51 protein-coding genes (1 of these 51 cut by a window edge) are annotated in these 57,671 nt (G+C 33.0%); 14 read left to right on the top strand and 37 right to left on the bottom strand.

Translation table 11 applies throughout. The features are described 5' to 3' along the window. The first annotated feature begins 281 nt into the window (after positions 1 to 281). Entirely contained in the window at positions 282 to 587 is a 306-nt protein-coding gene (locus tag WN975_RS25630; protein WP_337968940.1) for a hypothetical protein, read from the top strand. A gap of 45 nt (positions 588 to 632) precedes the next feature. Further along, positions 633 to 1,073 carry a hypothetical protein gene (locus WN975_RS25635; protein ID WP_337968941.1) on the top strand — a complete coding sequence of 147 codons (441 nt, stop codon included), beginning with the start codon at positions 633 to 635 and terminating at the stop codon, positions 1,071 to 1,073. Between the two features lie 22 nt (positions 1,074 to 1,095). Here the strand turns inward: WN975_RS25635 and WN975_RS25640 are convergent, their stop codons facing one another. After that, complete coding sequence (locus WN975_RS25640; protein WP_337968942.1) at positions 1,096 to 1,674, bottom strand: hypothetical protein; 579 nt, start codon at positions 1,672 to 1,674, stop codon at positions 1,096 to 1,098. Between the two features lie 475 nt (positions 1,675 to 2,149). Between WN975_RS25640 and WN975_RS25645 the strand changes: the two genes are divergently transcribed. After that, complete coding sequence (locus tag WN975_RS25645) at positions 2,150 to 5,056, top strand: FAD-linked oxidase C-terminal domain-containing protein (RefSeq protein WP_337969020.1); 2,907 nt, start codon at positions 2,150 to 2,152, stop codon at positions 5,054 to 5,056. 462 nt (positions 5,057 to 5,518) lie between these two features. Continuing rightward, positions 5,519 to 7,447 (top strand): amino acid permease, encoded by a 1,929-nt coding sequence (locus WN975_RS25650; RefSeq protein WP_337968943.1) that lies wholly within the window; start codon positions 5,519 to 5,521, stop codon positions 7,445 to 7,447. Between the two features lie 419 nt (positions 7,448 to 7,866). On the opposite strand, the gene WN975_RS25655 is transcribed toward WN975_RS25650, so the two are convergent. Then, positions 7,867 to 11,790 carry a starch-binding protein gene (locus tag WN975_RS25655; protein WP_337968944.1) on the bottom strand — a complete coding sequence of 1,308 codons (3,924 nt, stop codon included), beginning with the start codon at positions 11,788 to 11,790 and terminating at the stop codon, positions 7,867 to 7,869. 693 nt (positions 11,791 to 12,483) lie between these two features. After that, positions 12,484 to 13,686 (bottom strand): aminotransferase class I/II-fold pyridoxal phosphate-dependent enzyme, encoded by a 1,203-nt coding sequence (locus tag WN975_RS25660; RefSeq protein ID WP_337968945.1) that lies wholly within the window; start codon positions 13,684 to 13,686, stop codon positions 12,484 to 12,486. 467 nt (positions 13,687 to 14,153) lie between these two features. Here WN975_RS25660 and WN975_RS25665 point away from each other — a divergent pair, with 467 nt between their 5' ends. From WN975_RS25665 to lpdA, 3 genes are all read left to right on the top strand, one after another. Next, entirely contained in the window at positions 14,154 to 14,609 is a 456-nt protein-coding gene (locus tag WN975_RS25665; protein ID WP_099711220.1) for an Lrp/AsnC family transcriptional regulator, read from the top strand. Between the two features lie 274 nt (positions 14,610 to 14,883). Continuing rightward, a complete protein-coding gene (locus tag WN975_RS25670; RefSeq protein WP_337968946.1) occupies positions 14,884 to 15,255 on the top strand; it encodes a hypothetical protein in 372 nt (123 codons plus the stop codon). A gap of 261 nt (positions 15,256 to 15,516) precedes the next feature. Next, complete coding sequence (gene lpdA / locus WN975_RS25675) at positions 15,517 to 16,920, top strand: dihydrolipoyl dehydrogenase (protein WP_072964517.1); 1,404 nt, start codon at positions 15,517 to 15,519, stop codon at positions 16,918 to 16,920. Between the two features lie 56 nt (positions 16,921 to 16,976). On the opposite strand, the gene WN975_RS25680 is transcribed toward lpdA, so the two are convergent. Continuing rightward, positions 16,977 to 17,630 carry a hypothetical protein gene (locus tag WN975_RS25680; protein ID WP_337968947.1) on the bottom strand — a complete coding sequence of 218 codons (654 nt, stop codon included), beginning with the start codon at positions 17,628 to 17,630 and terminating at the stop codon, positions 16,977 to 16,979. A 165-nt stretch (positions 17,631 to 17,795) separates the two neighbouring features. Here WN975_RS25680 and WN975_RS25685 point away from each other — a divergent pair, with 165 nt between their 5' ends. Further along, positions 17,796 to 18,338 (top strand): lipocalin family protein, encoded by a 543-nt coding sequence (locus tag WN975_RS25685; protein ID WP_337968948.1) that lies wholly within the window; start codon positions 17,796 to 17,798, stop codon positions 18,336 to 18,338. 58 nt (positions 18,339 to 18,396) lie between these two features. Here the strand turns inward: WN975_RS25685 and WN975_RS25690 are convergent, their stop codons facing one another. After that, a complete protein-coding gene (locus WN975_RS25690; protein ID WP_337968949.1) occupies positions 18,397 to 18,771 on the bottom strand; it encodes a DoxX family membrane protein in 375 nt (124 codons plus the stop codon). A gap of 320 nt (positions 18,772 to 19,091) precedes the next feature. Here WN975_RS25690 and WN975_RS25695 point away from each other — a divergent pair, with 320 nt between their 5' ends. The 3 genes from WN975_RS25695 to WN975_RS25705 all read left to right on the top strand — a co-directional run bounded on the left by WN975_RS25695 (position 19,092) and on the right by WN975_RS25705 (position 24,076). Next, positions 19,092 to 20,378: an anthranilate synthase component I family protein gene (locus WN975_RS25695; RefSeq protein ID WP_337968950.1), complete on the top strand. Its 1,287-nt coding sequence runs from the start codon at positions 19,092 to 19,094 to the stop codon at positions 20,376 to 20,378. Positions 20,379 to 20,666: 288 nt separating this feature from the next. Further along, positions 20,667 to 21,980 (top strand): tRNA lysidine(34) synthetase TilS, encoded by a 1,314-nt coding sequence (tilS, locus tag WN975_RS25700; RefSeq protein WP_337968951.1) that lies wholly within the window; start codon positions 20,667 to 20,669, stop codon positions 21,978 to 21,980. After that, positions 21,977 to 24,076 carry a cytochrome c biogenesis protein CcdA gene (locus WN975_RS25705; RefSeq protein WP_337968952.1) on the top strand — a complete coding sequence of 700 codons (2,100 nt, stop codon included), beginning with the start codon at positions 21,977 to 21,979 and terminating at the stop codon, positions 24,074 to 24,076. Before tilS ends, WN975_RS25705 begins: the two co-directional genes overlap by 4 nt. Positions 24,077 to 24,510: 434 nt before the next feature. On the opposite strand, the gene WN975_RS25710 is transcribed toward WN975_RS25705, so the two are convergent. The 3 genes from WN975_RS25710 to WN975_RS25720 all read right to left on the bottom strand — a co-directional run bounded on the left by WN975_RS25710 (position 24,511) and on the right by WN975_RS25720 (position 30,505). After that, entirely contained in the window at positions 24,511 to 25,827 is a 1,317-nt protein-coding gene (locus tag WN975_RS25710; protein ID WP_337968953.1) for an ammonium transporter, read from the bottom strand. Positions 25,828 to 26,165: 338 nt separating this feature from the next. After that, on the bottom strand, positions 26,166 to 27,473 hold the full coding sequence (locus WN975_RS25715) for an amidohydrolase family protein (protein ID WP_337968954.1): 1,308 nt from the start codon (positions 27,471 to 27,473) through the stop codon (positions 26,166 to 26,168). 41 nt (positions 27,474 to 27,514) lie between these two features. Beyond that, complete coding sequence (locus WN975_RS25720) at positions 27,515 to 30,505, bottom strand: amidohydrolase family protein (protein WP_337968955.1); 2,991 nt, start codon at positions 30,503 to 30,505, stop codon at positions 27,515 to 27,517. Between the two features lie 331 nt (positions 30,506 to 30,836). Here WN975_RS25720 and WN975_RS25725 point away from each other — a divergent pair, with 331 nt between their 5' ends. Further along, positions 30,837 to 31,811, top strand: a complete 975-nt coding sequence (locus WN975_RS25725; protein ID WP_337968956.1) for a Gfo/Idh/MocA family oxidoreductase — start codon at positions 30,837 to 30,839, stop codon at positions 31,809 to 31,811. 164 nt (positions 31,812 to 31,975) lie between these two features. Next, complete coding sequence (locus WN975_RS25730) at positions 31,976 to 32,275, top strand: hypothetical protein (protein ID WP_337968957.1); 300 nt, start codon at positions 31,976 to 31,978, stop codon at positions 32,273 to 32,275. Positions 32,276 to 32,449: 174 nt separating this feature from the next. On the opposite strand, the gene WN975_RS25735 is transcribed toward WN975_RS25730, so the two are convergent. After that, on the bottom strand, positions 32,450 to 33,685 hold the full coding sequence (locus WN975_RS25735; RefSeq protein ID WP_337968958.1) for an ankyrin repeat domain-containing protein: 1,236 nt from the start codon (positions 33,683 to 33,685) through the stop codon (positions 32,450 to 32,452). 205 nt (positions 33,686 to 33,890) lie between these two features. Here WN975_RS25735 and WN975_RS25740 point away from each other — a divergent pair, with 205 nt between their 5' ends. Further along, entirely contained in the window at positions 33,891 to 35,426 is a 1,536-nt protein-coding gene (locus WN975_RS25740; protein WP_337968959.1) for a YifB family Mg chelatase-like AAA ATPase, read from the top strand. A 261-nt stretch (positions 35,427 to 35,687) separates the two neighbouring features. Here WN975_RS25740 and WN975_RS25745 read toward each other — a convergent pair whose 3' ends face one another. From WN975_RS25745 to WN975_RS25880, 28 genes are all read right to left on the bottom strand, one after another. After that, positions 35,688 to 36,056 (bottom strand): nuclear transport factor 2 family protein, encoded by a 369-nt coding sequence (locus tag WN975_RS25745; protein WP_337968960.1) that lies wholly within the window; start codon positions 36,054 to 36,056, stop codon positions 35,688 to 35,690. 23 nt (positions 36,057 to 36,079) lie between these two features. Further along, positions 36,080 to 36,766 carry a GNAT family N-acetyltransferase gene (locus WN975_RS25750; RefSeq protein ID WP_337968961.1) on the bottom strand — a complete coding sequence of 229 codons (687 nt, stop codon included), beginning with the start codon at positions 36,764 to 36,766 and terminating at the stop codon, positions 36,080 to 36,082. A 36-nt stretch (positions 36,767 to 36,802) separates the two neighbouring features. Beyond that, the gene (locus WN975_RS25755) at positions 36,803 to 37,669 is read right to left on the bottom strand and encodes an alpha/beta hydrolase-fold protein (protein WP_337968962.1); all 867 of its coding nucleotides are present in this window, start codon (positions 37,667 to 37,669) and stop codon (positions 36,803 to 36,805) included. A 163-nt stretch (positions 37,670 to 37,832) separates the two neighbouring features. Further along, positions 37,833 to 38,336: an SRPBCC domain-containing protein gene (locus tag WN975_RS25760; RefSeq protein WP_337968963.1), complete on the bottom strand. Its 504-nt coding sequence runs from the start codon at positions 38,334 to 38,336 to the stop codon at positions 37,833 to 37,835. After that, positions 38,326 to 38,652 (bottom strand): metalloregulator ArsR/SmtB family transcription factor, encoded by a 327-nt coding sequence (locus WN975_RS25765; RefSeq protein WP_099711240.1) that lies wholly within the window; start codon positions 38,650 to 38,652, stop codon positions 38,326 to 38,328. Before WN975_RS25765 ends, WN975_RS25760 begins: the two co-directional genes overlap by 11 nt. Before the next feature lie 232 nt (positions 38,653 to 38,884). Continuing rightward, positions 38,885 to 39,352, bottom strand: a complete 468-nt coding sequence (locus tag WN975_RS25770) for a DUF1572 domain-containing protein (RefSeq protein ID WP_337968964.1) — start codon at positions 39,350 to 39,352, stop codon at positions 38,885 to 38,887. Positions 39,353 to 39,523: 171 nt separating this feature from the next. Beyond that, the gene (locus WN975_RS25775) at positions 39,524 to 40,081 is read right to left on the bottom strand and encodes a hypothetical protein (protein ID WP_337968965.1); all 558 of its coding nucleotides are present in this window, start codon (positions 40,079 to 40,081) and stop codon (positions 39,524 to 39,526) included. 42 nt (positions 40,082 to 40,123) lie between these two features. Next, the gene (locus WN975_RS25780; protein WP_337968966.1) at positions 40,124 to 41,311 is read right to left on the bottom strand and encodes a hypothetical protein; all 1,188 of its coding nucleotides are present in this window, start codon (positions 41,309 to 41,311) and stop codon (positions 40,124 to 40,126) included. 146 nt (positions 41,312 to 41,457) lie between these two features. Beyond that, the gene (locus WN975_RS25785; protein WP_337968967.1) at positions 41,458 to 41,853 is read right to left on the bottom strand and encodes a VOC family protein; all 396 of its coding nucleotides are present in this window, start codon (positions 41,851 to 41,853) and stop codon (positions 41,458 to 41,460) included. Positions 41,854 to 41,925: 72 nt separating this feature from the next. After that, positions 41,926 to 42,828 carry a PhzF family isomerase gene (locus WN975_RS25790; RefSeq protein ID WP_337968968.1) on the bottom strand — a complete coding sequence of 301 codons (903 nt, stop codon included), beginning with the start codon at positions 42,826 to 42,828 and terminating at the stop codon, positions 41,926 to 41,928. A gap of 4 nt (positions 42,829 to 42,832) precedes the next feature. After that, the gene (locus WN975_RS25795; RefSeq protein ID WP_337968969.1) at positions 42,833 to 43,135 is read right to left on the bottom strand and encodes a hypothetical protein; all 303 of its coding nucleotides are present in this window, start codon (positions 43,133 to 43,135) and stop codon (positions 42,833 to 42,835) included. A gap of 166 nt (positions 43,136 to 43,301) precedes the next feature. Continuing rightward, positions 43,302 to 44,231, bottom strand: coding sequence for a hypothetical protein (locus tag WN975_RS25800; RefSeq protein WP_337968970.1), 930 nt, complete (start codon positions 44,229 to 44,231; stop codon positions 43,302 to 43,304). Further along, a complete protein-coding gene (locus WN975_RS25805) occupies positions 44,228 to 44,587 on the bottom strand; it encodes a hypothetical protein (protein ID WP_337968971.1) in 360 nt (119 codons plus the stop codon). Before WN975_RS25805 ends, WN975_RS25800 begins: the two co-directional genes overlap by 4 nt. A gap of 117 nt (positions 44,588 to 44,704) precedes the next feature. Beyond that, on the bottom strand, positions 44,705 to 45,178 hold the full coding sequence (locus WN975_RS25810) for a DinB family protein (RefSeq protein WP_337968972.1): 474 nt from the start codon (positions 45,176 to 45,178) through the stop codon (positions 44,705 to 44,707). 16 nt (positions 45,179 to 45,194) lie between these two features. Beyond that, positions 45,195 to 45,650, bottom strand: a complete 456-nt coding sequence (locus WN975_RS25815) for a hypothetical protein (protein WP_337964625.1) — start codon at positions 45,648 to 45,650, stop codon at positions 45,195 to 45,197. Between the two features lie 165 nt (positions 45,651 to 45,815). After that, entirely contained in the window at positions 45,816 to 46,763 is a 948-nt protein-coding gene (locus WN975_RS25820; RefSeq protein WP_337964626.1) for a tetratricopeptide repeat protein, read from the bottom strand. A 44-nt stretch (positions 46,764 to 46,807) separates the two neighbouring features. Next, positions 46,808 to 47,269 carry a hypothetical protein gene (locus WN975_RS25825; RefSeq protein WP_337964627.1) on the bottom strand — a complete coding sequence of 154 codons (462 nt, stop codon included), beginning with the start codon at positions 47,267 to 47,269 and terminating at the stop codon, positions 46,808 to 46,810. Between the two features lie 119 nt (positions 47,270 to 47,388). Further along, positions 47,389 to 47,853 (bottom strand): hypothetical protein, encoded by a 465-nt coding sequence (locus WN975_RS25830; protein ID WP_337964628.1) that lies wholly within the window; start codon positions 47,851 to 47,853, stop codon positions 47,389 to 47,391. 523 nt (positions 47,854 to 48,376) lie between these two features. Beyond that, positions 48,377 to 49,093, bottom strand: coding sequence for a hypothetical protein (locus WN975_RS25835; protein ID WP_337964629.1), 717 nt, complete (start codon positions 49,091 to 49,093; stop codon positions 48,377 to 48,379). A gap of 220 nt (positions 49,094 to 49,313) precedes the next feature. Further along, positions 49,314 to 49,802: a hypothetical protein gene (locus tag WN975_RS25840; RefSeq protein WP_337964630.1), complete on the bottom strand. Its 489-nt coding sequence runs from the start codon at positions 49,800 to 49,802 to the stop codon at positions 49,314 to 49,316. Positions 49,803 to 49,926: 124 nt separating this feature from the next. Further along, the gene (locus WN975_RS25845) at positions 49,927 to 50,349 is read right to left on the bottom strand and encodes a cytochrome c (protein ID WP_337964631.1); all 423 of its coding nucleotides are present in this window, start codon (positions 50,347 to 50,349) and stop codon (positions 49,927 to 49,929) included. 121 nt (positions 50,350 to 50,470) lie between these two features. Next, a complete protein-coding gene (locus WN975_RS25850; protein ID WP_337964632.1) occupies positions 50,471 to 51,262 on the bottom strand; it encodes a hypothetical protein in 792 nt (263 codons plus the stop codon). 70 nt (positions 51,263 to 51,332) lie between these two features. Then, positions 51,333 to 51,725: a helix-turn-helix transcriptional regulator gene (locus WN975_RS25855; protein WP_337964633.1), complete on the bottom strand. Its 393-nt coding sequence runs from the start codon at positions 51,723 to 51,725 to the stop codon at positions 51,333 to 51,335. A 76-nt stretch (positions 51,726 to 51,801) separates the two neighbouring features. Further along, positions 51,802 to 52,926, bottom strand: coding sequence for a T9SS type A sorting domain-containing protein (locus WN975_RS25860; protein ID WP_337964634.1), 1,125 nt, complete (start codon positions 52,924 to 52,926; stop codon positions 51,802 to 51,804). A 340-nt stretch (positions 52,927 to 53,266) separates the two neighbouring features. After that, positions 53,267 to 54,034: a hypothetical protein gene (locus WN975_RS25865; protein WP_337964635.1), complete on the bottom strand. Its 768-nt coding sequence runs from the start codon at positions 54,032 to 54,034 to the stop codon at positions 53,267 to 53,269. A 4-nt stretch (positions 54,035 to 54,038) separates the two neighbouring features. Further along, positions 54,039 to 54,551: an alpha-ketoglutarate-dependent dioxygenase AlkB gene (locus tag WN975_RS25870; protein WP_337964636.1), complete on the bottom strand. Its 513-nt coding sequence runs from the start codon at positions 54,549 to 54,551 to the stop codon at positions 54,039 to 54,041. Between the two features lie 336 nt (positions 54,552 to 54,887). Further along, on the bottom strand, positions 54,888 to 56,111 hold the full coding sequence (lysA, locus tag WN975_RS25875; RefSeq protein ID WP_099711266.1) for a diaminopimelate decarboxylase: 1,224 nt from the start codon (positions 56,109 to 56,111) through the stop codon (positions 54,888 to 54,890). Positions 56,112 to 56,599: 488 nt separating this feature from the next. Beyond that, positions 56,600 to 57,671, bottom strand: partial view of a glutamate synthase subunit beta gene (locus WN975_RS25880; RefSeq protein WP_337964637.1) — the 3' portion only. The gene runs 383 nt beyond the window's last position; only the last 1,072 of its 1,455 coding nucleotides appear in the window; the start codon falls outside the window, past its right edge — the gene reads right to left on this strand; the stop codon is at positions 56,600 to 56,602.

The following is a 57,671-nucleotide window of genomic DNA, read 5'->3' on the forward strand; positions in this document are numbered from 1 at the left end:
TGTCCTACACTTACAGAAGTGTTACGGTTGTTTCCAATACCGCCACCATACCACATGGGCAAAAGTTTTTTAGATGTCATGATTCTGTAAATTAGGAACGGCAAATATAGCAAAAGCCTGAGTAATCAATAGGAGTTTTTCCGCTAATTAAAAAAGTAATTATTTTAAAATAGAAAAGACAGTTTACAAGGCGTAAAAAGAAGTTTTGAATTAATTCCAAGCATTATAAAAAATAGGTTATATTCGAATTGTAGATAATATTTGTAACAATTAAATAAAACATGAAAAGCACATTCGGATATTTATTCCATTTTTTATATTGGGTTTGGTTTATATATTTTCTTTTTTACACCATTCAGGAAATTATGACATTGAAACAAGTTGTGGTTGGTGAAGGTTCTCTTTTTATGCTTATTTCTACTTTTGGTTTATTTTTCGTGGGACTTTTTCTGTATTTATTTACCATTACTTTTGAGATTCCAAGTGTTGTCAATAAAAAATTAAGATCTTATTCTCTAGTTTTCTGTATGGTTTTAATTGCGTTGTTTCTTTTTGCCTTTAAAGGGAATAGTTCTTTACGTTTATAATATTAAGTTTGGATAAATAATTCAATTAGGAATTTGTAATAAATTATGATCGAAAAAATTTTAAGTGACTATATCAGTTTTATAAGAAGTTTTGAAACTTTACTTAAAAAGAAATATAATAGCGATAAAAATCCATGTTCGTTTTCACATACCTTTTTCGAAAGAAAAGGAATTATTGAAGAAATTGATTATTGGTTTCACGGAACCGGATGTACGGCTGAAAAAGACGGTATTATTTATGCTTATGATATTTCTATTTTTGAAGGAAATCAAATTGAGTTTTCGCAATGGAAATTGACAGAGTTTATTAGAACACATCCGGAATATCAAAAATTAAATTATAGTCCTGATTATATCGAATATGAATTATATCAATTGATAAATAAAGGAATATTGGGTTGGCTAATTATTGAGGGAATAGAAGGAACTCCTTTTGGATGTGTTTTTATGAGTTACAGAGTTCTACAGGAACCGCCTTTTTTATGAATTAATTTCATTCTCTAAATTATCAATATATTTCTATTCCTATTTTAAATCCGGCGCTTTCAATATTGTTATAGTCATTTTTTCGATTATCCTGCTTGATAAAAGTTTTATATAAGTTCTGGTGAGAATAACACAATTCAAAATCTCCAAGTATTTTTTTTGCAATCACAAATCGATAGCCGACACCTATTCGTAATAAAACACCAAATTTTTCTACTTGTCCCAAATGTCCACCCAAATCAAGAGAGGTTAACAAGCTTTCTTTTGTGTCATTCAAAACCCATTTAATTCCGCCAGTAATTGGAATATAATCAATTTTTGGCTGGTTGATGGATTCATAACCACTGCTTGCTGTAAAAGCAAAATACTTAGAGACGTAATAGTTTAAGTGTACACTTGTACCTAATATTTTGGACTTTGTACTAGTCTCAGATATTTCATCATGTTCTGATGGTATTCTGAAATCATAAGGAAATAGTATTAATACTGATGCTTCAACGCTAAATCCTTTCTTTTTAAATTCTTTGTCCTGACAATAAGCAATTATCGGAATTAAGAATATAATACTAAAATACCATTTTAAACCCATACCATTTTTCATGTTTGCTTTATTAATCTTGATTGTAATATCTTTTTAGATAAATAAAAATCTTACAATACGAATATATAGACTTTAGTTTAATTAAATAAAATTCTTACAATATTTAACTTTTGAAAATGAGTTTTATAATTGAAAAAATATCTTATTATGAAAACTAAAAGCCCCTAGCCCTGATGGGAGGGAAAATCCTTTTGTGGCGGGGTTCGCCACAAAAGATTGGAAGGACAGCAGGAAATAGCTCCAGATAAAAATTCTGATAAAAACTAATTCCATTCTGGTTGTTGATTAATGTACGAGTTTAAGTTTCATAAGCCTTCGACTACGCTCAGGATGACACTTGGGGTAAATTCCAATAGAAAAAAATCCAAATTTCAATTCAGGAAAACACGATCAAAAAAAAAACTTAGAACCTTAGCGTCTCAGTACCTTAGAACCTTAAAAATTACCTATTTTTGTGAAATCATATTCAGCAAAAATGTCAATAGTTAAAGAGTTAGAACAATTATCAGAATCCTTAGAAGGAACACTTTTATACGACGATCTTCATAAAACGCTTTATTCGACCGATGCTTCGGTGTATCGAATCAGACCAAAAGCGGTTGCCGTGCCTAAAACGATAGAAGATATTAGTAAACTAATCAAGTTTGCGGGGAAACATCACATTTCGATTACGCCAAGAACTGCCGGAACTTCGCTGGCGGGACAAACGGTTGGTGACGGAATTGTTGTTGATGTTTCGAAGAATTTTACCAAGATTCTGAATTTTGATCCGATAAAAAAAACGGTTACGGTTCAGCCTGGTGTTATTCGTGACGAACTAAATTTATTTCTGAAACCTCACGGTGTATTTTTTGGTCCGAATACTTCGACTTCAAATCGTTGTATGATTGGCGGAATGGTGGGGAATAATTCTTCGGGAACAACTTCGATTAGATATGGCGTAACGCGCGATAAAATTGTCGAAATCAAAGGAATTTTAAGCGATGGTTCTGAAGTGGTTTTTAAAGAACTGACTTCGGCTGAATTTATCGAGAAAACCAAAGGTGATTCTTTAGAAAATAAAATATATAAAAGCCTTTACGATGAACTTTCGGTAAAAGCGACACAAGACGAAATTATAAAGGAGTTTCCGAAACCTGAAATTCACAGAAGAAATACAGGTTATGCGGTTGATATTCTATTAAAATCGGATTTGTTTGGCGGAACGGAACCAACAATTAATGTTGGGAAATTGCTTTGCGGAAGTGAAGGAACGTTGGCTTTTACTTATGAAATAACTTTGAAAGTTGATGATTTGCCGCCTGCGAATAATATTATGGTTGTGGCGCATTATCACAGTATTCAGGAATCGCTGGAATCTGTTGTAGTAGCAATGAAACATCATTTGTATACAGCAGAAATGATCGACGATACGATTTTGGATTGTACTAAAACGAATCGGGAACAATCTAAAAACAGATTCTTTTTGGTTGGTGAACCCAAAGCGATTATGATGTTTGAAGTCGCTTCACACGATGCCGAAGATGCCGAAAATCAGGCGAATGCTTTAATGGCGGATTTAGAGAAAAATAATTTTGGTTATGCACTTGTAAAAATTTACGGTGCTGATATTGAAAAGGTAAACGAACTTAGAAAAGCCGGACTTGGACTTCTGGGAAGTATTGTTGGAGATAATAAAGCAGCCGATTCTATTGAAGATACAGCGGTTGAGTTGAGAGATTTGCCTGCTTATATTGAAGAATTTTCGGCAATGATGTTGCGTCACGGACAGGAAGCAATTTATTATGCGCATGCTGGTGCGGGAGAACTGCATTTGCGTCCGGTTTTGAATTTGAAGAAAACATCTGACTTAAAATTATTCAGAACTATTGCGACCGATGTTGCAATTTTGGTGAAAAAATACAGAGGTTCATTAAGTGGTGAACACGGCGACGGAATTGTGCGCGGAGAGTTTATTCCGTTTATGATTGGCGAAACGAATTATGAATTGCTGAAAAGAATCAAATTGGCGTTCGATCCGAATTCGGTTTTGAATATCGGGAAGATTGTAAACGCTTTGAAAATGGACGAAAATCATCGTGTAGTTTCGGGCAGAGTTGAACCGGATATTAAGACGTTTCAGGATTTCTCAGACAGTTTAGGAATTTTGCGTGCTGCCGAAAAATGCAACGGATCGGGAGATTGTAGAAAATTGCCATCGGCAGGAGGAGCAATGTGTCCGAGTTATCGTGCGACCAAAAATGAAAAAGAAACGACGCGTGCGAGAGCGAATGCGTTACGTGAATACTTGACGTATTCTGAGAAAGAAAACAAATTTGATCAGAAAGAATTATACGAAGTTTTTGAGTTGTGTGTAAGCTGTAAAGCCTGCGCAAGCGAATGTCCGAGTAATGTAGACGTTGCAACTTTAAAAGCAGAATTTTTATATCAATACCAAAAAGCAAACGGATTTTCGACCCGAAATAAGATTTTTGCGCACAATGCAAAATTGAATAAAATGGGAAGTTTGTTTCCGTCGATTACGAATTTTATTTCGAATCAATCTCTCGTTAAAAAAAGTATGGGAATTGCGCCTGAAAGACAAGTTCCGCTTTTAGCGAAAAAGACTTTCAAGAAATGGTACGAAAATCATAAACCGCAAAGTAATAATTTCCCGAACGGACAAGTGTATTTGTTTAATGACGAATTCACGAATTATTATGATGTGAATATCGGAATCGACGCTTTTGAATTATTAACCAAATTAGGTTACGAAGTTTTAATCGTGGATCACGAAGAAAGCGGAAGAACGTATTTATCGAAAGGTTTTCTGGAAGAAGCCAAGAAAATTTCGAATATTAATGTCAATATTTTCAAGGATTTAATTTCTGCGAAAGCGCCTTTAATAGGAATCGAACCTTCGGCAATTTTGACTTTTAGAGACGAATATTTACGCCTTGCAGATGATAAAGAAAGTGCTGAAAAAGTATCGCAAAGTGCCTTCACAATTGAAGAATTCTTTAAAAAAGAAATTTTAGAAGGAAAAATAAAAGCTGATTCATTCTCGGATGAAAAGAAAGAAATCAAAATTCACGGACATTGTCATCAGAAATCTTTGAGTTCTGTTGAAGCAACTTTCGCAATGCTGAATTTGCCAACCAATAATACGGTTACAATTTACAATTCGGGTTGCTGCGGAATGGCGGGATCTTTTGGTTACGAAAAAGAACATTATCAGGTGAGTATGCAAATGGGTGAAGATACGTTATTCCCAAAAGTGCGTGCAACTGCTCAAGATGTAAAAATTGCAGCGGCAGGAACAAGTTGCCGCCATCAAATTTTTGACGGAACGAGTAGAGAAGCGCAACATCCGGTGAGTATTTTGAAAAGCTGTTTACGTTGAGAGTTGGCACGCGGATGGACACGGATTCACTTCGTGAAAGCGCGGATTATGACGGATTTTTTTTGTTTCGTTGAGAGATGGCACGCGGATGACACGGATTCACTTCGTGAAAACGCGGATTATGACGGATTTTTTTTTGTTTCTCGCAGATTCTGCAGATTGAGCAGATTTTTATTAAAATAATTGGTGTAAATAATTTTAATCAGTGGCAAAAAAACAAACCAGCGTCAATCCGTTTAATCGGTAAAATCCGCGGGCAAAAAGAATAATTCGAGAAAATTTGTGCAATTAGTGGCTAAAAAAATCTGCGTTAATCAGTTTAATCCGCACAATCAGCGGGCAAAAAATATTCTAATAAAAACAAAATCGCTTTATATGTTTGAAATCAAGATAATTTTTACATTATTTGCAAAATAAAACCATAAAGACTGAAAGATATTAATTTTAAAAGCAAAATCACATATGGCATTATCAGGTTTATTCCGTAAAAAGACGGTACAAGATATTCTGAAACAAGTTGCAAAAAATGAAGCAGATGGGCATAATGCATTAGGAAAGCATTTGACCACTAGGGATTTAACTGCATTTGGAATCGCAGCGATTGTTGGTGCAGGGATTTTTAGTACTATCGGAAAAGCCAGTGCAGATGGTGGTCCAGCCGTTATCTTCTTGTTTTTGTTTACAGCACTTGCTTGTAGTTTTGCCGCTTTTGCTTACGCCGAATTTGCTTCGATGGTTCCGGTTTCTGGAAGTGCTTATACGTACTCGTATGTAGCTTTTGGAGAAATTATCGCCTGGATTATTGGTTGGGCTTTAATCATGGAATATGCTGTTGGGAATATTACGGTCGCGATTTCGTGGAGTGATTATTTTACGGGACTGCTCCAGAGTGGCGGAATTCATTTGCCACAGTGGATTCAAATGGATTATTTAACTGCTTCAAACGGATTTAAAGACGCTACTGCTTTAATGCAAGGCGGAAAATCATACGAAAATTTAAGTACTGCTTTACAAGCTTCTTATACAGCCTGGACTACGGCGCCAACGATTGGTTCTTTTCACTTTGTGGCCGATTTACCGGCTTTATTTATCATTATTTTAATTACGGCATTAGTTTACAGAGGAATGAAAGAATCTCGTAACGCCAGTAATGCAATGGTAGTTGTAAAACTTTGTATCGTACTTTTGGTTATTGCGGTTGGTATATTTTATGTTGATACTGCTAATTGGGATCCGTTTGCACCAAATGGAGTTAGCGGAGTTCTAAAAGGAGTTTCGGCTGTTTTCTTTGCATATATTGGTTTTGATGCAATCTCTACAACTGCAGAAGAATGTAAAAATCCGCAACGTGATTTACCACGCGGAATGATGTGGGCGATTATCATTTGTACTATTTTATATATTGCTATTGCCTTGGTTTTAACCGGAATGGTGCGTTATAACGAATTGAATGTTGGAGATCCTTTGGCGTTTGTTTTCGATAAATTAAACCTGAAATGGATGTCGGGAATTATCGCAGTAAGTGCGGTGGTTGCTATGGCGAGCGTTTTATTGGTTTTCCAAATGGGACAACCTCGTATCTGGATGAGTATGAGCCGTGACGGTTTATTGCCAAAGAAATTTTCTACGGTGCATCCAAAATTCAAAACACCATCTTTTGCTACAATTGTAACTGGTTTTGTGGTTGCGGTTCCGGCTTTGTTTTTGAACTTAACAATGGTGACAGATTTATGTAGTATCGGGACTTTGTTTGCCTTTGTATTGGTTTGTGCAGGAGTTTTGGTATTGCAGAATAAAACGGATATTCCAAGAGGAAAATTCAAAACACCTTATATTAATTCTAAATTTATTTTGCCTGTTTTATTGATTGCCGGATTGTATTATGCTTTTGCTTTTAATAATAAAGCGACAATGGCTTTTATCAATAATGAAGCGCAAACAAATGATGCGACGACAATTATTACCTCTTTGAATAAAGAAGAATCAACGAAAGTTTTCAATTATTTAGAAAGTATCGATGTTCACAATAAAACTGCCGAAACATCAGATTTAGAGCATTTATTAAGCCAATATCAAGACGACGACGCTAAATATGCTGAGGTTGTAAAAGGTTTGCCAATCAATGATTCCTTGAAATACGAATCAGGTTTCAGTTTATTCAAACATAAAATTCCAATGTGGATTTTCATATTTGTTTTGGTTGGATTGGCTGTTTGGGCTTTCAGAAAAAATCTTTCATTAATTCCGTTATTAGGACTTATTTGTTGTCTTTATATGATGGCAGAGTTAAGTGTTTGGAACTGGATTTATTTCACAGTTTGGTTATTACTTGGATTAGTTATTTACTTTACTTATAGTCGAAAAAATAGTAAATTGAATACTATTGCTTAAATAATTATAAATTATTAGTTATTAATTATAAATGAAAAGCCCTTCTGAAATTATTTCAGAAGGGCTTTTGTGTCATTTCGACGGAGGAGAAATCACACATGCTGATCGACAACGATTGGTTACTGTGCTTTTATGGCACGCGGATGACACTGATTGGCTATTGCGAAAACGCAGATTTACACTGATTTTGCCCGCATTTTTTGTCATTTCGAGGAACGAGAAATCTCCAAGAGAAACTCGACAAAGATTGGCGATTCTAGGAGCGGAGTTTCTCGTGGAGATTTCTCCTCCGTCGAAATGACAAGATTGTGTTATTAATTGTGAAGGATTAATCCATTGAAAATGGTACAAAACAAAAAGCCGTTCTGAAAATAATCTCAGAACGGCTTTTTTATTTGAATTAATAAAGTTTAAAGAATTTACTTCTTGATAATCTTTTGCATGGTTTCTTTTCCATTTTCCAATCGGATTGTGATGAAATAAAGTCCGGTACTCAAACGACTTACATCGATGGTATTTGTATTGGATTTTCCTTCCTGAACAATACTTCCTTGTGCCGAAATAATACTGTAATCAGTTATTGGAATAGTAGAATTTACTTGCAAAGTATTATTAACAGGATTAGGAAATAAACGAACAGCATAACTCTCTTCTTCAGTTGTTGGAGCTGCAATCAATTTAGAAGTTGTTGAACCCCAAGTATACGAGTAACCATCTGTTTTGTTCAATAAATCGGCAGTTTGATTTGCAGAACCGCTTGAACCATTATTAAAGATAACATTTATCGATGTTGGTCCTGTTATGGTATATTTATAAAAACCATTTGTATCGGCAACCATTGCAACTCCCGGCCAGGTTGTATTGGCAACACTTCCGGATGGAACAGCATTCCAATAATGTACCTTTGGAATTCCTGTCCAGTTTGTTGGAGGTTTGAAATGAACCGTAAGAGTTGGAACAGCATTAAAAGTATAAACTTCGGTTTTTATTGCTGAAGAAACTCCGGTTGTATTAACTACAAAAGCCTTTAAAGTTGTATTTGCAGTAAAAGCAAATGATTTAGAACCAATTGCAGATGCTGAACTTGTAGTTGGTGTTGTTCCGTCTAAAGTATAATAAATAGTAGAAGTAGTTTGATTTGCTGTCAAAACAACATTTACCGTCGTTCCTGTTGTAAATGTTCCGCCTGGTTTTGAATTTGTAAAATCAGGAGCAATTACAGGACATCTGTTAGCAGGTTCTGCGCCCAACCAAGCCGAATCATAAAATTTAATTCCCGCAGTCGTACTTAAATCGGCAGTTTTAAGACTTCCGTCATTAAACAATAAATTCGTTGCACTTACCGTCGACGGAAAAGTATATTTGTACCAATCTCCACAATCCTGTGTCATCGCAACTCCCGGATACGTTACGGCAGGAGCGGTTCCGGTTGGTGACCAGTAATATATTTTTACAGCAGAATTCCAGTTTGTTGGTTTTTTAAAGTAAACCGTAAAAGTAGTTGGCGTACTAAAAGTATACGTTTCTGTTTTAACGGCAGAACTTGTTCCCGCTACATTTTTAACAAAAGCCTTAAGTGTAGTTGTACTGTTTACCACCAATGTTTTGGAACCTACAGAAGAAGCCGAAGCTGTTGTTGGTGTTGTTCCGTCTAAAGTGTAATAAATTGTCGAAGTGTTTACGTTTGCTGTCAAAGTCAGGTTTACAGTTGTTCCGGTTGTGAAAGATCCGCCTGCTTGCGAAATTGTAAAATCAGGTGCTATTACTGTTGAACATCTGTTTGCAGGTTCAGAAGCTAGCCAGGCGCCATCATAAAATTTAATTCCGCCAGTAGCATTTAAGTCGGCAGTTTTTAATGTACCGTCGTTAAATAATAAATTTGAAGCCGTCACAGTCGAAGGGAAAGTATATTTATACCAATCTCCACAATCCTGCGTCATTGCAACTCCCGGATAAGTTACTGCAGGAGCAGTTCCGGTTGGTAACCAGTAATATACTTTTACAGCAGCATTCCAATTTGCAGGTTTTTTAAAATAAACCGTGAATTCCGGGATTGCTCCAATCGTATAAGTTTTAGTAACAATCTCAGATTGATTTCCGTCTTTGTCTACCGCAAATGCTTTAACAGTTGTAGTTTGTGCAATATTCAGCGTTTTTGTAGATTCAACAAAAGCAGACGAAAGAGTAGGAGTTGAACCGTCAGTTGTGTAGTATAATTTTGGTTTAGGATCTGTGCTGTCAGTAGCTGTAATTGTTACATCTATTGCCGTTGTAGAATTGCTTGTATCTGGAGTAAAAGCAATTTTTGGAGCAACATCCAGATTTTTTCCAACCCAAACGTGCTGAATTTTAGACTTGGTCACATTCCCTTTTTTATCCGTAACTTCAACGTAGTAATCTAATAATTTCTCTGATATTCCTGCAATTTCTGCCGAATATTGATTGGCAATTACATCAGGAAGCATGTATAAATCGGCTTGAGGATTGTTGGTAAAATTCCCTTTAGGGAAAACTCTTTCCGTCATTGGCAATGATATCCAGTTTCCAACTTCGGCACCACCGGCATAAGTTTCATTTTGATTCGAAGTAAGATTGTTTTTTCCATCGACATCAACACGATATTTTAATTCAGATCTTTCGATTCCGCTTACATCATAAGCAAAAGTATATACCGTAAAATCTGCCGAATTCAGAAAATCTTTATATGCATAAGGCGCTCCATATCCTTTTTCGCCAGGATTGTAAGGCCAGCGTTGCGGAATAAAAACGGACGGTTTTGTAGCATCTACGCCAGGATGAGCATCCAAAGTAGGTTTTGCAAATTGCACACATCGGTTAACGGCCAAAGTTGTTTTTATTTCTAAATCTTCGGCCAGACCGTAATAAGCATTTCCGCTATCGTAACCCGCCATTAAAAAATGCCACGCTTTTTCGGCAGGACTTACAGCCGATGTAGGATTTACAATTTCGCTCATTCTAAGATTATTTCCTTCCAGTTGCTCCGCCATGATCGCATGGTTTTCTCCGGCAGTTGTAATCGCTTGATTCATCATATCTTCAGTCCAGCCATTTGGATTGAATTTTTTCGTAACCGGATCAAAAAATGGCCACAACCAGTTTGTGAATTGTGGATGTCCAAAATCGCCATCAGCATTTACCCAAGCTCCGTCTTCAACGTGCACAACTGCCGATTCCGGAACAGGATTATCTTGTAAATATTGCGGAATAGTAGTCGGAATATTTCCATTGGCTGCAGATGCATGCGAAAATCCTGTAACCGATTCGTTGTAATACGAAGAACCTCCGCCCCAGGCATTATCACCATCATGCGCAAATAATACTAAAGGAGGTCTTGGCGAAGTCGAAGCTTTTGCCACAATTGGAGCAATCAGCGAAGTACCAATTGTAGCATATCCATCTTCATAACTCTCATAATCAGCCATAGGAACGACAGTAATTTTATATTCCTGCGCTGTTTCCGGATCAACATATTTTGCCTTGTACGGAAGATAAGAATACGGCACGGCAAACTGACCGCCACGAGCATCTTTTTGAGCCGAAAACCAAGTGTTTCCAATAGTTTCTACCTGATCTGCTTTATTAGGAACATCACACATTGTGCCGCCAGAACCGTATTTTATAGGATAATCTGCAAGTGTTCTCGATAAATGGCTGTTGGCAATAACTGACCATTCGATGCCACATTCTGTCAAGGTTTTTATTATCCTTTCAGAAAAAGCACATTCTGCAGGCCAATATCCTTTAGAATCATGAGAGCCAAATAATTGAGCGCTGTAATATTGATGCGCTTTAATCTCTTTTTTCAAAGCTTCATCGCTCAAAAGTGGCGAAAGAGCGTGATGCATCGTAAACGAAACAACTTCCATACGAGGAAATCCACCCGAAGTTTTCCATGCTTTTGCATCCTTAATATTTTGCGTCCAGGAATTAGAATATCCCCATTGATTGGCTTGTGCAAGTTCATTAACGTTTTCCATCAAAGAACCTCCGTAAGTAATTTGCGCTCCGGCTTTGGCCAAATCCCTAATCGAATTAATAGCGTTTTTTGGTGCAAATTGATAAGCAGCAACGCGATCACCGGTGCCAAAAATTTCTTCAAGATTGTTTGTAGGATGTGCCAGTCCATTTTTATCATTATTAGCCCCCGAAACTTTCAAATCCTGAGACTCTTTTACGATCTGATATCGGTTCGCATTCTTTTTACTTATATCTCCCCAATACGTGGGCTGATGCAAGTGCCATAAGTAAGATGTATTCACCTGTGCCTGCAAAAAAGCAAAGGGAATTAGTAGCGCATAAAGCAAAAGTAAGGTTTTTTTCATAATTCAATTTTAGTTAGTTAAGTGGTTATTTTTTTGTTAAAAGTATATTTTATTAACATTAAAATTATTTAATAATCTGAAATTGATCAACTACAACGTTTTAGTGTTTACAACTTTTTATAATTAGTGAAGAAAAAAAACTTTATTCGCATAATTTGTTGGTTTATTTTGAGGAATTGATGTATTGTGATTTTAATTATTTAAAAATGAGAAAGTAATGTTTTTTAAAACAAAAAATCCGCTTAGAGAAGACTCTAGCGGATTTAAACAACCTAATAAAAAATCGTGCAAATTTATTTATAAAGAAGTGTTTTGATTTTGTAAGAAACTTTATTTTTTTTTCGCCACGAATTCCACAAATTTTCTCGAATTTTTTCTTTTGAAGATTTTTAATTAGTGTTAATTCGTGAAATTCGTGGCAAAAATTTTTTCTTACGCAGATTTAAAAAGATTAAAGCGGATACGCGCAGATTAATTTAATACAAATCGATTTGAATCTGCTTAAATCGGTAGAATCTGCGTGAAATAATTTAAACGATTACTAAACTTTTTTTCGCGCAGATCCTGCAGTTTTAGCCGTTTCTTTTTATAGGTTTCTATAAAAGATCGGGATAATTCCCCAAATCTGCGCGAAGAAAATCTTTAGTAAATCTGCATTAATCAGTAGAATCAGCAAAAATCCGTGGGCTAAATCTATAGAATTCCAAGTTCTACCATACATTGCTTCATCATTTCATAAGTACGCTGAATATCATTATCCAAACCAATCGAGAAACGAATCAAACCATCAGTCAATCCCATTTCTTGTTGCTCTTCAAGCGGAATTTCACTAGAAGTCGAAGTTCCAGGCGCGCTAAATAATGTTTTGTAAAATCCTAAACTTACTGCCAAATATCCAAGATTTCTCGCCTGCATTAACTCCATTAATTCATTGGCTTTAGCCAAAGTTCCAACGTCAATCGTTAACATTCCGCCAAAACCATATTCCGGATTAATCATCGTTTTGTACAATTCATGACTCGGGTGACTTTTCAATCCCGGATAAACCGTTTTTAAACCGTCATTTTCAAATTGATCTGCTAGGAAATGAGCATTATGACTGTGTTGTTTAATTCTAATATGAAGCGTTCGAAGGTTTTTCATCACCGATGCAGATCGCAAACTATCCATCGTTGGTCCCAAAAGCATACTCGCTCCAGAATTCACATTTTTAAGCGAATTGATAAATTCTTTCGATGCACAAGTCACGCCACCAACCGTATCGCTGCTTCCGTTAATGTATTTTGTCAAACTATGAATCACGATATCAGCGCCTAATTTTGCAGGAGAAACCGACAAAGGCGAAAACGTATTATCAACAACCAATTTCAAATTATGCTTTTTAGCAATTTTAGCCAAACCAGCAATATCGGCAACTTCTAATAACGGATTACTAACCGTTTCGCAATACAAAACTTTCGTATTTGGCGTAATTGCCGCTTCAACAATATCAAGTTTTGTAATGTCAACAAAGGTTGTTTCAATGCCAAAACGAGGTGTAAAATTCTTCAAAAAAGCATAAGTTCCACCATAAATTGTTCGGCTAGAAACGATATGATCGCCCGCACCGCACAACTGCAATAAAGTAGGCGTAATTGCGCCCATTCCCGAAGCCGATACATTTGCAGTTTCTGTTCCTTCCATCGCCGCCAAAGCCTGATCCAAATACAAATTACTTGGCGAAGAATGGCGCGAATACAAATAACAGCCTTCCATATTGCCTTCAAAAGTATCGAACATTGTTTTTGCAGATAAAAACGTATAAGTCGAAGAATCAGAAATCGAAGGATTCACGCCTCCAAATTCCCCGAAATATTGCAAGTCCTGAATTTTATCAACTGGATTAAAGTTTTTCATTTTTTATGTCATTGCGAGGAAGACCTGTTCGCCGTGGCGAAAGCAATCTCATCCCTTAGTTAGTATTAGTTTTGCGTTTGTATTGGAATTTATTTTTTGAAGCTATTTCCTGCTATCCACTTCAAGTCCTCATAAAAAATGCAAAGTTTCTAAAGTTCAAAAAAGAGCTTCCGTTGGTCGCTTTTTTAGAACAAGAAACTTTTGCCTTTTTTACTCCGGGCTTTCCACTTCTATCAGGGCTAGGAGATTCAGTTTCAAAATAAATTCTATTCAAAATAACATCTTATTAGAAAAATAATCAATAATGTGTTTAATAATTAGATTTTAAAACTATAATATTATATTTATAAAGATTATTATTCTAAATTTGATTCGGAAAACTCAAATCGCTAGATTTTCTTTCAGAAAGCAATAAATTATCAATAATCAGAGGATGAGATTGCTTCGTTCCTCGCAATGACTCAAAAATGACTTTAGACGCCACCGACAAAAAACTCTTGGTTCTATTACAAACCGACAGTAAAAAAACAACCAAAGAATTGTCTTTAAAACTCAATCTTTCGGTAACCGCCGTTTACGAAAGAATCAAAAAGTTAGAGCGCGAAGGAATAATCAAAAACTACGTAGCTTTAGTCGACAAATCAAAAATGGAAAAGGGATTTGTAGTTTTCTGTCATCTAAAACTCATTCAGCACACCAAAGAATTCCTAACCAAATTCGAAAGCGAAGTCATCAAACTCAATGAAGTTTTAGAATGTCATCACGTAAGCGGCGATTACGATTATATCTTAAAAGTTCTCGTAAAAGATATGGAAGCTTACCGCGAATTTCTAGTAACCAAACTCACAACATTACAGCATATTGGCAGCACACAAAGTATGTTTATGATTAGTGAAGTGAAGAATTCGACGGTTATTTTTTAGAGGTACTTAGGTTCTGAGTTGCTAAGGTTCTGAGGTTTTAGGGGCAAAGGTTTTAGGAACAAAGGTTCAGAGGTTCAAAGGGACAAAGGTTTTCCGTAGAGACGCACAGCAGTGCGTCTAAAACTGGATGAATATCTAAGATTCTAAATTTCTACATCTTCAAGATTTTATAAGAATTAAAAAATTCTGCGTTATCTGCTAAATCTGCGAGAAAAACTTTTTATAATTCCAGAAATGATTTTTTTTAATTTGAAACTAATAAAAATATATAGCAATGGTACAATGGGAACCAATATCATTCGATGATCTTCAAGATGGAATTCAGAAAACAGAAAAAGATCTGGATGAAGAATTAAAAAACTTCTGGGATTTGATTAAAATTGATCCAGTAAAATGGGAGGAGAAAGAATATGGAGAAATGGGAGGTGGTTTCTGGGTTGTCGCTATTTTTGGTCATCAAGTAATTTGGTATAATGATATTGAAGAAGGATTTAATATTTCTAACTATAAAACATTTGGAAAGATTGAAGACTATTGGTGTAATCAAGATGAGCTTGTTCATGTAATTTACCAATTGGTTGAATTTGTGAAAGGTGAAAGAGAAGCTATAGGAGGAAGGCGTGGTCCGGCAGAAAGTATGCTATAATTAAAAAGAAAATATAAGAATTAAAAAAATCTGCGTTATCTGCTAAATCTGCGAGAGAAAAAAAAATTAGAGAGAATTTGTGTAATTCGTGGCAAAAAACTTTGCGACTCTGCGCCTTTGCGCGATTAAAAAAAAACAAATCTTTGCGCACTTTGTGGTAAAACCCACACCCAAAATTTCACACAAAAAACATTGAGATTTAAACTTTAAACAAAACTTTATTCCTTAATTTTGTATCGCTAAAAATAAAATAGACAAACTATGAGTTCATTTGACGTAGTCATTATAGGTTCAGGTCCTGGCGGATATGTATCAGCAATTCGTTGCGCACAATTAGGTTTTAAAACTGCAATTGTAGAAAAATATAATTCATTAGGCGGAACTTGCCTTAACGTAGGTTGTATTCCTTCAAAAGCACTATTATCTTCTTCTCATCATTATGCTGAAATTGCACATTTTGCAGATCATGGAATCGAAGTTTCCGGAGATGTAAAAATCAATTTAGAGAAAATGATTGCTCGTAAACAAGCAGTTGTAGATCAAACCGTAGGTGGAATCAACTACTTAATGGATAAAAATAAAATTACTGTTTTCAATGGTTTAGGTTCTTTCGTAGACGCAACACATATTGCAGTTGCAAAAGCTGACGGAACATCAGAAACTATCGAAACTAAATATGCTGTAATCGCTACAGGTTCAAAACCATCTTCTTTGCCATTCATCAAAATTGACAAAGAAAGAATCATCACTTCTACAGAAGCTTTGGCTTTAAAAGAAGTTCCAAAACACTTAGTAATTATTGGTGGTGGAGTTATCGGAATCGAGCTTGGACAAGTTTACCTACGTTTAGGAGCGCAAGTTTCTGTAGTAGAATTCATGGACAGAATCATTCCAGGAATGGATAGTTCTTTATCTAAAGAATTGACTAAAGTATTGAAAAAACAAGGAATGAAATTCTACGTTTCTCACAAAGTAAAATCAGTAGAAAGAAACGGCGATGCTGTAGTTGTTCAGGCTGAAAATGCAAAGGGAGAAACTATTACTCTTGAAGGAGATTATTCATTAGTTTCTGTTGGTCGTCGTCCTTACACAGACGGATTAAACGCTGACAAAGCCGGAGTTAAAATTTCTGACAGAGGACAAGTTGAAGTAAACGATCATTTACAAACTAACGTTCCAAATATCTATGCAATTGGAGACGTTGTTCGTGGAGCAATGTTGGCACACAAAGCAGAAGAAGAAGGAACTATGGTTGCTGAAATCTTAGCTGGTCAAAAACCACATATTGATTATAACTTAATTCCTGGTGTAGTTTACACTTGGCCGGAAGTTGCTGCAGTTGGACAAACTGAAGAGCAAGTAAAAGCTTCAGGAACTGAATATAAAGTTGGAAGTTTCCCATTCAAAGCTTTAGGACGTGCAAGAGCAAGTGGAGATCTTGACGGATTCGTAAAAATCATTGCTGATGCTAAAACTGATGAGGTTTTAGGAGTTCACATGATTGGAGCTCGTACAGCTGATTTAATTGCAGAAGCAGTTACAGCAATGGAATTCAAAGCGTCTGCTGAAGATATTTCAAGAATGAGTCACGCGCACCCAACTTTCGCGGAAGCGGTAAAAGAAGCTGCTTTGGCTGCAACTGATAACAGAGCATTACACGTATAATTTACGTAGAATTATAATTTTAAAAAACCGCCGAAATATAAATCTCGGCGGTTTTTTTATTGTTTTAATATTTTAAAAGTATAGTAAGTTTCTTTGTTTTGAGTGTATACGCTGTAGGTTTCATTTTCTTCATTGTATAATTTATAAAGATATTTGTCGCCTTTAATACTCAAGTTCTTTCTCGATATATTATTACTTTCAATGAATTCCAATTCGAATTCGCAACTTCCTTTTTTTCTGAAATTTAATTTTGAAAAAGTCCCGTCAAAAAACTTTTCGATCCATAAATTATCACTTAAAGTTACTTCTACTTTGTTGCCGTCATTTTCAAAATAATAGTATTTCGAAATCGTATTAAAATGATTGCATTGCTCTTTGGTTATTTTTTGAACAGGTTTTTCATTTTGCATTGCCCAACTACTTTCCTGAGCTTTGTTTGGAAAAAGCGCGACAAATTCATTACAGTTTTTTTGTAACCTGAAAAAGATTTGTTCAAAAACGGTTTTTTGAGTTATACTATCTTTAAATCTTGCTAAATAAGGCGTTATATGAGCATTATTTATGGTGTTAATTCTAATTTCGTTATTCAAATCGATATTCTGAACCAGAGATTTGCAGATTTCAACATTTAGAGAATCAACTGATTTTATAGATTGTGATCTCGAAAAATTAGCGCAAAGTAACAGAACTACAAAAAGATATTTTTTCATCGAAAGCTAAAGTTTTAGTCAAATATAAGTGTTTAGTAAAAATATTTAGAACTTTTGATTTTATTCTTTTAATCTTAACGTCAGAAAATGTAAAATTCAAGAAAAATTTTGTAAATTAGATGTGGAATTCAGATGTTATCTTTACTTCTTTAAAAAGATAACATTATGAAAAATAGACATATAACTCCGATTCTACTCGGAGCAGGAATTGCATTTATACTTTATTCCTGTCGTTCAAATATTCCGCAAAAAGCTGTTGCAATTTCTAATTTTGACAAAGCTAAATATCTGGGAAAATGGTTCGAAATTGCAAGATTAGATTATAAATGGGAAAAAGGTTTAGACAACGTAACTGCCGAATATTCATTGAACGATAACGGCACGATTAAAGTTGATAACAGGGGCTATAATGTCAAAAAAGACAAATGGGAGGAAAGCATCGGGAAAGCCAAGTTAGTCAAAAAGGACAATGTAGGTATGCTTAAGGTTTCATTTTTTGGTCCTTTTTATTCTGGTTATAATATTATTGCGGTCGACGCAGATTACAAATATGCTCTTGTTGCCGGCGAGAGTTTAAAATATATGTGGATACTTTCGAGAGAAACGACTATTCCGGAAAGCATAAAAGCAGATTTTCTAATAAAAGCCCAGGAAATAGGGTATAATGTTTTGGACCTTGTCTGGGTAAAACATGACAAAAGAGGTTGAAAAAGAAACCCGACAGTTATAGGCTGTCGGGTTTCTTTTATTTTAGTTCGAAAATGATTTAAGCAGTGAAAACACTTTTGTAATTATCCCAATATCTGTAAATCAAAAATAAGTTAGCCAGGAATAATAAAATCGCAATTGGCAAACCATCCGGAGTAAGAAAATAGTTGATAAACAAAATATTTACCGTAATAGGTAAAATCAAAATATTGGCTAATGTTACATAACGTCCTATTACAAAGGCAATTCCGCAAAGTAATTCTATTGATTTTGCTAAAGGCATTAAATAAGTAGAAGCCATCAAACCAACATTAAAGGCTTTGAAATCTCCAGTTGTTTGAGGTTCAGGCATTAAATGAAAGAAGAAACTAATAGAGGCAAACAATAACAACAGACCAATCAAAACACGGACAATAATGGTAGCAATTTTCATAATACTAGAATTTTTAATGGGTTAAAAATGTATAATTTATTTTTGGAAAACGTTACAATCTAAATTCTCTAATAAAGTGAAAGTCTAATTTTAAAGCAGTTCTATTGAGAATTTTACCATCTTTATAATCTTATTTTAAGATTTCGATAATGCTATATCAAATATAACGAATTTTTTCTTATGAAATTGTTGTTTTATTAACAGTTTTAATGTTTTATTTTAGGCTTTTGACGTAATTACGGAAAGGCAATATTTTTTGAGGATTATTTTATTGAAGGATTTTTTTTGTCGTAATTTTGAAGTCTAAAATTTACCCATTTTTGAGAGTTTCAATTCATAAGCATATTTCAAACCCAGAGCAGTTTAAACAACAACTTCTAGCTTGGTCACAACAATTTCGTGAGGTCATTTTTTTGGACAGTAATTCTTATCCGCAAGAATATTCAAGCTTCAATTTTGTGTTGGCTGTAGACGCTTTTACATCTTTAAAAACCGATTTTCATAATGCTTTTGAAGATCTAAAACAATATCAGCAAACTACAAAAGACTGGCTTTTTGGGTATTTGACTTACGATTTGAAAAATGATATTGAAGATTTAAAATCAGCTAATTTTGATGGTTTAGATTTTCCGGATATGTTTTTCTTTCAACCAAAAAAAATATTCTTATTGAAAGAAAATCAGCTTGAAATTCAATATTTATTTCTTTGTGATGATGAGGTTGAAGATGATTTTAATGAGATAGTTGAAAGTGAAAAGTTAGAAGTGAAAAGTCAGGAATCTTTAGAGATTGAACAAAGAATTTCAAAAGATTTATATGTAGAAAAAGTAACAAAAATGCTAGAACATATTCATAAAGGCGATATGTATGAAGCTAATTTTTGTATGGAATTTTTTGCTGAAAATGCGATTATAAATCCGTTAGAAAAGTTTGAGAAATTGAACGCTATTTCGCAAGCGCCATTTTCTGTTTTCTTCAAGAATCACAAACAATATTTGCTTTCGGCTTCACCGGAAAGATATCTGAAAAAATCAGGAGAAATTTTGATTTCGCAACCTATAAAAGGAACTTCAAAACGATCTTCAGATCCAATCGAAGATGAAAAATCAAAGAAATATTTAGAATCTGACGCTAAAGAACGTGCCGAAAACATTATGATTACAGATCTTGTTCGGAATGATTTATCACATACTGCACAAAAAGGTTCTGTTGAAGTTACAGAACTTTGTAAAATCTATTCGTTTCTGCAAGTGCACCAAATGATTTCGACCATAACATCTAAAATAGATCCTCAATATTCACCGATAGAAGTTTTGAAAACGACTTTTCCAATGGGAAGTATGACTGGAGCACCAAAAATTTCGGTTATGAATATCATCGAAAATCTCGAAGAAACAAAACGAGGTTTGTACAGCGGATCAGTTGGATATTTTACTCCCGAAGGTGATTTTGATTTTAATGTCGTTATAAGAAGTATTTTGTATAATCAGGAAAATAAATATGTTTCGTTTTCGGTTGGAAGCGCCATTACATCGCTATCAATTCCTGAAAAAGAATATGAAGAATGTTTGTTGAAGGCGAAGGCGATGCATGAGGTTTTGCAGTAAAAGTTAGCTACGAATTGGTGCGATTTTTTTGCCCGCGGATTTTACGGATTAAACCGGTAAACGCGGATTTTTTTTTAATTTTATTGAAAAAAATCTGCATAATCTGGGAGAAAGAATTCGTCCCAATTTGTGAAATTCGTGGCAAAAAAAAATCTACACAATCCACATGAAAAATAATTCGCGAAAATTCGTGAAATTCGTGGCGAAAAAAAATAATTCGTAGCAAAAAATATCACGCTTAACAATTCATTTAAAAATAGATCGAATTTAATTTTCTACTTTTATCAAATGTTTTCAAAATTTCAAAATCACTTCTCGTCCAGATTTCCATTTTTGGAAGATAAAAAACTATTTCTAGCAGTTAGCGGCGGATTAGACAGCATGGTTTTATTGCATTTATTGCAGCAATTACCGTATGAAATTGCCGTTTTGCATTGTAATTTTCAACTACGCGGATTAGAAAGTTTTGGCGATCAGAGTTTTATTCAGAATTATTGTGATCAAAATGAAATCCCTGTTTTTATTACGCAATTTGATACTGAAGCTTTTGCAAAAGATTATAAATTATCGACTCAGGTTGCGGCACGCGAGTTGCGCTACAGTTGGTTTTATGAACTTCTGGAAACAGAAAAATTCGACTATATTCTAACAGCGCATCATGCCGATGATAATCTGGAGACTTTTATAATTAATCTAACGCGAGGAACGGGATTAGATGGATTAATTGGAATTCCGGAAGAAAATGACCGAATTATTCGTCCGCTTTTGCCATTTTCCAGAGATGAAATCCTGAAATATGCACAGGAAAATAATATCGATTGGCGAGAAGACAGCAGCAATGCATCCAATAAATATCTTAGGAATAAAATTCGCCACGATTTAGTTCCGATGTTAAAAGAAATCAATCCGAACTTTTTGAATGCTTTTCAAAAAACACAATCCTATTTGCAGGAATCTCAAGTAATGGTCGAAGATGCGTCGATTATGATTTATCAGCAAGTGGCAAGTGAAGTTGGTGATGATATTCATTTTGATTTAAATCAACTCAAAAAACTACCCAATTATAAATCATATTTGTATCAATGGCTGAATGAATTTGGCTTTTTGGCTTGGAATGATATTTATGATTTGGTAGATAGTCAATCAGGAAAGCAAGTAATTTCGGCTGAATTTAGATTGTTGAAAAACAGAGATACGTTGATTTTGAGTCCAATTTCTGAAATTTCAGAGAAAGAAGAATTTCAAATTCAGGAAAGCGATCAAGACGTTAATTTTCCCTTAAAATTGAGGCTTTGTCAAGTAGACGACATTACTATAGATTCAAATAAAGCTATCTTTGTGGACGCTGAAAAAATCCAATTCCCTTTGATTTTGCGTAAATGGAATGAAGGGGATGTTTTTCATCCTTTTGGAATGCAGGGGAAGTCTAAAAAAGTAAGTAAGCTTTTTAAAGATGAGAAATTATCGCTGATTGAAAAGGAAAAAATATGGATTTTGTGTTCTGATAATCAAATTGTTTGGGTTATTGGAATCAGACAGGACGAACGCTTTAAAATTGAAAACACCACAAATAGAATACTTAAAATTGAATTACAATCATGAAATTTAATCAATACCATCAAACGATAATGCCGAAAAGTACTTGGACTAAACACATTTTATTTTTACTGCTTTTCTTGTTTGCTTTTGCAAAAGGGAATGCTCAAATCCTGGAGCCGGTAAAATGGACTTCTAAAATTGAAAAGAAATCAGGAAACAATGCTGTTTTGGTTTTTGATGGAACAATCGAAAAAGATTGGCATATGTACTCGCAGTTTACTCCCGAAGGTGGTCCGCTTGCGTTGGAAATTACATTTAAAAATCAAAAAGGAAATTACGAACTTGTTGGCAAAGCCAAAGAAGGAAAAACAAAAACTGCTTTTAATGACGTTTTTGGAGTAAACGAAACTTTCTTTGAAGGTAAAGCTCATATCGAACAGGAAATAAAAATCATTAACCCAAATTTAAAAACGGTTGATGTTGATTTTGATTTTCAGGTTTGTAAAGAAGTTTGTATCAATTCGAATAAAAAATTCTCAATAGTAATTCCGTCTACTTTCAAAATGGACGCAGTTGCAACTGTAACAGAAGCAAAATTAGATGAAACTAAAGTAGTAGGTTTGGCTGTTGATACAGTAAAACCAGTTGTAGAAACTGCTAAAAAAGAGACTTCAAAAACAGAAGTTGCTGAAGCTTCAACAACGGAAGAAGTTCCTGCGCCGGCTCCAACAAGAAGTTTATGGTCAATCTTTTTTGTAGCTTTCATTTCAGGATTTGCTGCATTGTTGACACCTTGCGTGTTCCCGATGATTCCAATGACGGTAAGTTTCTTTACGAAACAAAGCAAAAGCAGAGCAAAAGGAATTAGAAACGCTATTATTTACGGTTTTTCAATTATTGCTATTTATGTTGTTTTAGGTTTAATTGTTACTAAAGTATTTGGCGCAGATGCATTAAATGCGTTATCTACAGATGTTTGGTTTAACTTAATTTTCTTCGTGATATTGATCATTTTTGCAACTTCGTTTTTGGGAGCTTTCGAAATTATGTTGCCAAATTCATGGGCAAACAAAGCAGATCAACAAGCAGACAGAGGCGGATTGGTTGGAATATTGTTTATGGCTTTGGCTTTGGCAATTGTATCTTTTTCTTGTACAGGACCAATTGTTGGAACATTATTAGTTGAAGCAGCTTCAAACGGTGGAATCGCTCCAATTGTTGGAATGTTAGGATTCTCATTAGCATTAGCTTTACCATTTATGTTGTTTGCAATGTTCCCGGGATGGTTAAATTCATTACCAAAATCTGGTGGATGGTTGAATACGGTGAAAGTAGTTTTAGGATTTTTAGAATTAGCTTTAGCGTTTAAATTTTTATCAAATGCCGATTTAGTACTTCAATTACACTTTTTAGAAAGAGAAGTATTTATCGCAATTTGGATCGCCATATTTGCAGCTTTGACCTTATATTTATTCGGAAAAATTACATTGCCACACGATAGTCCGTTACATCATATTTCAGTAGGAAGATTGTATTTAGGATTGCTTACGCTTGTATTTACAGTATATTTAATTCCTGGACTTTGGGGAGCGCCGTTGAAATTAATCAGTGCTTTTCCACCACCTCCACAATATAGTGAAAGTCCGTTTGGAGTAGGCGGTTCTTCAAATTCAAACGTTAATCCAGAATCGGCAAAAGGTTTGCCTGACGGAGCAGAATTAGGTCCGCATAGAATTATGGTTTTTCATGATTACGAAGATGGATTAGCTTATGCAAAATCAATCAACAAACCAATTATGCTTGATTTTACAGGTTATGCTTGTGTAAACTGTAGAAAAATGGAAAACAACGTTTGGTCTGAGCCAACGATTTTACCAATATTGAAAAACGATGTGGTTTTGATTTCTCTTTATGTTGATGATAAACGTGAGTTGCCAAAAGAAGAGCAATTTGTAACGAAATCCGGTGATAAAATTATTACTGTTGGTGATAAATGGACAGATTTTATGATCTCAAAATATAAAACGAATACACAGCCATTATATGTTATAACAGACTTGGAAGGAAAGAATTTAAACAGTTCAAAACCGACTATTAGTTATGTTAACGCTGATGAATACTTGCATTGGCTGAAAGAAGGAATTGGAAATTTTAAATAGTCTCTTTTAAGAAGCAAGATTGTTAGAAGCAAGAGGCAAGATTTTAGAATAAAGAGAATAGAGTATAGAATATAGATTAAAGAGGAAAGATGTTTGGACTTGATTATTGTGAATAAAGATTTTGCAATATTTACTAATCTAAAATCTACAATCTGAAATCTAAAATTATAATAAAAGGTTGAAATTAATTCAAACAAAAGGCACTCTTAGTAACAAACTGAGAGTGCTTTTTTTATTTAGTTTCTAAAATTTAAATCTATCTTCTTTAATCTATCTTCTTTAATCTATTTTCTATACTCTATGTTCTATTCTCTTTATTCTAAAATCTTTCTTCTTTACTCTTGCCTCTATATTCTCTAGAAAAAAAACAAAAATCCCTCTAAGCTAAAACTTAGAGGGATTTTTTATTTAGGCAAAAGGGGGAAATTAATTTCTTATAAGAATTCTCCGTGTTGAGAGATGTCTAATCCTAATTCTTCTTTTTCTTCAGTAACTCTTAGTGGAGTAATTTTATTTACAACAAAGAATAAAACATATGAACCTACAAAAGCAAAGATTGAAACCGCAACCAAAGCAATTAATTGATTGATGAATAAAGTTGGAGTTCCAAAAATCAAACCTTGATTGTCTCCAACAGCCGGGTTAATTGCTTTTGAAGCAAAAACTCCTGTCAACAACATACCAACCATGCCACCAACACCGTGACAAGCAAATACGTCTAAAGCGTCATCGATTTTTCCTTTAGGGAATTTGCTTACTACAATATTACTAACGATTGCAGCAAAAGCACCTATGAAAATAGCATGAGGAATGCTTACAAAACCTGCAGCAGGAGTAATAGCAACAAGACCAACAACAGCACCAATACAAGCTCCAAGAGCAGATAATTTGTGTCCGATGATTTTATCAAGGAAAACCCAAGCCATAGCAGCGGCAGCGGCAGCAACAGTTGTAGTTCCTAAAGCTTGTACAGCCAAACCGTTAGATCCTAATGCAGAACCTGCGTTGAAACCAAACCATCCAAACCATAATAAACCTGTTCCTAATAATACATAAGTGATTCTTGCAGGGTTAACTTTTTGAACTTTTCTTTTTCCTAAGAAGATAGCTCCGGCTAATGCAGCCCAACCAGCACTCATGTGTACTACAGTTCCACCAGCGAAATCTAATACTCCCATTTTAAAGAAATATCCATCAGGATGCCACGTCATGTGTGCTAACGGAGCGTATATAATTAATATAAATAAAACCATGAATAATAAATAAGCCCAGAAACGAACGCGTTCTGCAAAAGCACCTGTAATTAAAGCAGGAGTAATGATGGCAAATTTTGCTTGAAATAATGCGAATAACATAAATGGAATTGTTGGTGCAAGACTCCAGGCAGTACTAGTACCAACGCCTTGAAAGAATAAATTTGGAAGTGGATTTCCAATGATTCCGCCAATAGTTGGTCCGAAAGCTAAACCAAAAGCAACAATAACCCATAAAATAGTAACAATTACCATTGCCATAAAACTTTGTAGCATGGTGCTGATAACGTTTTTCTTACCTACCATTCCTCCGTAGAAAAATCCTAGTCCTGGAGTCATAAGCAATACAAATGCAGTTGCTACGATCATCCAAGCTGTATCTCCTGTATCAAACTTTACAGCTTCAGCCGGAATTGGGTTGTCAGTCAGGATAAAGTTCGAAATAAAGGTTAGTACCAAAATAGTGATAAGAATCACACTTAAAATAATTTTTCGCATAGTTATTTAGTTTTAAATTTTTTATAAAAGTATAAAATCAATTGACACCCCTATAAAAAATGCAGTCCAATAGTTAATTTTTGTTAATTTTTAAATTTGACCCCCTAAATTTTGCGTGTATTTGTTAAAATGAACTTAAAATTTACAATTTGTTAATCAAAAAATTAGATTTTGAGATGTTTGGAAGATTTGTTAACAAAAAAGCGTGAGAATATTTCTATTTTTAAGAGTAATTATATCTAAATAATTAATGTATTGACTGAAATGATTAGAATTATAAATAAAAAAGGCACCAGATGAATTTCTCAAATGATGCCTTTTTTATAAAAATGGTTTATTTATTTCTGGTTGTACTTTGCTTTGAATTTATCATTCAGTTTGGTTTGGAAAGTTTCCAAATTAATGGTTCTTCCCTGAATAAAAGCACTTGTCAATTTATTAGTTCTCATATCCAGCGCATCGCCATCAGAGATAAAAAGAGTAGCATCTTTTCCTGTTTCTAATGTACCACAAATATCGTCGATGCCTAATAATTTTGCTGTATTTGAAGTAATAAGTTGTAAAGCCTTTTCTTTATCCAGACCAAAAGCAGCGCAAGTTCCTGCTAAAAACGGAAGATTTCTAACACTCATACGTTCATGATCACCGCTGTTTTCAAGACCAACAATAATACCTTTGTCAGTAAGTATTTTAGCCATTTTGTATGGTAAATTTACATCCTGATCATCGCTCGTAGGCAATTCGTGAACACGTCTTAGAAGAACACCAACATTATATTTCTGTAAAACATCAGCAGATTTATAAGCTTCGAATCCGCCAACAATAACAATCTTTTTGACTTGACTGTCAACTGCCAATTGAATTGCGTCTACGATTTGTTTTTCTTCATCTGCGTGGATATAAAGTATTTGAGTTCCATCAAAAAGACCTTTTGTAGCTTCCAGAACCAGGTTTCTTTCTTTTGGCGCATCTTGATTATATGCTTTTGCATTTTTTAGAAAAGCGGCAACTTCTTCAACCTGTTTAGGATAATCTTTATTGGCTTCGATAATCCCCGGTTCGTACCAAGTTCCCGATCTTCTGAAACCAGATGGGAAATTAAGATGAATTCCGTCATTTTCTTTGATAATAGCGTCACTCCAGCTCCAGGCATCCAATTGTACTACAGAAGAAGTTCCCGAAATTCGGCCACCGCGAGGCGTTACCTGAGCGATCAAAACACCATTTGGGCGAACAGTTTCTACCACTTTCGATTCAGAATTATAAGCGATAATACTTCTTACATTCGGATTAAAACTTCCAATTTCTTCCTGATCGTCGGATGATTTTACAGCGTCAATTTCGACTAAACCTAATGTTGCGTTAGGAACAATAAATCCCGGATAAACATGTTTTCCACTTGCATCAATTGTAGTGTCGTAAGCATTTGCAGCAAGTCTGATGGTTGTCGCATCTGCAACCAAAGTAATTTTCCCGTCTTTAAATCCAATCGCACTATTTTGAATAACAGTTCCGTTACCTAAATGTGCTGTAGCATTTAGAATCAAAACCGATTTGCTTTGTTTAGGTGCAGGTATTTGCTGTGCTTTTATGTGTAGCGAAGCACAAAATACGAGCAATATTATATATATGTTTTTATTGATCATGATATCTGTTTTTTATCTTTTCTGATTTTTTAACGCTTAAATTATTGCTCTAAAGTATCACAGTGATATTCTATTTTCTCTTTTTTGGTCGGTGCTTGTGTAGTCATTCCTTTGTTTTTCTCCTGTAACATTTGTCCAATCAACAAGCTTCTTTCTTTAGTAATTGCCAATTGTTTTTCGGCATCTTTTTGAATGTCAAAATATACCACACCATCAACAATTGTTTTTTCGACTACGGCATAAATAGACAAAGGATTATCGCTCCATAAAACAACATCAGCATCTTTCCCCACTTTAAGACTTCCTACTTTATCATCAATATGTAATAATTTGGCAGGATTCAGAGTTACAAATTTCCAGGCATCTTCTTCAGAAATATTTCCGTATTTAACAGCTTTTGCAGCTTCCTGATTTAGTCTTCTTGACATTTCGGCATCATCAGAATTATAAGCAACAACAAGACCTGCATTATGCATAATTGGTCCGTTAAACGGAATTGCATCGTTTACTTCAAATTTATAAGCCCACCAATCTGAGAAAGTCGAAGCGCCAACTCCGTGTTCTTTCATTTTATCGGCAACTTTATAACCTTCAAGAATATGAGTGAAAGTGTTTACTCTAAAGTTGAATTTCTCCGTAACATTCATCAACATCAAAATCTCAGATTCTACATAAGAGTGACACGTGATAAAACGCTCTTTATTGATAATTTCGGCCAACGTTTTCATTTCTAAATCCACTCTTGGAGCTTTTCCTTTTTTCGAACCTGCGTTGAATTTTTTCCAGCTTTCGTCGTATTCTTTCGCACGTTGAAAATAATCGGTAAAAACCTGTTCAACACCCATTCTGGTTTGTGGAAAACGAGTTGGATTATTAATTCCCCAATTGGCTTGTTTTACATTTTCTCCCAAAGCAAACTTGATAAACTTAGGTTGATTTTTGTATAACATTTCATCAGGAGCAGCGCCCCATTTCCATTTTACGATTGCAGAACGACCACCAATTGGGTTCGCAGATCCGTGTAGTAATTGAGAAGTTGTTACACCTCCCGCAAGGTCTCTGTATATATTAATATCTTCTGAATTGACAACATCCTCAATCGTAACTTCGGCAGTAGAGTTATGTCCGCTTTCGTTAACACCTCTCGAAATGGCAATATGAGAGTGTTCGTCAATGATTCCGCTTGTGATATGTTTGCCTTTTGCATCAATAACAGTAGCAGATGCATCTGAAAGATTTTTGCCAACAGCAGCGATTTTTCCGTTTTTGATTAAAACATCAGTTTCCGTTAAAATACCGTCTTTTTCGTTTGTCCAAACCGTAGCATTTTTGAATAATAAAGTCTGAGTCGTTAATTTTTTTGAATCACCAAAAGCAATATTTGGGAAAGTTGTTGGAACAATTGGATTTGGTTTCTCTACTTTAGAAGAATCTTTTACAGCAACAAAAGCACTTGTTTTTAAAGCTGTCCAAAACAATTCGTCTCCGTTTGCTAAAATCGCTTTTCCGGATAATTTTTCCGGCTTTTCGATAAATCCGGTTAAACGAGTAAAATTACCTTTGATAGTATCAGAAGGTTTAATCAATAATGAAACCCAGTTTTTAGAAACAGAAAAAGTACTGTTTACCTTTTTAGCATCGACTGTAGTAATCTCAGATTTTGGAGCTTCAGCAGTTCCTTCAATTTTCCATTTATAACTATCTTTTCCAACAGTTAAGTCATAATTACCGCGAATATCTTTGGCATTAATATCATTAACCACATATTTAGTTCCTTGAACCCAGTTTTCGAATAGAATAGTTTTTTCGTCAAAAATTTCACCGGAAGTGATTACAAAATTGGCATAACTACCCGTTTTTAAACTTCCAACTTCATTACTTTTTCCAAGAATAGCTGCCGGAACTGTAGTCAAAGCTTCTAAAGCTTTTGTTTTATCAAAACCATATTTAATGGCTTTCAATAAATTAGTCTTGAAATCCTCCGTCTTTTTTAATTTATCAGTCGTTAAGGCAAAAACGATTCCGTTGTCCGAAAGTACCTTTAGATTTGTTGGCGCCTGATTCCAGAAACGCATATCAGCCAATTCGATTTGGTTTGATAAATACGGATTTGAAACATCGTAAGCTTCAGGAAAACTTATCGGAATAATATATTTAGCGTTCGTGCTTTTAATTTCTTCGATTCTTTCAAATTCATTTCCGCTTCCTTTTAAAATATAATTTAAACCAAATTCTTTAGCAATTTTAGCCGCTCTTAAACTGTTTAATTTATCTTCTGTAGCAAAAATTTGAACTAATTTTTCATTGCTTGCCAAAGCTTCAAGAGACAAATCTTTAGTGTCAGAATTTCCTTTTTTATACCAATCAAGGTCTAAATACATTTGGCGCAACAAAGCCATCATTCCCATTAAAGAACTTGGATAAGCCTGATTTGTCAAAGCACTTCTTGTAAACGCAAAGTGATTTGTGACTTTATTAGCAATAATTCTTTTATTGTTTTCGGCATTATTCAAGGCAACCAAAATTCCCGTTCCTTGTGCAACTCCATCAGGAATATGAGTTCCAACAACACCAAAACCAGCTTTTAATAATTCTTCGGCCTTAGTTTGATCGTATTTAAAAGTTTCATACGTATTTACTTCAGGACGAATACTTTCGTTCCAGTAATAACCAACTCTTTTAGTATCGTACAAAGGATCCTGATCATATCTATTATTGCCTTTTGGTTTTTCGACCCCAAAACTGGTGTAGATGTCTATAAATGAAGGATAAATTGTTTTTCCTGCAAGATCAATTGTAATGCTATTTTTAGGAATTGCAATATTATTTCCAACAGAAACAACTTTGCCATCCTGAATTAGTAAAGTTCCTTTTTCGATTTTTTGCGTTGGAGTTACATAAATCGTGGCATTGGTAAAAACAGTGTAGTTTTTGTTTGTATTATGAACAGTTTCATTAACTGGAAAGTAGTCCTGCGCGTACGTTTTTGTTAAAAATACACTCAGAAAGAGTAGGAATAGGGCTTTTTTCATAGTTTATTTGCAAATTTGTTGCTAAAAATATGAAATATATGTTATCTAAAATTCATTTTTTTGAATGATTTTTCTTTATTTATATAAAATTTTAATTAAACCGTTGATAAGTAGAGCTTAGGGAATAATAGGAGAAACCATTTGAGTATAATTACTAAATGCTTTACTTAAATACATAGAAACATAGATTTTAAACTAAAAAAAGAATTCAAAAAGAAATACATTTCTTTCACATAGCTATACTCTGTGCATTTTAATTAAGTGAAACGCCTTTTTTGACAGGCAAGAGTCTATTTTTCTATGTGTTAAAATTAATTTTACCAAAGGAGTTATGAAAAATAATAATACAATTAAATGGGGAATTATTGGTTTGGGAAATATTGCAAATCAATTTGCCAGCGATTTATTACTCTTAGAAGATGCTGAAATATTTGCAGTTGCTTCGAGAAATAAGGATAAAGCGATTGAATTTGCAAATAAATACAATTGCCCAAAAGCATATGATTCTTACGACGCACTTTTTAAGGACGATCAGGTTGATATCATATACATTGCAACTCCACACGATTCACACGCCGAATTATCTATAAAAGCATTAGAAAACGGAAAACATGTTTTATGCGAAAAACCAATGTCGCTGTCCTATAAAGATGCTATTCGAATGATTGAAGCGTCTAAAAAGCATAATAAGTTTTTTATGGAAGCATTCTGGACGCGTTTTATTCCATCAGTTCAAGAAGTTTTAGAAAAACTTAATCAGGGAACAATTGGAGATATAAAGTCTGTAAAAGCTGATTTTTCTTTTTATGCAGATGAAAAGGAAGGAGGAAGACTTTTTGATAAAAATAATGGAGGAGGAGCTTTATTCGATATTGGAGTTTATCCATTGTTTCTATCTTATATAATACTCGGTAATCCGAAGGAAATTATGGCGAAATCTATTAACCATAAAAACGGAATAGATCTTCAGACTTCTATGATTTTACAATATGAAAACGCACAATCGACTTTGCAAGCTTCGATAGTTTCAGAATCTGATATGAAAGCAACAATAAGCGGAACCGAAGGATATATTCAGCTAAATGCGCCGTGGTTTATTGCCGATGGATATTCTGTTTTTAAAGGCGAAAAAGAGTCTAAATATAGTTTGCCAAATTTTGGAAAAGGATACACTTATGAAGCTATTGAATGTCATAAATGTATTCGAAACAATCAAATCGAAAGTTTGCTTTGGTCACATAAAAACAGCTTGGATTTAAGTAAAATTGTGGAGGAAATAAAGAATCAGATTGGGTTGGAGTTTTAGAAAATTAAATTTTAATAATTTGACAAAAGAAAATAATATATTTGAAAATAAATACATTATTAACATCACATAAAACCAACCTAAATTGTGTGTATTAGAACTATTTTGTGGCACATATAGTAGTTGTGTGTCATTTTACCTATACAGAAACGAAAAAGCATAAAATGAAAAAAAACTTATTATTTCTTTTAATATTAGCACTTATTTCTTGTAACTCAAAAAAGACTGAACAAATGATAAATCAGGAAAACAGCAATCCTATTACAACAATAGAAAATGCAAAAATATATATTAAAGAGAACTTTAAAAGCAATGAAGAAACTCTTCTAATTTCTGATGAATTAAATGACCCAATTGGAATGAATATGGCAATTATTACCAACGATATTTTAGGATTAGGTTATGATGTTAATGGATTTGAACAAAAAGAAGGTTATCGAATATATAAGTATAAAAAACATTAATTCTAATAATGTTTAAGGAAAATAATAAATATGAAGAAGATTTAAATGATGAAAAATGGTTAGATAAAGAATAAAAACATCAAATACGTATTTTTGTGAAAGACGAAAGAATTGCTAAAAGGAAAAATCGGGTTAAGTAAGACTTAACCCGATTTAGAATTTAATTAATATGTTTTAATTCAGTAATTCTATTATTTCATGTTGTTCTGTCATAGTTGCAAGAGAAATTGCAGTATGTCCTTGTGCCGAAATTGACTTGTCTGCTCCGTTTGCTAATAAAAATTTCACAATATCAATATGCCCTCTTTCTGCAGCTCTGTGCAATGCCGTAAATCCTCTATCGTCCTGAATATTAATAAGAGCTCCATAATCCAGAAGAAGTTTTACTTTATCCATTTTATTCGATTGTACAGCATTCATTATAGGCGTAGCACCTTCATGCGTTAATCCGTTTGGATCAGCTCCTAAGTCTAATAATTTTGCCATAGAACCAATAGTTTCCGGAGCGATTGACCAATGCAATGGTGCTAATCCGTCTCCCGCTAAAGCATTTAAATTTGTTCCTTTATTAAATTCGTCTTCGATTTCTTGTATTTCTCCACGTGCAACAGCTATATGCAGCAAAGAATGCGTGCGCAAAGGCGAATCAGAAACAGGTAAAAAATCAGTAGTAAAAACTCCTAATTGCCCCATATTTCCGTAAGTCGAAAATGCCCATTTACTTGCTAGATCTGTGTCGTTTTCATATTCAACAGGGATTGGAGCAGGAATAATTTCTCCGATCGAATGGCTAATTAAAATAAAATTAAGAATAGCTTTTGTAAGTTCCGGACTTTCATCTTCTGTAAATTCACCGGTAATGGATTCTACAATAAGTTGATTCCCTTTTTGAATAGTTTTGGCAACGACCAAAACTTCTCTTAACCAGCTGCGAATGAAAATTAGATATTCACCATCAAAATAAACCGCCCATTTATTTTCCATTGTATCAGGTGTAAATAAAACTCCCGGATAAAGCGCCTGATCAATTTTAAGCGAAATATTTGCAGCTATAGTTTTTGTGTTTTCAGGCCTTAAACCAAAAAAAGAAGTTCCACTTTCACCACCATAAGAAATTGCATTCATTGCCATTTGTTGATTCCCTGAAGTCGAAATCATGGTTTGACTAAAAGGGCGCAAATCCAAAAGGTCATATCCCCAAGGATTTTCGGCTGCTGCGATCCAGGATAATTTTATTTCATCAGATGATTCTTTGTCCTCTTGTATTATATGCTCTTCTAGTTGCGGTATTTTTATTTCAGCTTTTTGTTCTTCTGGTTGCTGAATTTTTGGTGCTGCTTTTTGCTCTTCTCTCAGTGCTACTTTTTGTTCTTCTTTATTTTTTCCGAAAAGTTTTTTAAAAAATGACATGGTTTTTAGGTTTTGATTGATATAAATTTAGGTTTTGAAAAACGAATATAACAATTAAAAACTGTAATCAACTTTAGGATAAAATTTATTAAAATTAATTTAAAGGTTAAATTGTTAAAGAAAAATAAAGAAAGAAAATATTTACAAATAATACTGTTTTTGTTTGCTTATTTAAATACATTTACATTCTTGATAAAGATTGATTATGTTAGTAAAAGTTTACGGAAGTGCCGTTTTTGGAGTCGAAGCGACAACAATTACAGTAGAAGTTCATATGGATAAAGGCATTGGTTATCATTTAGTTGGTTTGCCGGACAGTGCGATAAAAGAAAGCAGTTTCCGAATTGCTGCTGCTTTAAAAAACAACGGATTAAGTTTGCCGGGAAAGCGAATTACAATCAATATGGCGCCTGCCGATTTGCGAAAAGAAGGTTCTGCCTACGATTTGCCTTTAGCAATGGGAATATTAATAGGTTCGGATCAGATTAAAGCTCCTGAAATCGAAAAGTATATTATTATGGGCGAACTTTCTTTAGACGGAAGTTTGCAGCCTATTCGCGGCGCTTTGCCAATTGCTATAAAAGCGAAAGAAGAAGGATATCTTGGTTTTTTTCTTCCAATTCAAAACGTAAAAGAAGCGGCAATTGTAACCGGATTAAATGTTTACGGAGTTGAAAAACTACAAGAAGTAATTGACTTTTTTGCCGGAAAAGGAACGCTGGAACCAACAATTATCGATACGCGTGCAGAATTTTATAAAACATTAGATTTTCCTGAGTTTGATTTTTCAGATGTTCGCGGGCAGGAAAGTATAAAACGCTGTATGGAAATTGCTGCTGCCGGAGGACATAACATTATTTTGATTGGTCCGCCTGGAGCCGGAAAAACGATGCTTGCCAAAAGAGTACCAAGTATTTTACCGCCAATGACTTTGCGTGAAGCACTTGAAACGACTAAAATTCATAGTGTTGCGGGAAAATTAAAAGAAGTAGGATTAATGAATCAGCGGCCATTTCGAAGTCCGCATCATACTATATCGAATGTTGCACTTGTTGGCGGAGGAAGTTATCCGCAGCCAGGCGAGATTTCGATGGCGCATAATGGCGTTTTGTTTTTGGATGAACTTCCCGAATTCAAACGTGATGTTCTAGAAGTAATGCGTCAACCGCTTGAAGATCGTGAAGTAACTATTTCGCGTGCAAAATTCACAGTTACTTATCCATCTTCATTTATGTTGGTGGCAAGTATGAATCCAAGTCCAAGTGGTTTTTTTAATGATCCAAGTCAGCCCAATACATCTTCGCCACACGAAATGCAACGTTATTTAAGTAAAATTTCGGGACCATTATTAGATCGGATTGATATTCATATCGAAGTAACTCCGGTTCCTTTCGAAAAACTGGCCGATGATCAAAAAGCTGAAAGCAGTGTCGAAATCCGAAAGCGCGTTACAGCAGCACGTGAAATTCAAACCAAGCGTTTTGAAGAAATAGAAAACATACATTATAATGCCCAAATGAGCAGTAAACTGATTCGGGAATATTGTGCGCTCGATGAGCAATCGAAACAATTACTAAAAACCGCAATGGAACGGCTGAATCTTTCTGCACGAGCTTACGACAGAATCCTGAAAGTTTCCAGAACTATAGCGGATCTGGATGCTTCGCCAACAGTAATTTCGCAACATATCGCTGAAGCTATTCAATACAGAAGTTTGGATCGCGATGGATGGCTAGGGTAAAATTTTAGATTTTAGACTTTAGATTGTTTGGATTTGAGATTTGAGAATCTTGTCATTCCGAGGAACGAGGAATCTTCGCGAGAAACTCCGCAAAGGAAAGCACCAATCTTTGTCGAGCTACTTACGGAGATTCCTCGTTCCTCGGAATGACAAAATCATTAATTACAATTGTAAAAGAATATTTAAATCTATTTAGAAAAAAAATAAAATCTGCGAAAATCAGCTTAAATCCGTATAATCTGCGTGCAATGACAATCAACCTCACTCAAACTTCAAACTTGCATTTCGTGACATTAAATAAGAAGTCAGTTTTTTTATTTTTCCATTTTTCATTTCAAAGACATCACAAAAAACAGCGTCTAATATATTGCCGTTTTTCATGTTTCCTTGTACCGCGCCTTCTGCGATTACAATATCATTTTCTTCGATAAGTTTTATAATTTGAATTGTGGGACTTCCAACAAAATTATCATTTTCGATTTCCTTGTCAAATGCTTCTTTACCAACATGCTGATAAATTCCTGGCATTTCCCAAACAACATCATCCGTAAGGCAAGCAAGAACTCTCGCATGATCACTTACTCTAAATGCTGCCATATATTCGTCTACAGTTTTTTTATTTGGTGTCATAATCAAAGAAATTAAATCTAAAATTACTGATTTTTAGAAATATTCCAAAAGCTTATTTTTCTTCGGGTCTCAAAACCTAGTTTCTCATAAAGTTTAATTGCTCCTATATTACTTTCGACAACATGTAAATAAGGAATTTCATTCTGGTCAAAAATCCTATTTACAACATGAGCGATTAATTGTTTGGCATAACCTTTTCCGGTATGATTCGGATGTGTTATTATGGCGCTGACTTCGGTAAAAGCATTCATTTTCATGCGTTCGCCTGTAATTGCAATTAATTGATTGTCTTTGAAAATCCCAAAATAATCTCCCAACAAAGGAGTTTTATTTTTGAAATATCCAGGTTGAACCAAATTCACCAAATTGCATAATTCTTCGTTATGATTTTTGGTAAGTTTGACGATTTCGGTTTCTATTGGCAATTCAATTTTTTCGTGTAAAACCATTTGAAGACAAACCAATTCTTTCATAATATTTAGAGAATCGGCAATTTCGGGTTTTTCTCCAACAACAAAGAAACTTTCTGCTAAAGCCGAATATTGATTTGTCGCTTCTATGGTAGTTTCAAGTTCTGTAAAACCACCAAACAGACAATAATCAGGATTGTAAAATTTTGTTCCGTTATAATCAATAGCAAATTCCTGATGAGTTTCAGATAAAGAATTCCAAACGGGATTGTCTAATTTATTTTCGTCTAAATTTTTCATTACTATAAAATTTGTATTCTGTCATTTTCAAGATTCTTATTCTTGTATCGGATAAAAAAAGCGGAAAGAATTTGAAACTGCCGGATGCAAAATAGTAGCATGATTTTCTTTTGGGAAATAGTCGAAATATACTTTTATGTTTTTACTTTTTGTCGCCTTAATTTTCTCTGCCAATAAGTTTGCATCAACTTCCATAACTCTCGGAATCTCAGTTGGAGTTAAACCTTCTTTTCCAACTGCGATATAAATATCAGTTTGTTGCGTAAAGTTTTCCTGAAAAATTGGACTGTCCAGATTTAATATCGAACCATTATCCCACCAAATACTTGGGCTCACGATCACATATTTATTAAAAAGCGTTGGTTTCTTTAATAAAATTTCAGTTTCTAAAAGTCCGCCAAGCGATTGCCCAATAATCGTTTTAGAATCTGTGGTTTTATATTTTTTATCAATAAATGGCTGTAATTCTTTTTCGATAAAAGCAATAAATTTATCGGAATGTCCAGTAGTTGGAAACTTTTTTTGATCTTTCTCGATAGTTGTCGGAAACGTAAAATCTCTTCTTCTGTCGACCGTTGCAATTCCCACAACAATAGATTTTGGAACCTGATTGATCCATTCAAAACTATTAAACTGAACCAATCCTACAATATGAATAAAATCTTCATCTGCCGAACCGTCTAATAAATAAATTACAGGATATTTTGTTGCATCTTCTGGTTTGTAACCATCAGGAAGATAGATATTCAGGATTCTTTTTTCGCCTAATTCTTGCGATTGAATTTCATCGATGACTCCCAAAACAAAAGGTTTGGCGGTTTCTGTTGTTTTTGATTTTTTGGCTTGACTAAAAATTAAAGTTGAAGATAGAAGTAAAAGGGTAAGGATAATAGTTTTATTCATTTTGTGATATTTAATAACGGCTGAGGTCATTGTGGTATTGATTTTTGAAATTTTTAGAACGACTTTCTAATGAAGCTAAAATACAACTTTTGTAGATATTATATTTCAAAAAAAATCCCGTTTGTCAATAAACAAACGGGATTTAGTGAATAAATTATAAAACTTATTTCGGTCTTGAAGCAAAGATTTCGTCCAAACCTTCCAGAGCAATAGTAAAACCTTCTTTGAATCCCATTTCGATAATTTTCTCTAAATCAGATAAATTATCGTGTTTAATAGCAATGTCAACAATAGTCGAATCGCCTTGTTCAGAGAAATCAACATTCCATTTAGATCTCGGAAAATCTACGTTTAGATTACCTTCGCTATCGCAAAAAGCATCCAAATATTTAAAATTTGATTTTGGAGTTATTGAAGTAAAATCAGCAATTGCCCAATGTTCCTCGCCTTGAGGACCAACCATTGCATAAAGTCTACGTCCGCCTTCCTTAAAATCCATGCTTTTAGTTCTGGCTTTCCAAGGCGATGGCGCCCACCATTGATCCAGTATTTCAGCTTCAGTCCAGGCAGACCAAACATTTGCAAGAGATGCATTAAATTCACGTTTTACGTTTACCGTGCTGTTTTCTTTGTCCACGGTAAAATTCATCAATAGATTAGATTTCATTTTCTTTAGATTTTAGATTCATTAATACTTGATCAAGTTGAGTAAAACGGTTTTCCCAAATCTCTTTGAATTGTTCCAGCCATTTGTCAACTTCTTTCATTTTGTCAATTCTAAGTTGATAATAAATTTCGCGACCCATTTTTTTCTCATCCAGTAATTCACATTCATTGAGAATCTTGATGTGTTTTGAAACGGCTTGTCGTGTGGTGTTAAATTTTTCTGCAATAGCATTTGGTGTCAAAGCATTTGTTGCCACCAATACTAAAATTGCTCTGCGGGTCGGGTCAGCAATAGCCTGAAAAATATCTCGTTTCATTTTTGACTTATTTAAATTAGCAACCAATCAGTTGCAAATATAAGCAACTTTTTGGTTGCGTAATATGTTTTTTTGATTTTTTTTGGAAAATGATTTTTTGAACGCTGGAAATTAATAACCGAGATGCACTGCTGTGCGCCTCTACGAATTCAGATTATAAATAAATACAATGTTTTTAAATACCAATTGACCATAGAGGCGCACAGCAGTGCGTCTCCAAGTAGTAATTACATTAATCTTTTATCATTTTATGAAGCAAAACAATTTGACCCAAATGATAATAACTATGCTCGATCATGGCTTCGATATTTCTTTTGTAGGTTCCATATTTTTCATCGACAAAACCTTGTTCTAGTTTTTCATCAGGCATTTGTTCAATCAAAGCCGCAAATTCTTCGCTGTCTTTCCAGAATTTAGACAAAAATATATCCCATTCTTCCTGCGAATTAATAGGAGGAAAGTCAAAGCTAAATTTGTCTTTTATATCCAGACTTCCACCTTTAAAAACAATATTTATTCCGTTGATATAGTAGTGAATGTGTTGCGCTAAAACAGCGATTGTGTTAAGATTCTTTATTGGAGTTGTTGCAATTTTCCAATCTAAATTGGTCAATTGATCTTTGTAATTGGTATTTGCGATCCAGGTTCCGTTCAAAATAATTTCTCTAAATCTATTGGCTATTTCAAGGGTATTTTTCATAAAAGAGATAAATTATGATTTTGCAATTATTTGATATTTAGAAATTTGTATTACTAAAATACTATATTTTGCAGAAAATAGCCAAACGGAATTTTGTGTTTTTGTATAAAAAAAGACGCACAAAGCGTCTTTAATATCTTAATTTTAAATAGAATATTTAGTTATCGAAAATTACTCTTGCTGAATCCATTTGTATTTTCCATCTTCCAAATAAATTATTCCACCACCACAGCTTTCTTCGGCATGAATAAATATTCCGTCATTAAGTAATTTTATTTTGTCTTCTTCTTTTATTTCTTCATTTACGAGAATATCCCCATTTTCGTCTACATTTTCCCAATACAATTCATTTTTAGGAGCTTTTTCAAATATTCCGGCCCAATCGATCTCATTAAATCCTTGGTTCAAAATGTCATTTCCCATTCCTAAATAATCAGTTTTTTTTCCGTCTCCAAAAACAATTCTCAAACCACTTTTTTTATTTTTTGTACTTCTTACGATTTCAACAGTTTCATTTAATCCATCACCATCAAGATCACATAAAATTTTATTTGTTTTATGTTTTGTCGAAAGCACAATTGTGTCAGCATTATTTTTGTTTTCTGTTTCTTTCGTTTTTTTAAGTGTATCTTTTTTTACGGTTGTAATATTATTGGTTTGTTGTTTTTCTTCTTTTTTGCAAGAGATAAAGAAAAAGAAGGTAATGATTACTAAAATTCTAATTTTCATAGATGAGGTTTCGTTGGCTTTTCAATTATCAAATTACACTATTTATCCTCTAAATCTATTCCTTACAATAATATCCTTAAGTCGGGCTTTTAGATCTTCGCCGGTATCAAAAACCATTTGTTCATTATTAGGAAATGGCACAGAACGTTTATTAAAATTACTCATATAAGTATCCTCGCAAGCATTTCTGTCTCCTTTGTAAGTCGAATAAATATTCTCAAAAATAAACTCGCTCGTAAGTGGGAATGATTGCATTAATTGATTCGTTTTCAAATCAACATAATCTACTTTTGCCGTTACCTGACAAGATTTAAATTGCCTGAATTCATATATATTCGCACGAAGCATTCTATAATTATCGACTTTTATTTCTTTGCCCAAACTATCTTTCACGGGTCTTCCACGACTGTCCAAAAGTGTTCTTACACCATCTTTTATTTCTCTTTCTTTGATGAATTGCTTTTCTTTTATTTGCTCAGGCGAAATATTTATCTGTACAAAATTTACAATTAAACTATAATCGTAAGTAATATTTTTTTGTCTTACATTATGATAAACCGTCCATTTATCGTTTAATCCATAAGTTTTGATATCCAATAAATCATCCTGAAGTTGTCTTGGAATCACCATATTAGTCACATTTGTAGCATAAATATCCACAAAATCAGTTCCTTTAAACTGCGCATCGTCCATCAGTTTTTTGGCGTTTTTGTAACCAGGATTTATACTTTCTAAATAGAAAAAATCATCGTAAGCTTTTCTAAAATCTAATTTGTTTTTTGATTTTAAAAGTGCCGAAGCATTCTCATACAAGTATTTAGACAAAGCATTTTTGCTGCTTACAATTTCATTTGAATAATTATCAAACGGAAAAGAAGCATTTCTTCCCTGTTTCAATAATTGCAAAGGCAATAACGGTCTTATTTTTTCCTGACGATTATTCAATTGCATATACGTATTATAAATGCGTTCAGCATTTGCTGCGTTTGCTTCTTTTGTCATCAAATCAAGATCGCGCAAATCCCTGTCTTTGGCTTTTGCAAAAGCTTCTTCCAGCAAATACACATAATCTTGTTTCCCTTTAGAATCTTTTTTGGTTCTTAAAGCTTCGACAGCGCGATCAATTGCAGCGTCATAATTTCCGTCGCTTATTAAAGATTGCGTGGTTTTTACGCCACATGAAGAGAGCGTTAAAAATAATATAGAAAACAGTAAAGTAATTTTTTTCATCCTAGAGACCATTGATTTTTGAAGGTGTAAATATATCGGTTTTTAGATGAAATCAAATAATGTAATTTTTAAATTTAAGGAGCAGAAGTTTTCGTTTTCATAATTAATGTAGAGGCGCACAGCAGTGCGTCTTTCAGTATTTAATTCTATTTTGGCCAATACAGAAAATTAAACTTATGACCATCCGGATCAGAAAATCCAAAGAAATATCCTTTTCCATATTCTTGAGGTTCGGCAAAAATCTTTCCTCCGGCTTTTTTAACAACCGTAAGCCATTGGTCAACTTCTTCTTTGCTTTCGGCGGAAAGCGAAAATATAATTTCATTTCCAATATTTAAATCTGCCATTTCGCCATTAACAGCCCATTTAAATTGCTCTTTTACAAAAAAATGAATGATAAAGTCGTCCTCACCAAAAAGAAAACTCCGCAACTCATTGTTTGTATTATGACCGTTTGGTTTAAATCCTAAATCAGTATAGAATTTCGTTGTTCTGTCTAAGTTTTCTACACCAAAATTCGCCCATATTCTTTTCGTTTCCATAAGATTCACTTTTAAAAATTAGAACTTAATTCAGATCATTAATTAATAATCGTGATATAAAATTATGAAAATTTAAATTTCTATTATGGTTTTAAATACAACAACGGCGTCACCTTTTATTTGAATTAATGCAGGTTTATCATTTTCAACCAAAACTTTAACTGATATTGTGCCAAGTCGGTTTATTTTTTCGCCTTGTCTTCCGTTGAATTCAAGTTTGTTATCGTTAAAAGGAACAATATTATTTTCGACCAAATAACCGCCCAAAGGTCCGTTTGCATTTCCGGTAACAGGATCTTCATTTATACCAATTGCTGGAGCAAACATTCTGCCGTAAGTCAGGATATCTTTATCGTCAGAATCGAATGTAAAAACAAAATAACCATTGCAATTAATATGTTTGCTTAATTCGGTTAAGTCGCTGTATTTTGGAGACAAAGCATTAAGTTTTTCTCGGCTTTTAATTCCAATCATAACTTTTGAATGTCCTGTAGAAGCAATTTGAATTGGACATTTTGTGTCGATATCATCAACATCAAGTCCTAATGCGTCGATCATTTTTTTAGTAATATCGTCGTCAAATGTTGGACTAAGTTCAAAACTTCCTTGCGTCATTACAACCTGATAATCGCCATTTTCTTTGATGATTTCAAAAGGCAGAATACCAATTTTGGTTTTCATTCTCAATACGCAAGAATCCAAATTATCTTCGAGAGCTTTGGCGTACATTGCTGCAATTGTAGCATGACCACAAATAGGAACTTCAATACTTGGAGTAAAATATCGTATTACGCCATCGCAATCATTGCTGTCTGGCGAGAAAAGAAAGGCAGTTTCGGAGTTATTTAATTCTCTCGCGATTTGCTGCATTTCATAATCCTGCAATCCATCTGCGTTGACAACTACTCCGGCAGGATTTCCTTTGAATTTTTCTTTTGTAAAAGAATCTATTTGATATACAATAAGTTGTTTCATGAAATTAAATGTTTTGCGAAGAGATTTTTTTTGTTTGATAAGCAACTTCCCAAAATAGAACCGAAAAAACAGCATTTGCTATTACGCATGTTTCGATATCATAAGGATCGTATTGGGAAAACAAATGTAAATCTCCAAATTTTAAGGCCAATGTCAAACTTACTGCGGCAATGATAATAGAATATCCGATATTGAATAATGGTGTCCATTTTAAAATGAAAAAGGAATAAAGAAGATTTATTATCGTGAACCCAAAACCTAAAGTGATAAATAAATGATTGATTTTTAATTCACTATCTAGTGTCATTAAAAGTATAGTTGAAAAATAATATACTACAAGAAGTATTATATAGGCAAAAAATCGGTTTTGTAATTTCATTTTTTTCTAGTTTTCACGGGATAAATTATGCCCGAAAAGATAATCAAAAAAAGTCGTATTTATTGGCTAATTTGCTTCTTTTAACCATTAAATTTTATTTATTGATACTAGAATACAGATTATTCTTTTTATCAAAATATGGTGTAAGTTCTTTGTACGGAATTGTTATTTTTGAAACATATTCGCCAATTGGTTCGTTTTCTTCATTCTTATTTTTATCCAAGACATTGACTTCGAAAACAATTCCTTTAGCACTGAAATGAGAAAAATTAGAAGAATTAATTTTGCAATTTATTTTATGATAATCATAATTAGGCTTTTCAAAAGCAAGCTGATAAGTGTATAATAAATCGCCAAATCCGTTAGATAATATTTCTTTATAATTATTTACGATTTCTTTTTTATGATTGTTGGTATAAGTTAAAACAGCTTTGTTAAAAGCATCTTGTTGATTTGCTGCTATTAAGGAATTGAAGTTGATTAATTCCATTTTGTTTAAATCGATATTTAAAAATTCATCATAAGGAGAACCTTTATCTCTGCCGTCATTTAGTTGAGTATGATAAACAAGAATTTTATCTAAGCAGAAAACTCTTGTAGAAAGTTCTCCCGATTCATTATGAAGTTGCATTTCTTCAGACAATTTTTGATGCAATTTTGATTCGGAATTCAAAGTGAAAATTTTCGAAAGATCAAGATGATCAATCCAGTTTTGGAATGTTTTATTTTCTTCAGAATTATCAAAAAGAGAATCTGGCTTATGAAATCCTATACTGTTGTTCTTAAGATTTAGTTCTAAAATGTATTCACTATTTTTTAAAATGAGTTTATTTAGTGCATCAAAACGTTTTCCATTTTTATCTGAAAACAATTTAATAGCTCCATTTTTAAAAGTGTTTTTTTCATAAAAATAATAGTCTTTGTACTTAAGATCAGCACATAGATTTTGTGAGTAAATAAATGAAGTGGTTAAAAGAAATATAATAACAAATAGTTTTTGTAATTTTTCTAAACCATTTTTCATCGTCTTGCTTTGATCTGATAAATAATTTCCCAAAAGATAATCGGAAAAATTGCATTTGCCATTAATGCTGTTTTAATACCATATTCATCATATTTTGTAAACAGATGTAAATCTCCAAGTCTCAAAGCCAGAAATAGGGATAAAGCTGCAATTGCAATAGAACAGATTATGCTTAATAAAGCGTTCCATTTTAAGACAAAAAGCGAAAAAATAATATTTATGACAAAAAAACCGCAGCCTAAAGTTATAAATCTATGGTCTTTTAGTTTTTCGCCCAATGCAAGTAAAAGGGAAGTTGAAAAACTATAGGTGAAAAATAATAGAGAGTAAAGTAGAATTCGTACTTGTAGTTTCATTTTGAAATTTATTTTTGGTTTGACGAAATTACAAATTAAAAATGAAGCTAGGATTAGTATAGATTTTAAAAATGTTTTTTGTTTGTTCTAATTCCAGCGTCAAGCGAAGAAATTTTACTACAATTTATCGCGTTTCATTCTTTCTATTTGTCGTTTGTGTCGAAGGATATGAACAATGGCGTGTTCTGTAATTTGTTCAATATCGTAGCATTGTCCCCAACTAGTTTGCATTTTTAAAGAATTGACAGGTTGTTCTAATTCATCATCTTTAATTTCTTTGAAAACATTTTCTGTAAAGGCAAAAACATCCGTTAAGTCGTTTAAATATTCGGCAATAGTCAAACGAAGAATCTTTTCAGGTCGTTCAACATTATTTTCTTTATAGTTATGAATGCTTGTGGCATAGCTATAACCGGAACTTACAACGTGAGTTAGAATTGTTTGAATGGATCTGCAATCTTCGTTTGTTGTTTTTTCGTCTAAGATCTTTGTTAAAACATCATCAGAAATATCTTTAATAACATTCTTAAGATCTGAAATTGTCTGCTCATATATGTCAAGCAATGCTCCAACTGCGCCTTGTCTGTTCATTTTTTTTGTTGTTAAGCTAAGGGGTTATTTTTGTGTTCTTTCCGTATCTTGAAATGAAATCTTGTCCATTGTCATATTCCGCAGGATTGAAATATGTTATCACTCCAATTTTTGAGTTTAAAATTTCTTTGAGTTTTTCGAAGTATAATTTTTCAGTTACCTCGTTACCGTCAATAGTTAGGCTAATAATTAGTTTATCATCTTTTGTAATGTTTGCACCAACCATAATATTATCAGGGTTGTCGTGATATTTATTCCAATAGAAGGTCTGACTTAATTGGGAATTTTCAATGAAATAATTTATCATTTCATCTTCTGTTTTAAAAACATATTCCTTGTCCTCTGGTTTGCAAGTATAATCAGTATTTAACTTTTCATATCCGGGAATAAATGTATTTAGAACCAGTTCAATAGTGCTTTTTGATTTTTTTCCTGCGAATACTTGACAAATTAGATCTTTTTTTATTTCCACTACTTTTTGGTAATATTTAAATTTAACGTTTCTAACTTCGATAGATTGAATTTACTATTTCTTTAATTTTATTTGTTTTTGAAAATTAATTAAAAGTATAAAAAAATGGAATGTTTCTTAGATTAGTCATATTTGTTAGATTGACTTCAAACCAGATAAATATAATTAATTTTTACAATTCTCAGATTGAATTAAATCCAAATCAGAACCATATTTTTCGCGGTATCCTAATTTAAAAGCTGTTTCAATATCTAGACAGGCTTTTTTAGCATCTTTTAAATTTAAATATATCAAAGCTCTGTTTCTATAGGCGTATGAGTTTTCAGGAAAAAGTTTTAGCGATTTATTGACGTCTTCCATAGCTTGTTTTGTAAAGCCCAGTTTTAGGTTCGAATAACTTCGATTGTTGTACGGTAAAGGATCTTCAGGCTCATCTTTTATAATTTTGCTGAATATTTTTTGAGCCTCTTTATGATTTTCTTTTTGTTGATATATAAAACCCAGATTATTCCAAACATTATTTAAATTGGGATTTATTTTAAGGGCTTTTTCGCAATAGAATATGGCTTTGTCAAAATCTTTTTTTGCAAAATTTAATTGTTCTAAAGCGATAATTGTAGAAAGATTTCTATTGTCTAATTCTAATGATTTTTCGAAATTATGAGAAGCGCTAATTTGTAAATGTCTTTTAATATCAATCATTCCTAATGAATAATAAACCGAACTTCTAATGGAATCGTTTTTTGCCAGTGGAATGTATTTCGAAAAAGAATTATAGGAATTTGATAATTCGTCTAATTTCATTTCAAGTATAGCTTTTACTACTAATAACTGGTTTGTTTCTAAATCTTTTTGGTCAATTGCGTTTACTAAATTTAAGGCTTCCTTATGTTGTTCTTTTTCGACTAAAGGCAAGATTTCTTTTATAATCGAATAAGTTTCTTTAGAGATAATAGTGCTATCAATAGTAGCATTAATTTCAAAGTCCATAATGTTTTTGCCTTCTATAGGACCTGAACTTTTTACAAACGCTTGTTTTTGTTTTATTTTCTGAGCATTTAAAAAATGACAGCTAAGAAAAAGTAGTATTAAAATAGAAGCTAGTTGTTTCATCCGTTTGATTCTGTTATAAGTAGAAGATCTTTTTGTAATTAAAGCTAATTTGTGATTGACTGCAAAAGCGCATCTATTTTGGCTTCAGATTTTTCTCTGATTACGCTATCTGGATGAAAACTCCAGATGATTAGAAATTTTCCTTTTGCAAGATATTCTTCGGGATGTTCATCAGTTGGCTGACCGTCTTTTCCCCAAAGTAATCCTTGCAGAAATCGGTCGCCTTTGAATCTGTTTTCGAATTCAAAATACATGATAGAACCGCTATCTTTTTTGCTTTTGAAACTTTGAATTTCTTTACTTTTTACAACTCCAACAATGTTGCTGTAAGTTGCAATATCATTGTAGAATGTACAAGCCTGAGGAGTTATGCAATTGTGACCGTCGCTATTGGTATAGGTTTTTGGAATTTCTTTGGCTTTTAGTTTTAAATCAGCAATCGTCTGGCTGAATAAATTGGTAGAAAGTAACAGGAATAATACCGACAGGGGAATCGTAATTTTCATTGTTTTTGGGTTTAGTTTACCAAGCTAAAATAGTTTTTTTATTTGAGTTTGTTGAGTTTGATTTTTGATTGAAGAATAAAAAATTTATTAGGATGTTGGCGCGAGCGTGTATGCTGCAATTAATTCTTCCACTTCGTATAATTTGTTATTCCGTTTTGGTCCCAATCAATTTTCAAAGTGTCTTTCGTTGCATTTTTAATTATACCTACAGCAGTATAATCATTATAGTAAACTTTGATTGTATCTTGATTTATGACGTATGGCATATCTCCATCTCCATCATAATCTACAATATAATAAGATTTTTTTGTTAACTCAAAATCTGCATGCGGACCGTTTGGGTCGTTTGTCCAAATTCCAAAAAGCAAGTCCGGATCAAATTTTGATGTGATTATTTTACTTTGTTTTGGGCGGTCAGTATTTTGTACACTTTCGATATCAGTGTTTTTTGAAGAAGCTGTTTTTATAATTTCTTTTTCTTTTTTTTGCGAGTTTAGATTGTTAATGCTTGCTTCTTTTACGCTTTCTTTTTTCCCGCAAGAAATTACAATTAATGCACAAATAAGGAATAAGTATTTTTTCATTTTAATTTATTTTATAGTCTTGCTAAGATTGTAATTTTATTTTCATTAACGCAAGGAAATTATTTATTGATGTTCATTTGATTAAGATCTATTATCCAAATATTCTAAAATATAGATACAAATCGAGAAAACAAGAATCACAAATACGATATTACAAATACGGTATCTAATTCTATGTCTTCTTGTTTCACTTTTCCATTCTGCAGTAAAAACATTGCTAAATCTTTTATGTGTTTTGAGATTGAAATAATCAATTGTTAAACAAATAATCATAAAAAAAGAAAAGAAAACAGGAAAGCTAATATGTACAGTAGGAAATAATATTTTCTTAAAAATTGCACAAATTGCTAATACAAAAAATCCTTCAACGCTAGAAAGTGCCCTTGTAGGTTTATGCCCTTTGCTTGAGCCTGTATTAAGATAGAAAAATCTGCGGTATATTTCTTTAATGTCCAATAATATTAGTTTCTAATTTTGTGTTTTATGGTTTTCAGGAAAGATTATAAGCATTATTGAGTGCATTTTAATCATGCTCTAGTAATAAAATAACTTTATTTTGCTCAAGCGAATATCCAATCATTTCACCTCCTTCATCACAGTCAAAACATGGAATGTTTATTAATTTGATTGCAGGATTGGTCAAAACCTCATTTAGAAATTTTTTATCGGTAATATCTTCTTCCCATGCTTTTAATTCTTCGCTATTATCATTTTCTATTACGGAAATAACATCAAAAAAATTAGCAACGTTCTTTTTAAAATAGGCTTCAAATTGTTGTGGAGTTATAGATTTCCAATATTTTTCCATATATTTCTCATAGACTTCTTGTCCTCCCGAAGGTGTTGTTTCAGGGTCATAAATTTCGCGTATAAAATAAAATGCGTCAAAAGATTGTGTATAGATAATTTTATTTTCTGAAGTTATTATTTGCAATTCAGCTTTGGAATTTTTAACCAAACCTGGATTTATAGTGAGTTGAAATATATCTTTAGAATTTTGATTTGAAAAGAAATAAGAATTAGAAATTTTTATTGTATCAGGAATTGAAAGCTTTAAGTTTTCCCTTCTATCATCATAAACTACTTCGTTACTTGTAACTTGTAATGTATCATTATTTGTAACTTTTAAGGTATCATTGTTCTTACTGTTATTATTTAATTTGCTTTCTTTTTTATTCGAATTGCAGGCAAATAAACTCATCAGAATAATTAAAAACAGACATGCTTTATTTAATTTCATAATTTTTAATAGTATCGTTTTCAAATGTTTTATATTAATAATAATAGAATCGCAAAGTATTTCAATAAGTCTGGTTTTGCGCCATAAATTTACTTTTTTGTATTGCTAAAATACATTTTTTTTCTCACGCTGGCGTTAGTGTCACGCACGTGCTCGAAAAGCTTATTTGAAATGCAGAATAAAACTTTTTATCATCGTGTTCTGATATGTTTTTGTAAAACTAATAATCCTGTAATTGACTTTGTGGAAGGTTTTCCTGTTCTTTATAGACAAGTAAAAACAACAACATTGAGTTAATTAAACACAGAAATATTCCGTATCTAATTTGTCCAAAATAAGGTAGCGCAAATATTAAAACAATAAATGATAGAAGGATTGCAACTAAGTTCAAGAAACATAGAAATAATTGGTTATAATGTTTTCTAAGAAAGCAAACTAACAAGGTTATGTTCAGAAACAGGATCATTGTAAAACTAAAGAAAACTGGCTCAAAAGACATCGCTAAATCATAACCACTTAAAGAATAAGCTTTTTTTGCCCGTTCGAAAGCTAATTTTTTTTCTTGCTCTGTTTCGGTTTTATGATATGATTTAATAAAATGCGGACTTTGTTTAATGTTTTTATCAGAACACATCTGGAAAAAAGGGGAGAAGAAAATCAACATACTTAGGCTTGCTAAAAAACGAATTATTGTTTTTCTGTTTTTCATGATAATGTTCATTAAAATACCATATAAATTAGTGTGTAGAAATCACAAAATTGCTAATACAAAAAATGCTCCAAAACTAAAAAGTGCTGAAGAGGATTTTATTATTTTCAATTAAATCGTTGGATTATTTTTCAAGCGGAACTCCTTTTTTTGACATTTCATATCTTTTCTCAACAAAGTAATAAAGAGCATCCAGATCTGAATTGGTGAGATTAGGAAATGCGGTCATTAATCCCCAGCCTTTAGCGATATTTTCTTTGGCAATTTTATCGCCTTGTTCAAACATTTTATACGAATTTCGGGTATAACTGTACAACCAATCTTTTTTGCGCAATTTGGTAATTCCGCCCAGAGCAGGAGCGGTTGCTATTTTATCCATTCCAATGTAGTGACAGGAAGCACAATCTCTTTTAAAAATATTTTGCCCTTTTGTATAAAGTGGATCAGTTTTAATGGTTTTCTTAATCGTTTTGTAATCAGTAGGTTTTAATGATAAAGTAAAATAACCAACAAACAGAATTAGAAATAAAGAAATTGGTTTAATCATTTTGGATTTGTTTTTTAGCAATTAAAGTTAATTAGATAATTTTAAAATGATTTCTAAAAAACAAAAAGCGGACGCTCACGCCAACGTGGTGATTTTTTTTTAAAAGTATTTATTAAACAAATCAATTTGCGACATAATAAAAATAATTTTTGCTAATCTTTTCAGATTGTAGAATCTGAAATAGAAAATTATCTGTTTCCATTTCTTCTTTTGAATTGAAATAGAAGCCATATGAATTATCTGTAAGTCCATCGACAAGATAGAAAATTCCTTTTTTTGTTTTTACGGCAGAATAAATATTTAATTCTTTAAGTAAATTAAGAATCTTGATTTGTTCTTTTGAAAAACTATCGTTTACGTTATTTTCAATTTTATTTGAGATAGGAAAAGGGGAATCTTTGGGAATTATATATTTCCAATACAGTTCCTTTTCTTTATATAAATTATCGATTCTTTGAATTCTTTCGTAAGATGTAAAAATATCACTTTTATTTCCCGAAATAAGTTGTGTAAGTTTCTCGAATTTTTTCAAATTTTCATTTAAGTAATTCTCTAAAAAATCTTTCTTATCGCGGCCATTTTCTAAAAATTGATTAGGCATATTCATTGCCGTTTTCTGAGATATTTGATATTGATTACAGAATGCCCCAAAGATGAAGTTTGGTATTTCGCTTGCATTGTGAAAAGTATCTAAAGCCCAAACGTTTTCTCTTTTTAATGGTCTGATATCCCATTTTGAAAATGGTTTGCTGTTAATCAAAAATGTTTCTAATGAAATAGAATCTTTTTCGACAGTTTTCATTAAAAATTCAAATATATCAACATCGTATTTTTTATCTTTTTCAGGAAATTCTTGTCCAATACATGTTCCTGTAAAATATAAAAGAAGAATTATAATAGTTTTTTTAAACATTATTATCGAATTAAAAAAAGCACAAAATCATAAGATATTTGTGCTTTATAGAATTTATATTTTGGAGTAATTATTTTCCTTTTAGTAAGTTTTCTAAATACTCATTTTTGTCTTTTTCAACCTGAACCAAACGTTCGTAAAGTTCAATGACTTTATCAAGTGGATTGAATGTACAATTATAATTACCAGCATTAATTACGCTGTCTTTTGTATCGTAATATGTATTGAAATAATTAAAAACAGATTCTTCCGAAAAATTTTCAATTGCTTCAACCGTAACTCCAAGAACTTTTGCAATTTCTATCAATTTTTTGGTTTCAACTTCTTCGCTTCCTTCAATGCTGGAAACAGTTTGTTGACTTAAACCAATTGCTTCGGCAAGTGCTTCTTGTTTCATACCTCGAAGTTCTCTGATTCGGCTTATGTTTCTGCCAATATGTTTTGGTTTTGCTGCTGTGCTCATAATTCAAAGGTATTTAAAAATCTTTAGAAAAATTGATGTTGGTAAAAAACATCTTTTTTGGATTGAATGCGTTTTTTTATTTTTTAATAAACTTTTTCACCTGAGTTTTTTCGCCATTCTCCAACTTTATAAAATATACGTTTTTGTTTAAATTCGTCACGTTTACCGAAAAGTCATTTCCAACAAAATTCTCTTTAAGAATAACGCTTCCAAGAGCATCAATTATCGAAACTTTGGTATCGTTTGATTCTTCATGATGAACATTTATAAAATCAGTTGTTGGGTTAGGAAAGATTTTGAGTTGAGATTTAGTTAAATCAGCGATTCCTAAATTTTTGTCATATTTATACGTTGCACGGGATAAGTTTTCCCATGAATTGGATGATTTTTTCCATATTTCTGCAATCTCTTGATGTATTGTTCCGTTTTGATTATTATCATATTTACTTTGGTACTGATTAATCCATATTGAAAGATCATCATCCCAATCCTGACGTAAACGATTCACTAAAAAACCATTTGCGTCGTATGAATTTGTAAATATTATTTTCTCAATCCACTTATTATTTTCCCATACATTCATTGTTTCTACTGAAACCTGTTTTGAACTATTATAAGTAAAAGTTGATTGCGAAAAATTTTCCCATTTAGAACTGGAGTCATTCCATCTTTGTCGGGTTATTAGAGTAAATAATCCATCAGAATTATTTGAATAATCGACCTTTATGTTATTTTTCCAATTATTGTCATTCCATTGCTGTATTAAATCAGATGTGAGATATACATTTGAATCATAAGATGAAGTATTTTTTGATGAATTTTGCCAAGCGTTGTTAGTCCATTCTTCATAAAATAATACATCTATTTTATTTTCATTGATATAAGTGAAAGAAGCCCTTAGAGAGAAGGTCAATGAATTTGAAGTTTTATCAAATGATTTGTAAATAATTTTATCTAGTAGATTGTTAGTATTATATTCATAATTTGATGAGTTAGAATCTTTCCAGCTATTAGAACTCTCATCCCACCGTTGACTTAAATCATCTGTGATCTTGTCACTTTTATCATAATTTTTTATAACATAAGAAGAGTTTATCCAATTATTATTGCCCCAACTTTCGTAAGTAATACTTTTAAGATTTTGACTGTAAACAGATGAAGTTAAAATAATAGTAAATAGTAAGTAAAGTGTTTTTTTCATTTTTTGGAATATAATTGAATAGCTTTTTAGTGGATTTTATAAGGTAAAAATAGTATTAAAAAATTGAAAAAAGAGATTAAATTTATCAAATGTTTTACAATTTATTTTTGATATTTAATTGTTGGTTTCTGGTGGCGTATCGTTGTCGCTATAAGAAATAGAATTTAAAATAGAGTGAAAAAAATCCGTTTTTAATCTGTGTTTTCGCAAAGCAAATCCGCGTCATTCGGGTTCTATATTCACGATAATCTTTGTCGATCAAGACAAGAGCAGATAAAAAAACTAGAGAAAGCTTGACGTTAATGTTAGCTGACAAACTTTATAATACTCTTAGATTTCGTTATTTTAATGATCGTAAATAATTCAATTTTCGCCCATTTAATAATTCTATTTCAATTTCTAAATTATCAAATGCTTCTGATGGAATATTAAAATTGTCGGGTAACCAAAAAGAGTAATATTTATGAGAAATTCTACTTCCGGAATACAAACCTCTATTGTCATACTTTCCTTTGTAAACTTCGCCCGCAAGTGAATTATACAAATTGATAAAATCGTCTATATTTTTTATAACATGATTTTTATTCTTATTTACTTCGCGTTTGATAATGTTTCCTCCAAGATGTTCTCTTTTTAAGTTTTGGATCAATTTGCCACTTTTTTGGTCGTAACATTCGCAGCTAAAATCATTCTCATACAATTTTCCCTGAATATAATCTTCAAAGCGATTAAACATTTGGGCTTCTTCTATGTTGGTTAATTTATCTGTGATGTCTATTTTTTTATTATTGCTCGTAAAAAATATTTTGACACTTTTTATTTTTTCTTTGGTTCCATCAACACCTGGTTCAAAAGCACAACAATTACCTCCTTTTCGAGGATTATCATATTTTAGGTCAAGCTTAAATATTACTCCAATTTTCTGATTGCGTTTTACTGTGTCGGTTACATTAAAAAGCAGACAAGGAATATCGGTAACTTTTTCTTGGTAAATCATTGCAATATCAACTTTGTCTAATGAAAAAGTGTCATTTTTTTCATCAGTATTCTTTTGCGAACAAGAGATGAGTATTAAAAATATAAAAAGTAAATATTGGTTGATTTTCATTTTTTTACACAATTTTTCTAAGTGTTATACTAATTCTTCCCGCTTCTGTATTTGATTGTGGAATTGAGTGTTGCCAAATTTTTTGAACTTCTTGCGTCATATAAATTAGACTTCCTGCTGTTAATTCAAAACTTTCAAACAACTCGGGATTTAATATATTTCTAAATTTGAGAGTTCGAACGGCTCCAACTGAAATAATCGCTACTCCGGTTTCTGGTTCTAAAATATCGATTTGATCGGAATGATAACCCATTTTTGATTTTCCGTCTAAGTAATAGTTTATAAGGCAATTGTTGGGTTCAAAACCAATTACGTTAGAAATTTGCTGATTAATTTCTTTTAGTTCGGGCAAGAATTCCTGATATGGATATTCGATTTGAGAGTAGTTATATGCTTTTCCGAAACTTGCTGTTTTTCGGGCAGTCATTCTTTCGTCCCATTTTATATTTACTTTTAAATTTTCAAATAGGTCGTTTGGATTTTCGATAAAATTTTCGACAAATGTAATTCCTTCCACTTTTTTCTTTATTTCAAATATATTTATTTATTCTTACAAAATCCAATTGTTCAAGTTTAATAAACCCAACAGGTTTTAAAAACCTGTCGGGTTTGTTGCGTCAAGGAAATTTTCGTGAAGTTAGCCATTTTAGAAATGACAAGATTATAAGAGAAAAATCCGTTTTTAATCCGCGTTTTCGCAAAGCGAATCCGCGTCATCCGTGTTCTATATTGTCGACTATCTTTGCCGAGTTACGTGTGTGATTTACTTCGTCGAAATGACAAAATTGGGCATAAAAAAAATCCCGCCTCAATTAAGAAACGGGATTCAATAGATATTCTCTTTTTTTTTATTTTAAACTGTTGCAGCAACTTCTTGTGGCAACGGAATTTGATTTTTAAGCAAATCTTCAAATGTTTCGTGTTGACGTATTAAGATTCCTTTTCCGTCTTTCCATAAAACTTCTGCTGGTTTGTATCTTGAATTGTAGTTCGAAGACATTGAGAAACAATATGCTCCGGCGTTTCTGAAAGCAAGAATATCACCTTCAGTAATTTCCGAAATTCTACGGTTATTTGCAAAAGTATCTGTTTCGCAAATGTATCCTACAACGGAGTAAAAACGCTCTTTTCCTTTTGGGTTAGAAATGTTTTCGATATGATGTGAAGATCCGTACAACATTGGACGAATTAAGTGGTTGAAACCACTGTCAACTCCAGCGAAAACTGTTGATGTTGTTTGTTTTACTACGTTTACTTTCACTAAGAAATGACCTGCTTCGCTCACCAAAAATTTTCCTGGTTCGAAAATCAACGTTAAATCTCTGCCGTATTCTGTACAGAAAGCATTGAATCTTTTTGATAATTTTTTACCTAATTCTTCGATGTCAGTTTCGATATCGTCTTTTTTGTAAGGAACTTTGAATCCACTTCCGAAATCTAAAAACTCTAAGTCTTTGAAGTGTTTTGCGGTATCAAACAAGATTTCAGCAGCATACAAGAATACTTCGATATCAAGAATATCAGATCCTGTGTGCATGTGAATTCCCACGATGCTCATTTTTGTGTTCTCTACAATTCTCAAGATATGCGGAATCTGGTGAACAGAAATACCGAATTTACTATCGATATGTCCCACCGAAATATTAGCATTTCCTCCCGCCATTACGTGCGGATTGATACGAATACATACCGGAATTTGTGGATATTTTGTTCCGAATTGCTCCAGAATAGATAAGTTGTCAATATTGATTTGTACACCCATTGCAGCAACTTCCTCGATTTCTTCAAGAGAAACTCCGTTTGGTGTAAAAAAGATTTTTTCAGGTTCATAGCCAGCATGAAGTCCCAATAAAACTTCTTGAATTGATACAGTATCTAATCCAGATCCCATGTTCTTTAATAACTGAAGAATCGCAACGTTTGACAATGCCTTCATGGCGTAATTAACTCTTAAGTTTTCTACCTTAGAGAAAGCTTTAGTTAATCTGTTGTACTGAGATTGGATTTTTTCGGCATCATAAACATATAATGGACTTCCAAATTGTTCTGCTAACTGCAGTAAATCTTTTGCTTGCATTTTTTAAACTATTTTGAGCAAATTTATTACTCTTTTGACTAACTGCAAATTAATTGTAGAAAAATAACAAATTATAACAAATTGTTTGTTTTTAAACAAAAAGTGACTTATTTCGAATTTTTATAAAACTTTTTAAGCTTCTAAGTTGCTAAGATACTAAGTTAGTAAGTTTTTTCGTCTTAGCGACTTAATATCTCAGAAACTTAGAACCTTTTTTTGAAGCATTACTAATGGCATTTTGTTAAACAAAAGTCTTTTTTTAGAGGCTAACGTTTTAAGTTGTTTCTAATATTTCTAAACCTTTGCGCCTTTGTTTCTCTGTGCCTTTGAACCTAAAAAACCCGGACGAAAGTCCAGGTTTTTTATTAGTGTGTTGTTTATCGGAATAAAGATTTGATGTTTTTAATCTTTTATGTTCGTAAGATTCAAAATACTAAGAGAAAAAAACTTAGAACCTTAGTAACTGAGTATCTCAGAATCTCAAAAAATTAAAGACTTGGTAAATCTCCGTTTCCTTTGGTTGGCAAGTTGGTATATCCCATTAAGAATAAATCTACCTCTCTTGCTGCTTCGCGACCTTCTGAAATAGCCCATACAATTAACGATTGTCCTCTTCGCATATCTCCTGCAGTGAAAATATGAGGAACATTCGTTTGATAGTTTTTAGCTTTATAGTTGCTTCTCATATCAATTTCAAGACCCAATTGCTCGCTTAAAGTTTTTTCAGGACCTGTAAATCCTAAAGCCAATAAAGCTAAATCGCAAGGCCAGATTTTCTCAGAACCTTCTTTTTCGATTAATTCAGGACGTTGACCAGGAGTCATTTTCCATTGTACTTCAACAGTTTTTAAACCTACTAATTCTCCTTTTTCGTTAGATAAGAATTCTTTAGTGTTGATTAACCAGTTTCTGTCGCAACCTTCTTCGTGAGAAGAGGAAGTTTTTAACTGCAACGGCCAGAAAGGCCAAGGAGTTGTTTCACTTCTTCCAACTGGAGGTTTTGGTAAAATTTCGAAATTCGTTACCGATTTTGCTCCGTGCCTGTTAGATGTTCCAACGCAGTCAGAACCTGTATCTCCACCACCAATTACGATTACGTCTTTTCCAGTTGCTTTAACCTGATCCGGAATTGATTCTCCGTATAAAACTTTAGTTTGTTGCGTTAAGAAATCCATTGCCTGAACAACGCCTTTGCTTTCGATTCCTTTAGTTGGCAAACTTCTTCTTTCAGTTGCTCCACCGCACAATACGATAGAATCAAAAGCATTTAATTCGTCTACGCTAAAGTTTACTCCAACGTTTACATTCACTTTAAAAGTGATTCCTTCAGCTTCAAGAATTGCTACACGTCTGTCGATAATTCCTTTCTCTAGTTTGAAATTTGGAATTCCGTAACGTAATAAACCTCCAATTGCATTGTCTCTTTCAAAAACAGTTACCGTGTGACCAGCTCTGTTTAATTGTTGAGCCGCTGCCAAACCTGCAGGACCAGAACCAATAACGGCAACGGTTTTTCCTGTTCTAGTTTTTGGAGCTTGTGGTTTAATCCAACCTTCTGCA

It is taken from the genome of uncultured Flavobacterium sp. (assembly GCF_951805225.1).
Taxonomy (GTDB): Bacteria; Bacteroidota; Bacteroidia; order Flavobacteriales; family Flavobacteriaceae; genus Flavobacterium.

What these genes read in the sequence shown, in the direction of transcription:
- WN975_RS25630 (WP_337968940.1), top strand. Translation starts at nt 282, where the DNA reads ATGAAAAGCACATTCGGATATTTATTCCATTTTTTATATTGGGTTTGG.
- WN975_RS25635 (WP_337968941.1), top strand. Translation starts at nt 633, where the DNA reads ATGATCGAAAAAATTTTAAGTGACTATATCAGTTTTATAAGAAGTTTT.
- WN975_RS25640 (WP_337968942.1), bottom strand. Translation starts at nt 1,674, where the DNA reads ATGAAAAATGGTATGGGTTTAAAATGGTATTTTAGTATTATATTCTTA.
- WN975_RS25645 (WP_337969020.1), top strand. Translation starts at nt 2,150, where the DNA reads ATGTCAATAGTTAAAGAGTTAGAACAATTATCAGAATCCTTAGAAGGA.
- WN975_RS25650 (WP_337968943.1), top strand. Translation starts at nt 5,519, where the DNA reads ATGGCATTATCAGGTTTATTCCGTAAAAAGACGGTACAAGATATTCTG.
- WN975_RS25655 (WP_337968944.1), bottom strand. Translation starts at nt 11,790, where the DNA reads ATGAAAAAAACCTTACTTTTGCTTTATGCGCTACTAATTCCCTTTGCT.
- WN975_RS25660 (WP_337968945.1), bottom strand. Translation starts at nt 13,686, where the DNA reads ATGAAAAACTTTAATCCAGTTGATAAAATTCAGGACTTGCAATATTTC.
- WN975_RS25665 (WP_099711220.1), top strand. Translation starts at nt 14,154, where the DNA reads ATGACTTTAGACGCCACCGACAAAAAACTCTTGGTTCTATTACAAACC.
- WN975_RS25670 (WP_337968946.1), top strand. Translation starts at nt 14,884, where the DNA reads ATGGTACAATGGGAACCAATATCATTCGATGATCTTCAAGATGGAATT.
- lpdA (WP_072964517.1), top strand. Translation starts at nt 15,517, where the DNA reads ATGAGTTCATTTGACGTAGTCATTATAGGTTCAGGTCCTGGCGGATAT.
- WN975_RS25680 (WP_337968947.1), bottom strand. Translation starts at nt 17,630, where the DNA reads ATGAAAAAATATCTTTTTGTAGTTCTGTTACTTTGCGCTAATTTTTCG.
- WN975_RS25685 (WP_337968948.1), top strand. Translation starts at nt 17,796, where the DNA reads ATGAAAAATAGACATATAACTCCGATTCTACTCGGAGCAGGAATTGCA.
- WN975_RS25690 (WP_337968949.1), bottom strand. Translation starts at nt 18,771, where the DNA reads ATGAAAATTGCTACCATTATTGTCCGTGTTTTGATTGGTCTGTTGTTA.
- tilS (WP_337968951.1), top strand. Translation starts at nt 20,667, where the DNA reads ATGTTTTCAAAATTTCAAAATCACTTCTCGTCCAGATTTCCATTTTTG.
- WN975_RS25705 (WP_337968952.1), top strand. Translation starts at nt 21,977, where the DNA reads ATGAAATTTAATCAATACCATCAAACGATAATGCCGAAAAGTACTTGG.
- WN975_RS25710 (WP_337968953.1), bottom strand. Translation starts at nt 25,827, where the DNA reads ATGCGAAAAATTATTTTAAGTGTGATTCTTATCACTATTTTGGTACTA.
- WN975_RS25715 (WP_337968954.1), bottom strand. Translation starts at nt 27,473, where the DNA reads ATGATCAATAAAAACATATATATAATATTGCTCGTATTTTGTGCTTCG.
- WN975_RS25720 (WP_337968955.1), bottom strand. Translation starts at nt 30,505, where the DNA reads ATGAAAAAAGCCCTATTCCTACTCTTTCTGAGTGTATTTTTAACAAAA.
- WN975_RS25725 (WP_337968956.1), top strand. Translation starts at nt 30,837, where the DNA reads ATGAAAAATAATAATACAATTAAATGGGGAATTATTGGTTTGGGAAAT.
- WN975_RS25730 (WP_337968957.1), top strand. Translation starts at nt 31,976, where the DNA reads ATGAAAAAAAACTTATTATTTCTTTTAATATTAGCACTTATTTCTTGT.
- WN975_RS25735 (WP_337968958.1), bottom strand. Translation starts at nt 33,685, where the DNA reads ATGTCATTTTTTAAAAAACTTTTCGGAAAAAATAAAGAAGAACAAAAA.
- WN975_RS25740 (WP_337968959.1), top strand. Translation starts at nt 33,891, where the DNA reads ATGTTAGTAAAAGTTTACGGAAGTGCCGTTTTTGGAGTCGAAGCGACA.
- WN975_RS25745 (WP_337968960.1), bottom strand. Translation starts at nt 36,056, where the DNA reads ATGACACCAAATAAAAAAACTGTAGACGAATATATGGCAGCATTTAGA.
- WN975_RS25750 (WP_337968961.1), bottom strand. Translation starts at nt 36,766, where the DNA reads ATGAAAAATTTAGACGAAAATAAATTAGACAATCCCGTTTGGAATTCT.
- WN975_RS25755 (WP_337968962.1), bottom strand. Translation starts at nt 37,669, where the DNA reads ATGAATAAAACTATTATCCTTACCCTTTTACTTCTATCTTCAACTTTA.
- WN975_RS25760 (WP_337968963.1), bottom strand. Translation starts at nt 38,336, where the DNA reads ATGAAATCTAATCTATTGATGAATTTTACCGTGGACAAAGAAAACAGC.
- WN975_RS25765 (WP_099711240.1), bottom strand. Translation starts at nt 38,652, where the DNA reads ATGAAACGAGATATTTTTCAGGCTATTGCTGACCCGACCCGCAGAGCA.
- WN975_RS25770 (WP_337968964.1), bottom strand. Translation starts at nt 39,352, where the DNA reads ATGAAAAATACCCTTGAAATAGCCAATAGATTTAGAGAAATTATTTTG.
- WN975_RS25775 (WP_337968965.1), bottom strand. Translation starts at nt 40,081, where the DNA reads ATGAAAATTAGAATTTTAGTAATCATTACCTTCTTTTTCTTTATCTCT.
- WN975_RS25780 (WP_337968966.1), bottom strand. Translation starts at nt 41,311, where the DNA reads ATGAAAAAAATTACTTTACTGTTTTCTATATTATTTTTAACGCTCTCT.
- WN975_RS25785 (WP_337968967.1), bottom strand. Translation starts at nt 41,853, where the DNA reads ATGGAAACGAAAAGAATATGGGCGAATTTTGGTGTAGAAAACTTAGAC.
- WN975_RS25790 (WP_337968968.1), bottom strand. Translation starts at nt 42,828, where the DNA reads ATGAAACAACTTATTGTATATCAAATAGATTCTTTTACAAAAGAAAAA.
- WN975_RS25795 (WP_337968969.1), bottom strand. Translation starts at nt 43,135, where the DNA reads ATGACACTAGATAGTGAATTAAAAATCAATCATTTATTTATCACTTTA.
- WN975_RS25800 (WP_337968970.1), bottom strand. Translation starts at nt 44,231, where the DNA reads ATGAAAAATGGTTTAGAAAAATTACAAAAACTATTTGTTATTATATTT.
- WN975_RS25805 (WP_337968971.1), bottom strand. Translation starts at nt 44,587, where the DNA reads ATGAAACTACAAGTACGAATTCTACTTTACTCTCTATTATTTTTCACC.
- WN975_RS25810 (WP_337968972.1), bottom strand. Translation starts at nt 45,178, where the DNA reads ATGAACAGACAAGGCGCAGTTGGAGCATTGCTTGACATATATGAGCAG.
- WN975_RS25820 (WP_337964626.1), bottom strand. Translation starts at nt 46,763, where the DNA reads ATGAAACAACTAGCTTCTATTTTAATACTACTTTTTCTTAGCTGTCAT.
- WN975_RS25825 (WP_337964627.1), bottom strand. Translation starts at nt 47,269, where the DNA reads ATGAAAATTACGATTCCCCTGTCGGTATTATTCCTGTTACTTTCTACC.
- WN975_RS25830 (WP_337964628.1), bottom strand. Translation starts at nt 47,853, where the DNA reads ATGAAAAAATACTTATTCCTTATTTGTGCATTAATTGTAATTTCTTGC.
- WN975_RS25835 (WP_337964629.1), bottom strand. Translation starts at nt 49,093, where the DNA reads ATGAAATTAAATAAAGCATGTCTGTTTTTAATTATTCTGATGAGTTTA.
- WN975_RS25840 (WP_337964630.1), bottom strand. Translation starts at nt 49,802, where the DNA reads ATGAAAAACAGAAAAACAATAATTCGTTTTTTAGCAAGCCTAAGTATG.
- WN975_RS25845 (WP_337964631.1), bottom strand. Translation starts at nt 50,349, where the DNA reads ATGATTAAACCAATTTCTTTATTTCTAATTCTGTTTGTTGGTTATTTT.
- WN975_RS25850 (WP_337964632.1), bottom strand. Translation starts at nt 51,262, where the DNA reads ATGTTTAAAAAAACTATTATAATTCTTCTTTTATATTTTACAGGAACA.
- WN975_RS25855 (WP_337964633.1), bottom strand. Translation starts at nt 51,725, where the DNA reads ATGAGCACAGCAGCAAAACCAAAACATATTGGCAGAAACATAAGCCGA.
- WN975_RS25860 (WP_337964634.1), bottom strand. Translation starts at nt 52,926, where the DNA reads ATGAAAAAAACACTTTACTTACTATTTACTATTATTTTAACTTCATCT.
- WN975_RS25865 (WP_337964635.1), bottom strand. Translation starts at nt 54,034, where the DNA reads ATGAAAATCAACCAATATTTACTTTTTATATTTTTAATACTCATCTCT.
- lysA (WP_099711266.1), bottom strand. Translation starts at nt 56,111, where the DNA reads ATGCAAGCAAAAGATTTACTGCAGTTAGCAGAACAATTTGGAAGTCCA.